Origin of the sequence: Azoarcus taiwanensis (assembly GCF_012910885.1) — a bacterium.
GTDB classification, from domain to species: domain Bacteria; phylum Pseudomonadota; class Gammaproteobacteria; order Burkholderiales; family Rhodocyclaceae; genus Azoarcus_F; species Azoarcus_F taiwanensis.
This window is the reverse complement of record NZ_WTVM01000003.1, coordinates 1-57,671: the sequence shown is the minus strand read 5'-3', so window position 1 is coordinate 57,671 and position 57,671 is coordinate 1. Positions and strand designations below refer to the sequence as shown.

The following is a 57,671-nucleotide window of genomic DNA, read 5'->3' as shown; positions in this document are numbered from 1 at the left end:
GGTGGCCTCGAACAGGAAGGGCAGCGGCGCATTGTCGCTGCGCCACTTGAGCGCCGCGCCGGCGTAGCGCTCGGTCTGGGATTCGACCATCGTGATGTGTTCGCCAGCCTCGTCGCGCTTGGCTTCGATGACGCCGACCGGACGGCGGTCGACGAACAGCACGTAATCGGCCGGGCCGCTGTCGGTGGGGTATTCACGCACCGCGACCCCGGGCCCGGCGCCGAGGTTGAGCTGCTTCATGTCCTGCACGACCCAGCCGGCCTGTTCAAGGCGGGTGTCGATCCGGCTTCGGGCGAGGGCTTCTGGGGTCATGCTCGGCGGATGGTCAGGACAAACAGGTGGGACTTTAGCGCGAATTGGTCGCTTACCCCAGTTCTCAAGCGACAACGCCCGGATTGCTCCGGGCGTTGTCGCTTGTGGTTTGGTTCCGGTGGCCGGGATTCAGCCGTCGGTTCGAGGGTCGTCAAACATCGCACGTCGGGTAGCTCGGTCACCAGTCGAATGCGAACACCTCATCGCTCAGATCGCGGTGGAACACAATGCGACCGGGCGGCTCCAGGTGCAGGGTCCATGTCTGATCGACGCGAGGGTATGGCTGGGGTGCATGCCGAAACGCGGCGGGAGTCAGTATTGCCAGACACGCGGCAGGCGGGTGTCGCACGGACTGATAGCGGATGATCTCTACGCCTTGCTCACGTGCTTTGCGGGCGAAGGCCTGGGTGGCGCTGTAGTCGGCCGGGTGGGTCCAGTCCGGGCGGTGTGCTTCGAACGGTGCTCGGGTCAGGTCGACGAGTGCTTCGGTTGCTGCGCCAAACAGGAAGAGGGTGACCGGGATCGACTTCGATCGCTCACGCAAGGCGTCGCTGTCGAGCCAGAAGCGCAGGCGCCAGTAGCCCGCCTCGGCCAGGGCTGTTTCGCGAGCCTCCGCACCGTAGAAGACGCCCGGGTCATGCCGGCTGCGAAAGCGCGACCCTTGATCCAGCGGGCGATAGCGAAAGGGTGTCGACAGCAACCAGTGCAGTCCTTTGGCTTCAGCAGGAACAGGGGGTTTGGAGTCCTCGAGAATCTGCTCGAGTGTGGCTTGTGCCCCAAGGTTGCCACCCACGATCTCCATGGTGGCAACCTTATGCTGGGCCTCGACCATGCGCCAGCCTTGCCCCTGCCAGGGCAAGCGCTCAGACGCGAGCTCGATGTGCGTCCAGGTATTCGCCGACACGAACCAGCCCGTCGATGCGCACAATGAGGTTCGCCGGCGCCTGGCCCGAGAAGGCTCGGTTCGGCGCTCTCAGCCATTCCTTGGCGAGCACCTCATCGCCACCGACGAGCGCAAACAGGGACCGGTAGATGCGAACGAGTGCTGCGGAAAGCTCCCACTCCTTTGCCGCTTCACGGAGTTCGTAGGTGCCCGAAAGGAGTCGCGATGCGCTCGACTGGCTGATGCCGATGATCCTGCTGAGCATCGACGGACCCAAATCGAGCCGGCGGCTCACCTCGGCCACTGCGCCTGTGAGCACGCGCGCGCGATCGTTCGGGAGCACGTTCTGGCGGATGCGCATACGATTCTCCAAGTGTAGAGAGCGCTGGAGATATTCTAAGGAATGACTGGGAGGATGGCAAACTGCCAGTGAGAAGAATCGCAACTGTTCCCTGCCAGTAAAGTCGCAAACGTGGCAATACAGTTGAAAACACCGCAGCGGTAGGCTATTGAGCGCTGCCCTGGTACCGTCATCGAGCCAGTGAGAGGAACCGGCAAAGAGCCGCCGGCTCCGGTCTGGCCGGCGTCGCTACCGGCAGGAAGACCGCACTCGACCCCTATGCGCAGACTTACACGCCAGCCAGGCTTGAACTGGGCGAATAAGCGCTTAGCCGCAGCTCAGGCTTTCGATGCAGGCAAGCGTCGAAGACAGAAGGCCCGAAGCTAATCGCCCAACCCCAGCATTCGTGCGAATCGGGTCCGCAGACGCACCTGTGGCCGCCTTGCCTTGCGTACATACGCAGAAGGCCGATCTTCTCCGGTTAGCGCAAGGCCGACTTCGGTGATGGTTTTCCCCTGATGAACCCGTCGCACGACGAAATCGAATTTGCCTAACGGGACCCTGTCGCCAACAACCGGCTGCGCCCCAAGCTCTGACATCAGGAAGTCACCTACTTTCAGATCGGGGGCGATGTCCGTCGAGGGCTGTAAGTCGTAGGCACTGATCAGGTCGACCAAGGGCGCATCGATGTTGACCATGAACTGGCCGAAGTACTCTTTGTCGTCCTGATCTGGCCCTTTGATCTGGGAAAACAGGCGGTCGAGTAGCGTCGTGTACTCGGGCTGCGTAAAGAGATACACCAAATCCCCCGACTGCAGCTGACCTGCATGTTCCGGCTGCATCGATCGTCCGTTGCGCACGACGAGTGAAGGGCGTGCCCAACGGGGAAGTGTGGCGCCCCCGATAACCAGCGGGCTCTCCTCAAGCACTCGGTAGATCAGTAGCTCGTGCTTTGGATTGCCCGGCAACTCGAGCTCGATGCGCTCAAGCGGGCCCATCCTGGATGGCACGATCAGCTTGAGCCAACGCGCAGCAGGCTTGATCGTCCAGCCCTGCACGAGCAGGGAGGTGACGACCATGATGAATGCAACGTTGAGGAAAACCTCCGCACCTTCGACCCCCATGACCGCCGGGAGTATTCCCAGCAGGATGGAGACTGCGCCGCGAAGCCCCACCCAGGCCGTGAAGGTCATCGTTTGCCTGTCATAGCGGAACGGCAGCAGGCAGAGTGCGACCGCAAGCGGACGGCCGATCAACATCAGGAAAAGCCCGAGCAAGAGCGCAGGCAAGAGCACCGAGCCAAATTCCGAAGGCGTGACGAACAGGCCCAATACGAGGAACATCACAATCTGTGCCAACCAGGTCATGCCTTGCTGATAGCGGCGCAAGGCCGAGGCACCCTTCATCGGCCGGTTGCCTGCGACGATTCCAGCGACATAGATGGCGAGAAAGCCGCTGCCGCCGAAATAGGCGGTGATGCCAAAGACGCTCAGTGCGCAAGACATCACCAGAATGGGGTAAAGCGCCTCTTCCAGACGTACACGGTTGACGATTTCAACGATCAGATACCCGCCCAGTGCGCCGGCCAGCAGCCCCAGTCCCATCTGGAGGCCAAAGCCGTGAAGAAAGCTGGTCATCACATTGCCGCGTGTCTCCGCAAGGATCATCTCGATGAACAGAATCGTCAGGAAGATGGCCATTGGGTCGTTCGAGCCGGATTCCACTTCCAGCATCGAGCGCACGCGCTTGTAGATCTTGACGCCGCCCGCGCGCAGCAGGAAGAAGACAGCCGCCGCATCGGTTGAGCTGATGATGGCGCCCATCAAGAGGGCGTAGAGCCAAGGGAGGTCGAACAGAAAGCGTGCAGCTACGCCGACGAAAATTGTGGTTAGGAATACTCCGATCGTGGCCAGCACGAAGGCGGGGGCAGCGGCACGGCGCAGAGTCTGGACGCGCGTTCCGAAACCTGAGTCGAAGAGAATCACCGCAAGCGCGAGGCTGCCGAGAAAGTAAGCGAGCTCTGCATCGTCGAACCGCAACCCGAGCCCGTCTTCGCCCGCAATCAAACCGATGCAAAGAAACACTAGCAGCAGCGGAGTGCCAAAGCGAAAGGCCAGCGCACTCGTCAGGATAGACAATGCAATGAGTCCTGCTCCGACAAGAATCGTGGTGAACATCCAGTCCATTCAGGGCCGTGCCAACAATTGGGAATAGAAAGCGTGCGCAGGGATTCTCGGGCGCCCGCGCGAGGCGCTTCCGAGCGTCAAGGTCGCACCTGTCAGCGCTTGTTGTCGCCCAGCCCCAGCCCGAACAACTGATCGATGGTCAAAGTCAGAGCCAGACCCTGCTGCGGCGAGTCAAGGTCAAGCTCATCTCTGAGCTTTCGGGCCGTCCGGTTGGCCGTCTCAGTCTCCGCAATCCAGAAGAGAATGGTCATCGGGGTCTGGAAGGTCAGCCCGAAGAAAGTCTTGAGCGGCGATTGGCTGATACCGCTTGCCGGCAGGATGGTGACGCCACGGATGCCTTCACGTTCAGCGATGCTGAGAGCCAAATCCGAAACTTCGTCTGTCACGATGGTGATAAGCAATGAAGCAGTCATGTTCTACTCAATGGCCAGGGTTTGGAGCTGTGATTCACACCGACCCTGGCTGAGCCCGGGCGGTTCCGGCACACTTTAGGGCCCACGATCAAGCTCACACGTCGATGTTCCGCGCGTACAAGGCGTTGCCTTCGATGAAGGCGCGGCGGGGCTCTACGTTGTCGCCCATCAGCGTGGTGAAGATCTCGTCGGCGGCGATGGCGTCTTCGATCTGCACACGCAGCAGGCGGCGCACGGCGGGGTCCATGGTGGTTTCCCAGAGCTGCTCGGGGTTCATTTCGCCGAGGCCCTTGTAGCGCTGCTTGTTGAGGTTGCGCTCGACCTCGTTGAGCAGCCAGCGGATGGCTTGGGAGAAGCGCTTGACCGGCTGGCGCTTTTCGCCACGGCAGATCTCGGCGCCTTCGCCGATGAGACCGGAGATGGATTCGGCGGCGGTGCGGATGCTGCGGTAGTCGCCGGAGACCAGGAATTCCTCTTCGATCCAGGCCATGCGGCGGTTGCCATGGTGCATGCGCTCGATGGTCAGGCGCCAGGCCTCGGATTCGTCGTGGAACTCGGCGTAGATGCTGACTTCTTCCGGCAGGTGCGGCTGGATGCGGGCGGCGGCGTCGCGCGCGGCTTCCTCGGACTCGAGGCTGATCGCGATGTCGTGGGCGAGCATGGCGTGCAACACGGCGGGGTCGATGTAGCCGGCGAGGCGGTTGATGACCGCTTCGGCAAGCAGGTAGCTGCGTGCGAGGCCGGACAGGGCCTCTTCCACGATGGGTTCCGCACCTTCGGAGGGAACCAGCGCGGCGCCGTCGAGTGCGAGCTTGAGCAGGTGGGCGTTGAGCTCGGTGTCGTCCTTGAGGTATTGCTCGCTCTTGCCGTGCTTGATCTTGTACAGCGGCGGCTGGGCGATGTAGATGTGGCCGCGCTCTACCAGCTCGGGCATCTGGCGGTAGAAGAAGGTGAGCAGCAGGGTGCGGATGTGGGCGCCGTCGACGTCGGCGTCGGTCATGATGATGATGCGGTGGTAGCGCAGCTTCTCGGGCTTGTAGTCGTCCTTGCCGATGCCGGTGCCGAGCGCGGTGATCATGGTGGCGATCTCCTGGCTTTGCAGCAGCTTGTCGAAGCGGGCCTTCTCGACGTTGAGGATCTTGCCCTTGAGCGGCAGGATGGCCTGGAACTTGCGGTCGCGGCCCTGCTTGGCGGAACCGCCGGCGGAGTCACCCTCGACGAGGTAGATCTCGCACAGGGCCGGGTCTTTCTCCTGGCAGTCGGCGAGCTTGCCGGGCAGGCCGACGCCGTCGAGCAGGCCCTTGCGGCGCGTCATTTCGCGCGCCTTGCGGGCAGCGTCGCGGGCGCGGGCGGCCTCGACGATCTTGCCGCAGATGGTCTTGGCGTCGATCGGGTTTTCTTGCAGGAAGTCGGTGAGTTTGCTGGCGACCACTTCCTCTACCGCGGGGCGGGCTTCGGAGGAGACCAGCTTCATCTTGGTCTGGCTGGCGAACTTGGGGTCGGGCATCTTGACCGAGAGCACGCAGGCGAGGCCTTCGCGCATGTCGTCGCCGCTGATGTCGACCTTCGCTTTCTTGGCGATCTCGTGTTCGTCGATGTACTTGTTGATGACCCGGGTCATCGCGGCGCGCAGACCGGTAAGGTGCGTACCGCCGTCGGCCTGCGGGATGTTGTTGGTGAAGCACAGCACCTGCTCGGCGTAGGAGTCGTTCCACTGCATCGCGACTTCGACCGAGAGCTCGGCATCCAGACCACCGCCGGTGGGAATGCGGGTGGTGCCTTCGGCGTGGAAGATGGTCGGGTGCAGCACGTTTTTGGCGCGGTTCACATACTCGACGAAGCCCTTCACACCGCCGGCGAAGGCGAAGTTGTCTTCCTTGCCGGTGCGCTGGTCGATGAGGCGGATTTTGACGCCGTTATTAAGAAACGACAGCTCGCGCAGCCGCTTGGCGAGGATCTCGTAGTGGAACTCGATGTCGCCGAAGATCTCTTCGTCGGCGAGGAAGTGCAGCTCGGTGCCGCGCTTGGCGGTTTCACCGACGACGCGCATGGGACTGGTCTCGACGCCGTCGACGAGCTCGATCACGCGATCCTGCGGCACGCCACGGTGGAACTCGATGAAGTGCTTCTTGCCGTCTCGCTTGATGCTCAGGCGCAGCCATTTGGACAGCGCATTGACGCAGGACACGCCGACGCCGTGCAGGCCACCGGAGACCTTGTAGCTGTTCTGGTTGAACTTGCCGCCGGCGTGCAACACGCACATGACGATTTCGGCTGCCGAGCGTTTGGGCTCGTGCTTGTCGTCCATCTTGACGCCGACCGGGATGCCGCGGCCGTTGTCGGTTACCGAGATCGAGTTGTCCGGGTGGATGGTGACGACGATGTCGTCGCAGTGGCCGGCCAGGGCTTCGTCAATGGCGTTGTCCACCACCTCGAACACCATATGGTGCAGGCCGGTGCCGTCGGAGGTGTCGCCGATGTACATGCCGGGACGTTTCCGCACCGCTTCCAGCCCTTCTAGCTGCTGGATGCTGGATTCGTCGTAGTCCTCGTTGAGCGGGCGGTTCTGCATTTCTGACATGGTCGATTCCGGGTGATTCGTAAGTGCGGGGTGACTTCCCTATCGGAGGGAGGGTCAGGTCGGCGGTGGGTTGTTGCACATAGCTGTTGCTTGCGTCAGGGGAACCCATCCCCCTCCCTGTTTCCCCCTTGAAGGGAGAGGGGTAAGGTGCCGCCGGTTCTCCGGCGGGAACGATCAAATGCGCATCGGCATCACGACATACTTGAAGTGGGCGTTGCCCGGCACGGTGATCAGGGCGCTGGAGTTGCCGTCGGCCAGATGCCACTCGATCTGTTCATGGCTGACGTTGTTGAGCACGTCGAGCAGATAGGTGACGTTGAAGCCGATGTCGAGCGCATCGCCGTGGTAATCGATCTCGAGCTCTTCCTGGGCTTCTTCCTGCTCGTTGTTGGAGCTGACGATGCGCAGCAGGCCGTCTTCGAGCACCAGGCGCACGCCGCGGAACTTGTCGCTGGTGAGGATTGCGACACGCGACAGCGCGGAGAGCAGCGGGGCGCGGTCGAAGGTGATCGTGGTCGGGTGGTTCTGCGGGATCACGCGCTCGTAATCCGGGAACTTGCCGTCGATGAGCTTGGAGACCAGCTCGATCGGGCCGAAACGGAACACCGACTGGTTGCCGGCGAGCACCACTTCGAGCGCGTCGTCAGCGTCGCCGAGCTGGCGCGCGAGTTCCATCACCGTCTTGCGCGGCAGGATGACCTCGGTACGCGGCAGATCGGCTTCGATGGGCGCTGCGGCATAGGCCAGACGGTGACCGTCAGTGGCGACCATGCGCAGCTCGCCGCCGTCGACGATGACGAGCAGGCCGTTGAGATAGTAGCGGATGTCCTGCTGGGCCATCGCGTAGGAGACCTGGGCGAGCAGGCGCTTGAAGGTCTTCTGGGTGACCTGGAAGCGGGTGCCCTCGCCCTCCGGCAGGTTCATGCGCGGGTAGTCGGCCGCGGGCAGGGTCTGCAGCGCAAAGCGACTCTTGCCGGCCTTGACGGTGAGGCGCTTGTCGTCGAGTGTGAGGTTGACTTCGGCGCTGTCGGGCAGGGCGCGCAGGATGTCCTGCAGCTTGCGCGCGCCGACGGTAAGGCTGGCATCGCTGCCGCCGAGATCACCGGCCGTGGTGGTGCGGATCTGGATTTCGATGTCGGTGGCCAGCATGGTCAGTTGCTCGCCGTGCTTTTCGATCAGCACGTTCGACAGGATGGGGAGCGTATGGCGCTTCTCGACGATTCCGGCAACCGATTGCAGTGGGGCCAGGATTGCATCGCGGGTGGTGGTGAGCAGGTGCATGGCGTCAGTCTGTGTGCAAAGGGATTGAATGGCCGGGCGGGCGACGGTCGAGAGGCCGGTAGGGCATCATCCGCGCAACACCTGGGTCAGGACGTGAACATCGTGGTTGAGCTGGTTGTCGGCAAGACGCAGCTCGGTGATCGTACGGCAGGCATGCAGTACGGTGGTGTGGTCACGCCCGCCGAAGGCGTCACCGATGGCCGGCAACGACATGGGCGTGAGCTCCTTGGCGAGCCACATCGCAACCTGGCGAGGCCGGGCGATGACGCGGGTGCGCTTCTTGGAGTGCATGTCTGCAATCTTGATCTTGTAGTAGTCGGCGACCGTCTTCTGGATGTGCTCGATGCTCAACTGGCGATTGTGTGCGTTGAGCAGATCCTTGAGCGCCTCCTTGGCAACCTCGAGCGAGATCTCGCGACCGTGGAAGCGGGCATAGGCGACCACCTTGTTGAGCGCGCCTTCGAGCTCGCGGACGTTGGAGCGTAGATTCTTGGCGATCAGGAAGGCGACATCGTCACCAAGGGTCACGTCGAGCACCTCGGCCTTCTTCTGCAGGATCGCGACCCGCATCTCGAGTTCGGGGGGCTCGATCTGCACGGTGAGGCCCCAGTCGAAGCGCGAGATGAGACGGTCTTCCAGGCCCTGGATGTCCTTGGGGTAGGTGTCGCAGGTGATGACGATCTGCTTGCGCGCTTCGGTGAGCGCATTGAATGCGTGGAAGAACTCTTCCTGGGTGCGGTTCTTGTTGTTGAAGAACTGGATGTCGTCGATGATGAGCAGGTCGAGCGAGCGGTAATAGCGCTTGAACTGGTCGAAGCTCTTTTGCTGGTAGGCGCGGACGACGTCGGCGTAGTAGTCCTCGACGTGGACGTAACGGATCACCGCGCGCGGGTTGTGCTGGAAAACCGAGTTGCCGATGGCGTGTACGAGGTGGGTTTTGCCGAGGCCGACCCCGCCGTAGATAAAAAGCGGGTTGTAAGAGGTGCCGGGATTCTGGGCAACTTGCATTGCCGCGGCGCGAGCGAGGTCGTTGGCGCGGCCGGTGACCAGGGTCTCGAAGGTGAAATCCGGGTTGAGGCGGGTCTTTTCGTAGAGCGCTTCGGCCTGGTTGGGGATGTCCTCGTTGCGTGCGGCCGGTCGCGCTGTGGCGCGTCTGGCCTCAGGCGCGGGTGTCGTGGCGGTGGGCGCGGCGGTGTCCGCAACGGCGTCTCGTTTGGCAGCCGGTTTTGTCGCTGTGTCGGCGAGTGACAACTCCAGTGCGATCGGAGCGCCGTGAAACTCTTCGCCGAGCTCGCCGATGCGGCGCAGATAGCGCTCGCGGACCCATTGCAGCACGAAGCGGTTGGGTGCGAACAGGCGTAACGCCGGCTGGTCGCTGGCTTCAGCGCACTCGACCTGCAAACCCTTGATCCAGGTGGCAAACTGCTGGTGTGGCAGTTCGCTTTCGAGACGCGACAGGCAAAAGGACCAGAGTTGTTGGGTCACGATGGAGTTGATGGCGTGCTGGGTCTGAAGAAAAAAGCAAGGCCGAACCCCTGCGTCCGACGGTTGGCCGGACGTGCGCGAACACATGGTTCGGGAGAGGCCTCGCACCGTCGTGTTGTCGCAACCCGCTAAATCTCGTGGGTCGGCAGGGCGCGAAGCATTTGAATTCTACCCTGCTGGAGCGGACTTATCCACAGATCAAGCCAAAAAATGTGCTTGACAAACAGGATTTTATAGATTTAAATGCCGCGTTTGACTTCAACACTGGCCAACCAAAATGAAACGCACCTATCAGCCTTCCGTCGTTCGTCGCAAGCGTACCCATGGTTTTCTGGTTCGCATGAAGACTCGTGGTGGTCGTGCCGTGATTCGCGCACGTCGCGCCAAGGGCCGTCACCGTCTCGCCGTCTAAGTGATCCGCCCGCCGGGTGCCGACCAACGGTTCATCGGCGCTTACAGATTACAAAAAACGGATGAGTTTTCATCCGTTTTTGCTTTTCGGCGCGCACTCAAGGGACGGTGGCTAATCGTGCATTACCGACCCAACGAGCTCGATACCGCGCGTCTGGGTGTGGTGGTGGCTAAGCGATTCGCAAGGCAGGCGAGCCAGCGCAGCCTGGTCAAGCGTATCGTGCGGGAACAGTTCCGTCGCCGCCGTGCCACGCTGCCGGCGTTTGATCTGGTTGTGCGCCTGAATGCACCGATCGTGGGTGCGACGCGGGCGATGATCAACGACGACATGGCGCAATTGCTCGATCGACTCCAAGGCCGATCCGAAAAATGATCAAGTCCCTGCTTCTCGGTCTGATAGGCTTGTACCGCTACGGCATCAGTCCGATGCTCGGGCGGAACTGCCGCTTCCACCCGAGTTGCTCGGAGTATGCGATGGACGCGATCCGCGCTCATGGTGCCTTGCGTGGCACCTGGCTCGCGCTGAAGCGGGTCGGTCGTTGTCACCCTTTTAATCCCGGCGGGTACGACCCCGTTCCCGAGCCGCATCAGCACAAGAAATAGACCGATGGATCAGCGCCGAATCATTCTCTTCCTGATTTTCTCGTTTGCCCTGGTGATGCTGTGGGACGCCTGGCTCAAGGACCAGCGGCCGCCCCCGAGCGAACCCGTCGCGACTGCAGCCGACGGTAGGGCGATTGATCCCAGTCTGCCTACGCCAAGTGCCGGACTCGTTGGAGATCCGACGATACCGGGCGCGAGCGCTGTGGCGCCGGCGACGGCCGAGCGGGTCATTGTTCGCACCGATATGGTGGTCGCAGAGATTTCGTCGCAAGGCGGAGAGATCGTGCGTCTCGAGCTCACGGAACATGCCGCGAGCGAGGACCGCAGCGCCAACTTCCTGCTCTTCGACGACGGTCAGCGTCACCTGTACTCGGCGCAATCGGGCCTGATTGGTGACGGCTTGCCAAACCACCGGACCATTTATTACGTCGACGCCGGCGAACATGTTCTGCAGCCGGGCCAGGACAAGCTGACCGTGCGGCTGGTAGCGCCGGAAGAGAACGGGGTGGAGGTCACCAAGCTGATGACTTTCCACCGCGGCAGCTACGTCATCGACATCGATTACGAGATCGTGAACCGCAGTGAATTGCCGGTGGCCGGACATGCTTATTTCCAGTTTGCGCGTGACGGCCAGCCTGCCGAGGCGGTGCAACTGTTCGGGGTGCGTACCTTTACAGGTCCGGCCTTCTTTACCGACGCGGACAAGTTTCAGAAGGTGCAGTTCGACGACATCGAGCGAGGTCGGGCGAAGTTCACCAACCGGGCGAACGATGGCTGGGCGGCGATGGTTCAGCACTACTTCGTTGGTGCCTGGCTCCCCGAGGGCAATATCCAACGTGAGTTCTTTGCACGCCACGTCGGCCCGGACCTGTTCACGGCTGGTTTGATCCTGCCGGTCGCGGCGATCGCTCCGGAACAGGTTGGCACTATCGGGACGCGTTTGTACGCAGGCCCGCAGGAGCAGGATCACCTCTCCGGCATCGCGGAAGGCCTGGGGCTGGTCGTCGATTACGGCTGGCTCACCGTCATCGCGCAGCCGCTGTTCTGGGTCCTGTCGTGGTTCCATAGCCTTACCGGAAACTGGGGCTGGTCGATCATCCTGGTCACCGTGGTGATCAAGCTGGTCTTCTTCCCATTGTCGGCAGCGAGCTACAAGTCGATGGCCAAGATGAGGGTGCTCGGTCCGCGCATGCAGCGGCTCAAAGAGCTCTATGGCAACGACAAGCAGCGCATGCAGCAGGAGGTCATGGACATGTACCGGAAGGAGAAGATCAACCCGCTGGGTGGGTGTCTTCCGATCCTGGTACAAATCCCTGTCTTCATTGCGCTCTACTGGGTGCTGCTGGGCAGTGTCGAGGTTCGTCATGCACCGTGGCTGGGCTGGATCCAGGATCTGTCTGCAAAAGATCCTTACTTCATCCTGCCGATCATCATGGGTGCTTCCATGTTGGTGCAGATGAAGCTCAACCCGACGCCGCCGGATCCGATCCAGGCCAAGATCATGATGGCCTTGCCGGTGGTATTCACGTTCATGTTCATGTGGTTCCCGTCCGGCCTGGTGCTTTACTGGGTGGTTAACAACATCCTGTCGATCGCCCAGCAGTGGCAGATCACCCGGATGATCGAGAGCGCGAAGAAAACCGGTGCGAAGACAGACTGATGTGATTGCGGCGGTTGCCACGGCCCCTGGCCGTGGCGGCGTCGGGATCGTCCGGGTTTCCGGACCATCGCTGGCGGATTTTGCTGAAGCGCTATCCGGGCGCACACCCAAACCCCGCCATGCGGGGTTTGTTCGTTTTCGGGCGGAAAACGGGGAGACCATAGACGAGGGCATCCTGCTCTACTTCCCCGCGCCGGCTTCGTTCACCGGTGAGGATGTGCTGGAGCTGCAGGGCCATGGCGGGCCGGTGGTGATGCAGTTGTTGCTTGCTCGCTGTCTCGAGCTGGGCGCGCGGCATGCGGAGCCCGGGGAGTTCTCGCGTCGTGGGTTCCTCAATGGGCGGATGGATCTGGCGCAGGCCGAAGCGGTCGCGGACCTCATCGAGGCATCGACTGCGGCGGCTGCGCGATCGGCGGTACGTTCGCTGACGGGCAAGTTCTCGGATCAGATCAATCGACTGAAGGACGAGCTGATCGACTTGCGCATGTTGGTGGAGGCGACGCTGGACTTCCCCGAAGAGGAGATCGATTTTCTGGAGCGCTCGCGTGCGTTCGAGCGCCTGGCGAAGGTGAGTGAAGGACTCCGTGAGGTGCTTGCGGGCGCGCAACAAGGAAGGTTGCTGCGTGACGGAATGCGGGTCGTGCTGGTTGGCCGACCGAATGTCGGCAAATCGAGTTTGCTCAATGCGCTGACCGGAGACGAAAGCGCCATCGTGACCGAGATCGCCGGCACCACACGTGACACAGTGAGGGAGACCATCCAGGTTCACGGTATTCCGGTGCACATTGTGGATACGGCGGGTTTGCGCGAATCGGTAGCGGACGAAGTGGAGCGGATCGGAATCGAGCGAACCTGGTCCGAGATCGGCAGGGCCGATGTGATTCTCCGGCTGGTGGAGGCGGGGCGCGACGGTTCCGAGGCGGAGGCTGAAGCCGGTATCGATGCCCGCATCGACGTGGCCATTCCGCGCGTGATCGTGGTGAACAAGATCGATCTCGCGGGCTTGGGTCCTGCCAGGGAGGCCTTCGACGGAGGTGTGAGAATACTTCTGTCAGCGCGCAAGGGCGAGGGGGTGGACCTGCTGCGCGATGAACTCGCAAGGATTGCGGGGTGGCGGAGCGGAGCGGAGGATGTGCCACTTGCCCGTGAGCGGCACGTGCATGCTTTGCAGATGACTCTGGAGCATGTCGAACGAGCGGAGCTGAGGCTCGACGCGCTCGAGCTTTTTGCAGAAGAGCTGAGGCTTGCGCACGAATCGCTGGGCGAGATTACGGGGGAGTTCACTCCTGATGATCTGCTTGGAGTGATCTTCTCGCGTTTCTGTATTGGCAAGTAGCGCGTGAGAACAGGTGTGTTTCACGTGGAACAAATGGAGTCGGGAGGGCGCCACGCTCCTCGCGCGCTCGCGTTACAAGAAAACCCCCCGTGGCCGGTGTTGGTTTGGGCAGATGCGCTCTGCAAAGAGCGTCCACGTAAAGGCGCTCAGGGTTTCAAAGGTCAAGCCGGACATGCACAAGCATGCGCAAGACGGCTGGCAGCGCAAGGCAACGCCAGCCCACGATAGCGGGTTGCGACATCATGCTTCTTGATAACCTAGACACGCTGTTCCTCCTGCTTGGTCTGGCCGCGTTCATGGCAGGCTTTGTGGACGCAGTCGTCGGTGGCGGCGGGCTGGTGCAGATACCGGCCTTGTTTGCGGCCTATCCGACCACGCTGCCGGCGACCTTGTTCGGCACCAACAAGCTTTCAAGTATCGTTGGCACCTTCAGTGCGGCCATCCAGTACGCGCGCCGAATCCCGATTGTGTGGACCATCGCGCTTCCTTCAGCGCTGGCGGCGCTGGTGGGGTCGTGGTTCGGTGCCAAGGCCGTCGTGTATCTCCCCGCTGAGTTCATTCGTCCGGTCGTGTTGCTCCTTCTGGTCGCGGTTGCGATATATACGTTCGCGCGCAAGGATTTCGGCAAGCATGCGGGGGTGCGACCTGCTCGCAACCGCGAGATGTTCCTGGGAGCAACCATCGGCGTCGTGGTGGGCTTCTACGACGGATTCTTCGGGCCGGGAACCGGTAGTTTCCTGATCTTTCTGTTTGTGCGATTCATCGGTCTCGACTTTCTCTCGGCGTCTGCTGTGGCGAAGATCGTGAACGTCGCGACGAATCTGGCTGCCTTGCTTGTATTCAGCGTGAGCGTGGAAATTCTGTGGAAGCTGGGTGTCGTGATGGCCTGCTGCAATCTTGCAGGAGCCCTGCTTGGATCGCGACTCGCGCTTAAACACGGCGCGGTCTTCGTCAGACACATGTTTCTATTCGTGGTCATTCTGTTGATTGGCAAGCTCGGGTATGACCTCGTTGTGGGGGTTTGACGAGGCTGTGGTGTGTAGTCGGTCAATGGCGCCTGCGCGTGAGTTCGTCCCGGGATGATGCGCACAGAGGGTTGATCGCGCCCCCCTGTAAGCTCCCGGCGCTATCGGGCAGTGGCTTCCGCGCGGATTCTGTGTAGGGGCGTGCGTTCGGGGCGAGTGCGCAGAGTTGTGCGGGACATGTGCGCGCTCAATCGCTTTTGCGCAGGCCCACCGCTCAACAGCGCGCGCCAGGCATGGGGCGGTGGGGTGGTGATGTTGGGATCCGGTGGGGGTGCGTGAAGCTGTGGATTTGCGCCGACTACGGGATGCGAAACCTCCGGCAACGTTGGGTCAATGCGCATGGCGCTTGTGCTGCGCGACGTGATGGAAGTCGCCGGGCACACTCTTACGTGTCTGCGCTCGAGCCCGAAGTGTTTCACGTGAAACCGCGAGTCGCAAAAGTGGGTGCCGATTCATGCTGCCACAGCATCTTTGAGCAAATGTTGCAGCCTGCGGTTGCGTGCCGCGCCATGTTAAACTGCTCGTTTTTCCTGTAGTTGGATGGAAGGGATAACATGAATGGACTTCATCTGATTGCAGATATCTACCGCTGCAAGTGCCCGCCCGACATGCTCCTCGATCGCGCGGTACTTGAGGATATCTGTGTGAGGGGTTGCGCGGATGCCGGACTCACTCCGCTCGGCGCCTACTTTTATCAGTTTACCCATGACGACGGCCAACAGGCCGGCGTGACCGGTACCGTGGTTCTTGCGGAGTCCCATCTCGCTATCCATACTTGGCCGGAAACCGGCGATGTCACCCTTGACGTTTACGTGTGCAACTTTTCGCGCGACAACAGTGACCGCGCACGTGCGGTGTTCAACCGGATCATTGGTTTGCTCGAGCCCGAAGAGTCGGTCTGTCATGACGTGATTCGCGGGCGCATTCCTGCGGAGGTCTGAAGGTGGCGGAGCAGATGCAGCTTCCACCGCAGAATGCCTTGTTCGAGGCGCTGTCCGAAGATGCCGGCTTCTTCGTAAAGGCAGGTCGTCTGATCGAGTCCGGGCAGTCGGAGTATCAGGCTTACGAGGTGTGGGATACCCCACAGTACGGCAAGCTCTTCCGCCTTGACGGCTTCTTCATGACTTCGGAACGGGACGAGTTCTTCTATCACGAAAACTTGATCCACGTACCCTGTATAGCCCACCCCGCACCTCGCCGGGCCTTGATCATCGGTGGCGGCGATGGCGGCTCGGCGGAGGAGCTGTTCAAGTATTCGACCATGGAACGAGTGGTCCTCGTCGAGCTCGACGGCAAGGTTATCGACCTTGCGCGAGAGCATTTCGAGTCGGTTCATCGCGGTTCCCTGGACGATCCGCGTCTCGAACTTCGTGTCGAAGACGGATTGCGCTACGTTCGTGAAGTCGCTCCCGCAAACGGTGAGCGATTCGACCTGATCGTGCTCGACCTGACCGACCCGATCGGTCCGGCCGAGGCCTTGTACACCAGCCGCTTTTTCGACGAATGCAAGGCCTTGCTCAGCGAGCAGGGCGCGATGACGCTGCACATCGGGGCACCGATCTTCCAGCCGGAGCGCCTGAGGCAACTGGTGGACAACCTGCGGGCGGTCTTCAACAAGGTTTCGCCGTATTTCATGTACATCCCCCTCTACGGCAGTCAGTGGGGCATGGCGGTCGCCTCCGACAAGCTCGACCCGAGGGCATTGGCCGCCGGCGAGGTCGACCAGCGCATTGCAGCCCGCGCGATTGACCATTTGCAGTACTACAATGGCGATGTTCATGTCGCACAGTTCGCCTTGCCGAATTATCTGCGCAGATTGCTGGCCTGAGGCGATCGCCCCAACTTCGGGGTCCTGACCACGCCGAGCGGCTGCTACCACCGCTTACGCCCGCTGTCATTTCGCGGGCGTAAGCTTTTCAGGATCCAGAATGTCCGATCGACGGCGTAGCCACCCCACCAACCGCTTGCCACAGGACAGCCTCGCCTACGCAATCCTCGAGGCGTCGAGACTTGTCGAGAAGGTGCTCGGCGGTCAGAATCTGACCGACGCTTTCGAGCACGCGCGGCATCACGCCCGACCGCTCTGGCCGGATGCCGTCCGGGGTGCGATCCGCGATCTCGCGTGGCGAGCCTTGCGTGACTATGGACGCGGTGATCTCGTGCTTGCCCAGTTGCTCAGCAAACCGCTGCCCGACAGTGTCCGGGCCGTTCTTCTTGTCGCCCTGCAGCGCCTCGAAACACGCCCAGACCAATCCCACACCGTTGTCGATCAGGCGGTTGAGGCCGTCGCAGTCGTTGCCCCCGGTCTAAAGGGGGTGGTCAATGGTGTGCTGCGCAATGCCTTGCGGCAGGCTGCCCGCCTGGCGGAGCTCATCGAGCGCGATCCGGTCAGCCACTACCGCCATCCGTCATGGTGGATCGATCGTGTTCGCCGCAGCTTTCCGGATGATTGGGAGGGTGTGCTCGAGGCCGCCAATCAGCCCCCGCCGATGAGTCTGAGGGTCAACCTGCGCCGTACGACGGTCGACTACGCGTTGGCGGCCTTGCGTGAGGATGGTTTCGCTGTGCGCCGCCTCGCAAACGACGCCTTGTTGCTTGAGCAGCCTGTGCCGGTTACGGCTTTGCCCGGCTTTGCCGAGGGCAGGCTCTCGGTGCAGGACGCAGGGGCGCAATGGGCGGCTCGTTGGCTGGACCCACACGCCGGCCAGCGCGTACTCGATGCCTGTGCCGCCCCGGGCGGCAAGAGCGCTCATCTCCTGGAGTACGCCGACGTCGACTTGCTGTCGCTCGAAATCGACCCCGTCCGCGCTGAGCGGATCGACCGCAACTTCGCCCGCCTCGGTCTCCGCGGCGAAACGCGGATAGGCGATGCCAGAGAACCGAATGACTGGTGGGATGGTCGACCTTTCGACTGTATTCTTGCCGATGTGCCCTGCAGTGCGTCCGGCGTGGTGCGACGCCATCCGGACATCAAATGGCTGCGCCGCGAGAAGGATATCCGTGGCTTTGTAGCGCAACAAGCCGCTATTCTGGATTCATTGTGGAGAACGCTCGCCCCGGGTGGCAGAATGTTGTACGTGACCTGCTCGCTGTTCGATGACGAAAACCGCGTGCAGGTGTCGCAGTTTCTGGCCCGCCATCCGGATGCCAAGCGTATCCAGATAGATGGTGCCGATGATCGCCAACTCCTTCCGACCGCCGAGAATGACGGCTTCTACTACGCCCTGCTGCGCAAGTCCGATTGAGTCGCTCCGCGGCTGGCTGCTCGCGTTGTGCCTTCTCCTGACGCCGCTGATCGCCCACGCCGAGGCTGACGAAAATGTCGTCCGCTATGCCGAGATCGTTCAGGGCGACGACGGTTATGTTGTCAACGCCGATATCGATCTCGACCTCGGTCCTCGCCTGACCGAAGCCTTGCTGCGCGGGGTTTCATTGCATTTCGTACTCGAGTTCGAGCTCGAGCGCGGACGCTGGTACTGGTTCGACCGACAGATCGCCGCCCGCAGCATCCATTATCGTCTGTCCTATCACGCGATCACGCGCAGCTATCGTCTCTCCGTCGGTGGCCTTCATCAGACCTTCGATTCCCTCGACGGCGCGTTGCGTGCCATGCAGCGTATCCGGAACTGGCATATCGTCGAGCTTGACGAGCTGGAAGCCGGGGTTTCGTACAACGCGGCGTTACGCATGCGTCATGACACCAGCAGGTTGCCGCGGCCTTTCCAGGTCACCGCGATCGGAAACCGAGACTGGAGCGTGGGAACAGACTGGCTGCGCTGGACCTTTCTGGCCGGAACCACACGATGAGGCGTGTCGTCGTCATCGTTGCGGCAGCGCTCGCAGCGATCTCCTTGTTCCTGCTCGCCTCGGCGAGCGCCAACACCGACCTGTTCGCCGGCGCCTATCCTTTTCTGCTCGCACTGAACGGTGCTGTTGGCGTGGCCTTGGCCGCCCTCGTCGCAGTGCAGTTACGCAAGCTTTGGCGCGAGTACCGCACCCGCCAGTTCGGCTCACGCCTCAAGTACCGTCTGTTGTTGATGTTTGCACTGATGGCCATCGGGCCGGGTCTGCTGCTGTATACGGTGTCCATGCAGTTCGTCGTGCGCAGCATCGACTCGTGGTTCGATGTCCGCGTCGAGCGTGCGCTCGAAGGCGGGGTTGCGCTCGGTCAGAACGCGCTCGACTACCTGGTCACCCAGATCAGCGACAAGGCCAGGGATATCGCGCTCGAACTCGATGCCGAGGCGCAGCTGAATTCAATGCAGCTCAACCGCCTGCGCGAGCAGGCCGCGGTAGCCACCCTCACCCTGGTGGGCGCAAACGCTCAGCTGATCGCGACCGTTTCGGATGGTGTCGGTACCCTGCTCCCCGACCTGCCCACGCCAGCCCAGATGCGGCAGGCGCGCCAAAGCCAGCGCTATCATCTGGTTGAAACCCGCCCCGGTGACGGTTTGCTGATCCGCGTCGTGGTGCCGGTGCCGTCCGCTTCGTTGTTTGCCGAACCTTCGTATCTGCAGCTCACGCAGCCGGTTCCGGAGGCCTTCGCGCGCAATGTCGAGGTGGTTCAGGAGGCGCACCGCGAGTATCAGCAACTGGTGCTCGGCCGTACCGGTCTGTCGCGGATCTACTCGGTTACCTTGACACTTGCTCTGTTGTTGTCCCTCCTCGCGGCAGTGGCCATTGCATTCGTGCTGACCCGGCGGCTTGCGGCACCCCTGCTGATTCTCGCCGAGGGCACGCAGGCGGTCGCGCAAGGTGACTTCAGCCCTCGCAAGGCGCTGCCGGCGCGCGACGAACTCGGTGTGCTTACGCAATCTTTCAACCAGATGACCCGTCAGCTCCAGGAGGCCCGCGCTCAGGCCGAGAAGAACCGTGCCGCGGTCGAAGGTGCTCGCGCCTACCTCGAGAGTGTGCTTGCCAACCTCTCGGCGGGTGTGCTGGCCTTTGGCGAGGACGGCAGATTGCGCGCCGCCAATCGCGGAGCGATGGACATCCTCAGGGACGATCTCGCGAACTTCGAGGACTACACGCTCGCTGAATGGCCGCGACACGAGGACTTCCGGGATTTTCTGCTTGCCCGTATCGACGCGGCTGAATCCGACTGGCATGAGCAGTTCGAGATCGCGCGCAAGGACAGTGCGCCTCAAGCCCTCCTCGTGCATGGTACGCGCCTGCCGGAGAGTACCGGGGGCGGCATCGTGGTGGTCTTCGACGACATCTCCAGCCTGGTCATGGCGCAGCGCACGGCCGCGTGGGCAGAGGTGGCCCGACGTCTGGCGCACGAAATCAAGAATCCGCTTACGCCCATTCAGCTTTCGGCTGAGCGTCTAGCCTACAAACTCGCCGGGCGCCTGGACGAGGAAGGACTGGCGGTGCTGGAGCGGGCAACGACGACGATCGTCAATCAGGTCGAGGCGATGAAGAATCTGGTGAATGCCTTCCGCGACTACGCGCGCCTGCCGAATCCGACCTTCGGCCGGGTGGATGTGAATGCGCTGATCACCGAAGTGCTCGGTCTGTACGAGAGCTCGCCGATCCGAATCGTCACCGATCTGGATGGCGGCTTGCCCGAGGTTGTCGGGGATCCGGCACAGATCCGCCAGATCATTCATAATCTCGTCCAGAATGCGGAAGACGCGCTCGCCGATACACCTGCAGGTGTCTTGTCGGTAGGGACGCGCAGTGACGGAGACAGGATCGCGATTGAAATGCGCGACAATGGGCCAGGATTTCCGGCCGAGCTGCTCGCTCGCGCCTTCGAGCCCTACTTCACCACCAAGGCTCGCGGCACCGGGCTCGGACTGGCGATCGTCAAGAAGATCGTTGACGAGCATGGCGGCGAGGTTCGTCTGCGCAACTTGGACGAAGGGGGGGCGGAGATCCGCATCCGTCTCAGAGCGGCCGATGAGACCAACGGCCATAAGCGGGACTGAAGTAATCAGGTTGGATTGATGGCGAAGATTCTTATCGTTGATGACGAAGCCGGCATCCGGGAATTGCTCTCGGAGATTCTGGGCGACGAAGGGCATGATGTCGCTCTGGCCGAAAATGCAGCCGAGGCCCGGGCCTGGCGCAACGCACGGCGCCCCGATCTCGTTTTGCTGGATATCTGGATGCCCGATACCGACGGCATTACCCTCCTCAAGGAGTGGTCCGCAAACGGCCAACTCACGATGCCGGTCGTGATGATGTCGGGTCACGGCACCATCGACACCGCCGTCGAGGCGACCCGTATCGGCGCGATCGACTACCTCGAGAAACCAATCGCGCTGCAAAAGCTGCTTGCGGCAGTCAAGCGCAGCCTGCAAAAACCCAGCACCGTCGGACGCAGCGCACAGCTCACGCTTGCGGCATTTCCCCGTTCCGCGCCGCTGTCGGATCTGCGTCGTCGACTGCAACAGATCGCGCAAAAGTCACGCATCGTCTTGCTCCGTGCCGGCCCGGGGAGTCTGGCCGAGCTCGCCGCGCGCAGCATCAAGCCCGATGCGCCGGGCTGGCTCGATCTGGGTTCGGTAAGCCAGCCCCTGGACATCAAGCAGCTGCAAACGGTGCAGGGCGGTGTGGTTTTCGTCGCCGAGCTTCAGCGGCTCGGTCGCACGCAGCAGAAGAACCTGGCGTTCACGATCGAACGCCTCGAACGCTTCCACCTTCACCTTGTCGCGGTCACGGAGCATGCCGCCGATGCCTTGTTGGACGAGGGTTGGGACGAGTCGTTGGTTCACCGGCTGTACGAGGTGAATCTGGCTCCTCCGACGCTCGAGGAGGTCAAGGACGATCTTCCGGAGATGGCCGCCCAGGTTCTGCTGCATCTAGTCGAGGCTGGCGAGGTGCCGCGCCGTCGGCTGTCGACCGCAGCTCTGAACCTGTTGCGCACGCATCCATGGCCAGGCGGTTTTGGTGAACTGCGCTCGGCGGTGAGGTCTCTCGCGCTGGGAACGCTCGATGAAGAGATCGGCGTTGATGATGTGCGGCGCGTGTTGCCGCAGCCGGTGCAGGAGAGTCACTGTGCGGTGTCCTTCGATCAGCCCCTGCGCGACGCACGCGAGGCTTTCGAGCGACTGTACTTCGAGCATCACATCGGGATTGAAGGCAACAACATGACCCGTATCGCCGAGAAGTGCGGGCTCGAGCGCACCCATCTGTACCGAAAGCTCAAGCAGCTTGGGGTGCAGGTCGGACGTCGAAACGAGGAAAGCTGAGCGCATGACTCCGGCCGAACTCGTCGCAGCGCTCGACGATCACGGTCTCCTGCCCCTGGGGCACTTTTCGCCGGACGAAGACGAGGCGCTTCCGGCGATCGCCGAGGACATGCCGGCAGCTTCGCTGGTCCTGATCGGCCATGTCGGCTCCTCGCACTGGAGCAGGTTCACCGCGTCCCCCGAGTATCTCGACGGTCAGCCCGATCCGCTGGACCGCTGGAGTGGTCGTATCGGCGACAGCCTCGCGGCCCGTGCGGGCGGTCGCGCACTCTACCCGTTCGAGGGTCCACCGTTTCACCCCTTCCAGCGCTGGGCGATGCGTGCCCGCGCGCTGCATTCTTCGCCGCTCGGCATCCTCATCGATGCCGAGTTTGGTCTGTGGCAGGCCTTTCGCTTCGCGTTGCTGCTTCCCGAGCCTGTCGGCGAGGCGACAGTTTCAGTCGTCACCTCCGCGCCGTGTGACGAGTGCGTGGGTCAACCGTGTCTTGCCGCCTGTCCTGTTGGCGCCACCACACCGGCGGGTTTTGACCATCACGCCTGTGCGGACCATCTGCTGTCACACGAGCACAGCGCCTGCCGGACCAGGGTTTGCGTCGCGCGGGCGGCCTGCCCTGTGGCGCCGCAGTGGCGATATCAGTCGTCGCATGCCCGCTTCCACATTGACGCCTTCGTCGGCGGACTGTTGCGGCGCGGAGACCGATGAGCCGGCCAGCCTGGCCGCAATGGTGTGCTGCGTCGCAGCAAACAATTGCGCCGGGCTGGTTTGTCGCGCGTACAATGACGACTTTTCGGCTTCCGTGAAGGCGAGACCGTGAAGATCATCATTCTGGGCGCCGGCCAGGTCGGCGCCTCGGTCGCTGAAAGCCTCGCCTCCGAGGCGAACGACATCACCCTGGTCGATACCAGCGCCGAGTATCTCGAACTGCTGCGTGACAGGCTCGAGGTCCGCACCGTGTGCGGCAACGCTGCGTCGCCCTATGTGCTGCAGGACGCCGGCGCCGAGGATGCCGATCTCCTGATCGCGGTAACCCAGTCGGATCAGACCAATCTGTGCGCCTGCAAGGTCGCCAAAACCCTCTTCAACCTCCCGACCCGTATCGCGCGCCTGCGCTCCGGCGATTTCGTCGATTACCCCGAGCTGCTCAACGCGGACAACTTCGCGGTGGATTTCTCGATCTGCCCGGAGCAGATCGTCACCGATCACATTCAGCGCCTGATCTCCTTCCCGGAGGCACTGCAGGTGCTGGATTTTGCCGACGGTGTGCTCAGTCTCATCGGCGTACGCGCCTTCGAGGGCGGGCCGCTGGTCGGTCATCCGCTCAAGGCCATCCGCTATCACCTGCCCAACGTGGAAGTGCGTATCGCAGCGATCTACCGCAACGGCGAAGCCATCATCCCCGAGGGCGACACCACGATCCTTGCCGGCGACGAGGTTTTCTGTCTTGCCGCGACGGTGCATATCCGGCAAGTCATGCGTGAGATGCGGCGCATCGATCGTCCGATGCGGCGCATCATCATCGCGGGCGGCGGCAACATCGGCTTTCGTCTTGCACGCTCCATCGAGCACGACCACAACGTCAAGCTCGTCGAACTGCAGCCGCAACGCACCGAGTTTCTCGCCACCCACCTGAACCGGGCACTGGTGCTGAAGGGCGATTCGACTGACGAAAAACTTCTCGAGAACGAGGGCATCGACGAGACCGATCTTTTCGTGGCGCTGACCAACAACGAGGAAGACAACATCATGTCGGCCTCGCTTGCCAAGCGCATGGGCGCGCGGCGCACACTGGCGTTGATCAACCGCAAGTCCTATGTCGACCTCGTGCAGGGCGGACCGATCGACATCGCGGTGTCGCCGGCACAGATCTCGATCGGTACGCTGCTCGCACACGTGCGCAGGGGCGACGTGGTGGCGGTACACAGCCTGCGGCGCGGTGCTGCGGAGGCGCTCGAGATCGTCGCGCACGGCAGCGAGAAGGAATCCAAGGTGGTCGGAAAGGCGATCGAACACATCGCCCTGCCCAAGGGCGCGACGATCGGCGCCATCGTGCGTCAGATACGACGCGAGGACGGCAGCATCGCCCGGCATCAGGTCATCATGGCCCACCATGACACGGTGATCCAATCCGAGGACCACGTGATCGTCTTCTGCACCCACAAGCGTCTTGTCCGTCAGGTCGAGAAGCTGTTCCAGGTCGGGTTCACCTTCCTGTGAGCGGGAGCCACTGCGACGCCCTGAACGGATAGCGACCGCATGCGCAGCTACTACCCGGTTCTCAATGCCATGGGCCTGATCATCATGATCTTCGGCCTGCTCATGGGTTTTCCGATCGCGATCTCCTACTATCTCGGGGATGGCGCGCACATCGCGTTCGATACTGCCTTGCTGGTGACTTTCGGCAGTGGCTTGTCGCTGTGGTTGCTCACCCGGGGAAAACGGCGCGATCTGCGTGTGCCGGACGGTTTTCTGCTGGTCGCCGCGAGCTGGATAATGCTGCCGCTATTCGGCGCGATTCCGCTGTTGAGCTTCATCCCCGATCTCACCTTCACCTACGCGTATTTCGAGGCCGTGTCAGGTCTGACCGCCACTGGCGCGACCGTGCTGAGCGGCCTTGACGACCTGCCGGTGTCGATCAACGTATGGCGCACCTTCATGCACTGGATCGGCGGCATGGGGGTCATCGTGCTGGTGGTGGCGATCCTGCCGCTGCTCGGCATCGGTGGGCGCCAGCTGTTCAAGGCCGAGGTGCCGACGCCGATGAAGGAGTCGAGTCTCACGCCGCGGATCACTGAGACGGCGAAGGGCCTGTGGATTACCTACATCCTGCTCACCGTGGCCTGCGGTGTCTGCCTGTGGCTGGCCGGGCTGTCTGGCTGGGACGCTTTGATCCATGCGTTTACCGTGGCGGGTCTCGGTGGCTTCTCGAGCAAGGAAGCTTCGCTTGGCCACTTCAACAACATCCAGGTCGAGATGGTCGTGATTTTCTTCGCACTGCTTGCGGCGATGAACTATGCGACCCACTATCTCGCGTTGGTACGGCGAAGTCCGCGACCCTACATGCGCGACCCGGAGATTCCGATCTTCCTGGGGGTGCTTGGCGTCAGCGTGCTTCTGCTTACTGCCTACCTGACCCAGTATCAGGCGCACAGTGACCTGGCCATGACCTTGCGCTATGTTTCGTTTCATGTCGTTTCCATCTCGACCTCGCTCGGGCTGTCAACTTACGATTACACGCTGTGGCCGATGTTTGCCCAGTTGTGGATACTGTTTCTCGGCAGCTTCATTGCCTGTTCCGGATCCACCGGCGGTGGCATCAAGATGATGCGTGCGATGATTCTGTACAAGCAGGTTTTCCGGGAAATCGTGCGCTCGCTCCACCCCAACGCGGTTCATCCGGTGAGACTCGGTAACCAGCGAGTCTCGGACGATATTCTGCACGCCGTGCTCGGCTTCGGTTTCATGTACATGGTGTCCATCGTCAGCCTGACTTTGGTGTTGTCGCTGTCCGGGCTCGACATCGTGACCGCGTTCTCGGCGGTCGTAGCGTGCATCAACAACACAGGTCCCGGCCTCGGTGCGGTGGGGCCGGCGTCCAACTACGCCGGGCTAAACGAGTTCCAGATCTGGACGCTGTCGTTCACGATGATTCTCGGCCGCCTCGAAATCTTCACCCTGCTCGTCGTGCTTACGCCGGTCTTCTGGCGTCGCTGATTGCAGGGAATCTGCGCCGCCTTGATCCAGAGGGTCGGCAGCAGCACGGAAAACCGGGATAATCGGCAAGTTAGCCAAAAGAAACCGAGGAAGTCTTCCGTGAGCCGTCTCGTCAACGACACCTTTCTGCGCGCATTGCTGCGTGAACCTACAGAACATACACCGATCTGGCTGATGCGCCAGGCAGGCCGATATCTGCCCGAGTACTGCGAGACGCGCCGCCGCGCCGGCAGCTTTCTCGACCTGTGCAAGAACAAGGACCTGGCCTGCGAGGTCACGCTGCAGCCGCTCGCGCGCTACGATCTCGATGCCGCAATCCTGTTCTCGGACATCCTCACGGTGCCGGATGCAATGGGTCTCGGTCTGTACTTCGCCGAAGGTGAGGGACCGCGCTTCGAGCGTCCGCTCAAGGACGAGTGGGAAATCCGCAATCTCACCGCACCGGACCCGCACGCCGAACTTCAATACGTCATGGATGCGGTGTCCGAAATTCGCCGCGCGCTCGACGGCAGCGTACCCCTGATCGGCTTTTCGGGCAGCCCGTGGACGCTCGCCTGCTACATGGTCGAGGGCGGTTCGTCGTCCGACTACCGCAAGGTCAAGAGTCTCGCCTACAGCCGGCCGGACCTCATGCACCACATCCTGACGGTGACCGCCGATGCGGTGACCGCTTACCTCAACGCCCAGATCCAATCAGGCGCCCAGGCCGCGATGGTGTTCGACTCCTGGGGTGGCGTCCTCTCGGAAGAGGCATATCACACCTTCTCTCTGCCTTATCTGAAACGCGTGGTTGACGGTCTCATTCGCGAAAACGACGGACGGCGAGTACCGAGTATCGTGTTCACCAAGGGTGGCGGTCTGTGGCTCGAGCGCATCGCCGACATCGGTGCCGACGCGGTCGGACTGGACTGGACCATGGACATCGGCCGCGCGCGTGCGCTGGTAGGTGAGCGGGTTGCGCTGCAGGGCAACCTCGACCCCAATGTGCTGTTTGCTCCGCCCGAGGTGGTCGCTGCCGAGGCACGCAAGGTGCTCGATTCCTTCGGTAACCATCCGGGCCATGTCTTCAATCTGGGGCACGGCATTTCCCAGTTCACGCCGCCGGAGTCGGTCTCGGTGCTGGTCGACACGGTCCATGAACACAGTCGGGCCCTGCGCGCCGGAGCCTGACCGCACGAGCCGGAAGACTGTTGCGATGGGTGGGAAGAATCCCGTTTTCGCACCCATCGTGGCGTCATATGTCAAGGCAAAAAAATGTGCGAAGGGGCTTGACTTATACACATCCCGACGTTCCATCGTGGTTTCTGGCCAAGAATCGCTGCGCCGCAGCACGGATTTTCCAAGGCATTGATTAATAACGTTGTTTACGTTGCTCATTGTTAAGGCAAAGTGACAAAAATGCTTGTCTGACGGCGCTTTGGGTCGGTTTTCAGCATGGTTTCCACACACTTATCCACAGGTTCTGTGGAAAAGGCCACAAGCTCTTCAGGGGCAGTCATTTAGCAGCGCAATTGCGGTTTGCGCTGAGAAAGTGCCCGCAACTCCATGATTTGACGTCATTTGTCGTAGCCATGGTTTTTCCGGTCCGAGCGGCGCTATCGTCAAGTGCATGAAATCTGGCGTTTATTTGTGACAACGACATTGCCTGCGGCCTCGATCGATTCACAACATCGGCTACTTCGTGTCGCTTTGCCGGTACCCTTGCCGCGTCTGTTCGACTATCTTTGCGATGATGCTGGTCCTGGCGATATCGGTCGTTGCGTCCGGGTGCCTTTCGGTCGGGGCGAGAAGACCGGCGTCGTCGTCGCCCTGCCCGAGACGAGTGACGTAGCTGCCGGCCGTCTGAAGCCGGTGATCCAGGTCCAGCGTGAAGTTGCGGCCTTGCCGGATGACTGGCTCGAGCTCGTGGCCTTCGTCTCCCGTTACTACCATGCGCCGATTGGCGAGGTGATCGCGCTCGCGCTGCCGCCGGGGCTCCGCCGGGCTGACGCGGTGGCCGCTGAGGATGAGGACCCGTTCATCGACCTCACCGAGCAGGGTGAAGCGGCGCTCGCCGATCGCCGTCGGGACAGTCGCAGCCTTCGCCTGCTGATCCAACTCCGTGAAGCGGGCGTGCAGCGGCGCAGTCAGGTGCGTGAGCTACCCGATGGCCAGGCTTTTGCCGAGACCCTGCGCAGGGGCTGGCTCGGCGTCGTCCCGGCGCCGGAGCGTGCCGACGCCGGTGCTTCGCGCTCTGCGCCGCCCCTCACCGTGGAACAGCGCGCCGCGGTCGAGGCGATCGCTGAAAGCGACGAGGGCTTCGCCTGTTGGCTGTTGCAGGGAGTCACCGGGAGTGGCAAGACCGAGGTCTATCTGCAGCTTGCCACCGCGGCGCTTGCCCGCGGCGAGCAAGTGCTCATGCTGGTGCCCGAGATAGCGCTCACGCCCCAACTGGAGTCCCGCGTCGCCGGGCGCTTCCCGGCGGCGTCGGTGGTCAGTCTGCATTCGGCGCAGGCAGAGGGCGCACGCTCGCGCGGCTTCATGCACGCGCTCGAAGGACGTGCAGACATCGTGCTTGGCACTCGCCTATCGGTATTCACACCGCTTCCCCGTCTGGGCCTGATTCTCGTGGACGAGGAGCATGACGCCTCCTACAAGCAGCAGGAGGGCGTGCGCTATTCGGCACGAGACGTCGCTGTGTGGCGCGCGAGGCAGCGCCAGGTGCCGGTCGTGCTGGGCTCGGCCACGCCCTCTCTCGAGAGTTGGCAGCATGCGCGACAGGGGCGCTATCGTGCCTTGCAGCTTCGCTTGCGGGCGCGCGCCGAAGCCCTGCCCCGGGTGCGCTGCATCGATACCCGCCGGCTGCGACTGGACGAGGGACTGAGTCCTGCGCTCCTTGCTGCGCTGGGCGATCGACTGACTCGCGGCGAGCAAAGCCTGGTCTTTCTCAACAGACGGGGTTACGCGCCTGTACTCTCCTGTCCTTCCTGCGGCTGGATCAGCCATTGCCCGCATTGCTCGGCCAACCTCGTGGTTCATCTCGCCGACCGTCGCCTGCGTTGTCATCATTGCGGCTGTGATGCCGCGATCCCACATGCCTGCCCGAGTTGTGGAAACCAGGACATCCAGCCTTTCGGCCGCGGCACCCAGCGCATCGAGGCGCGCCTGGCCGAGCTCTTCCCGGAAGCCCGAGTGTTGCGCATCGACCGAGACTCCGCCCGCACACGACGCCAGTGGGAGTCCTTGCTGGCAAGGATTGCTGCGGGCGAGGCAGACATCCTGGTTGGCACGCAGATGATGGCCAAGGGGCACGATTTTCCGCAACTCACGCTGGTGGGTGTGATCGGGGCCGACGCCTCCTTGCACGCCGCGGATTTCCGCGCCCCGGAGCGCTTGTTCCAGCAGCTGATGCAGGTCGGCGGTCGCGCTGGACGCGCGCACCTGCCCGGTGAGGTCCTGATTCAGACGGAGTATCCGGAGCATCCGCTGTATCGCTGCCTGGTCGGACACGACTTCGACCGTTTCGCGTCGAGCGAGCTCGATGCACGCGAGGAAGCCGGCTTTCCACCCTTCTCGTTTCAGGTCATGCTGCGTGCCGATGCGCCTCGGTTGGACGACGCGCTGGACTTTCTGCGTCATGCACAACGCCTCGCCCAAGCACATCCGCCCGACACGCTCAGGGTCTTTGACCCGGTGCCGATGCGAATGACCCGTCTGGCGCGGCGCGAGCGCGCACAGCTGCTCGTGGAAGCGGATGCGCGCGCGCCACTCCAGCGTTTCGTCACCGAATGGGTCGAGTTGCTGCGTGCTCAGCGGATACCGCGAGAGCTGCGCTGGCAGGTGGACGTCGACCCGCTGGAGGTTTGACCTATCCGTTCTCTCGCAGCCAGCGGGCACGCTCGGCGTGACGGGCGGCCTTGTCAGCGGCCAGCCCCGGAGCGGCGGCGATCGCGACGAGCACTGCGGGATCGGGTCGGTGCGTGGTCACGCTACGCCAGTAGTGGGCGAGCGTCAGCCACGGTGACGGTCGCTCGAGCAGTTCCAGCGTGTCTCCGGGTCCGATCGCGCCGGGCTCGAGCACACGGTAATACCACCCTGTGATGCCCTGCTCGAAGACAAAGGCAGCGGCACGGGCGATGTCCAGGCGGTGGTTGATCTTCCAGCAGGGTTGGCGTGGCTGGCTGACCTGTAGCACGGCAGTGCCTGCCCGCAGGGTGTCACCAATGCAAATGTCGATCTCGGTCAGACCTCGGGTGCTGATGTTCTCGCCGAGCACACCGGGGATAGCGAGTCCCTCGATTGCCGGCCACTTCGCACGAAGCGTGCCGTAGTGCTCCGCCGGATAGTGATGCACTGCCTTGTCGGGACCGCCATGGTGACGCAGATCGCCCTGCTGGTCGCCGGCGAGGCCTGACGCCGATACGGTCACCGGCACTTGCACCGCCTCCTTGAAAATGCCGCTCATCTGCCCCTCGGGCGGCAAAGGCGTCAGCTTTCCGATGAATACCTGGTCGAGAGGAGTTGGAGCGAACGCGGTGAGGGAGGTCATTGCCTGATCCAGAGTAAGTGCAAACTTGGCCGACGTGGTGTTGCGAACCTACAGCGCCTTGACGGCCTGCAGCCAACGATGCTCGACGCGGTGCATGGCGATGTCGGCAGCGGTCTTGAGGGCAGCGAAAAAGACCAGTGCCAGCCCGCCCCCCAGTACGGCGCCGAAGATGATCGTCAGATGCATCGGGATGATGCGCAGATACGGCAGGAACATCAACGAGCCGATGTTGGGCTTGCGCGCGAGATCCGCCTGCACGTGCTCGCGGTGAGAGGCGCGATGGCTGAGCCAGAAGCCGATGCCTAGCGCGAGGTAGATGAGCAGATCCAGGCCGTCTGTCTGTCCGATGTGCAGCATGCTGACCTCGCCGGTGCTCGTATTGGTGACCGCCAGATTACCGCTGGCGTCCGAGCCCGCAGCGAAGGCCGACAGGAAGAACAGATAGAAGAGGTGGAAGATGCCGTAGTGCAGCGCGAAAAAGTTCGCGGTCTGTTTGCGGGTTTCGGGTGTCGGGGCGACTGGCCGGTTATTCACCTTGAAGCCCTCGGTGCAGAAGTCCTGCAGCATGAGCATTCGGCGGCGGGCGTAGAAGCCGATGATCACGCTCTGGATCCAGTAGGGCCACAACAGCTGGCCCAGCCCCCAGCCGAAGAGCAGAGCGGCGGCAATGGTGGCGATGTTCGCCGCGAGAATCGCGTGCAGGCTGCGATCATGGGCCAGCGTCGTCATCCGCATGCTCCGGCGGGCTGCAGCCATGGGGTGCCAACGACACCCGAGCAGACCGCTTCGCGCCACAAGTGCGGAACATGGCCATGAGGACGCATGATTCGGGACGGACCACGGTCGTCGGCAAGTGCGATGATCCCGACCCAGGTGTTTCCGAAGTCTATGCCGATACGCATGGTTTCCTGTCTCTGGCGAAACTGCGCGGGAGCGGCTGCGTCAGGCCCTTTCGCGCAGGCAGCGGCTGCCGGCGTCGAGATAGAGTTCGATTGCTTCGTCGCGACAACCGGCGCTCACCTCAAGATCACGAATGATGCCATCGGCGAGATCGTAGCACCAACCGTGAACGGTGACCTTCTGCCCCCTCTCCCACGCTTCACGCAGCACCGAGGTCTGGCACACGTTCACTACCTGTTGCATCACGTTGAGCTCGCACATGCGATCAAGCCTGTGTTTGGGGTCGTCGATGGTACCGAGCATGTCCCGATGGCGGTCACGAACGTCCTGCACATGGCGCAACCAGTTGTCTATCAGTCCAATCCGGTTGTCATTGAGTGCGGCTTGTACGCCGCCGCAACCGTAATGGCCGACGATCAGGATATGCTTTACGCGCAGGGCGTCGACCGCGTACTGGATGACTGACAAGGCATTGAGATCGGTATGCACGATCTGGTTGGCGACGTTGCGATGAACGAACACTTCGCCAGGTGCGAGCCCCACGATCTGGTTTGCCGGAACTCGGCTGTCCGAGCAGCCGATCCAGAGGTATTCCGGGCTCTGCTGGTTGAGCAAACGGGTGAAGAAGTCGGGGTCTTCCTCGCATTTCTGCTGAGCCCACCTGCGATTGTTCTCGAATAGCTGGTCCACGACATCCATCAGGTCTCTCCTTGCGGAACGTCAGCGAGACGCCCTTGCATGCATAATTATGAATTATAACGGCTCCGGAGCGAGGGCGGAAAGTTCGCGTCTCCTCCCACGACATACTCGGAGGTCGGGCTGGAATCCTGAACCGCAGCGATCGCGGGCCGCATCCTGCGGTCTGATGAATGCTGGCTAGCGGAGCAGGCACATCGTCGGACCCCACGACACAACCGATGGCGCGCCTGACGCTGACGATTGCCGGGGATGCGCGCATGCTGCCCCTGCAAAAGCTCTGGGTGCGAACGGTCGATTCAGTCGGTCCACACTCCCATTTCAAGCAGTTGCCGGGTTGCTGCAGCCGCCCAGCCACGGTTCGCCGCCGGGCTCGCCGGACTGGGGTGCAGTATCCGGCCGAGCCGGATGTCTCGACCGGCAAGAGCGAGTGCAGCACGCTGTTCGGCCCAGGCGCCCACTCCGATGACCCAGTCTGGCTCGAGGACGTCGCAGAGTCGTTGCAGATGGATGTCGCAGGCCTCGAGCAGTGGCCGGGTTTCGTGGGCGGGGAGCTTGTCCGGCGTCAGATTGCGCCCGCCGTCGAGAAACACCAGCGGGCAGTAATTGGCGACAAAGTGCTCGGCGAAGAATGCCTCCGGAGTGCCGAAACGCTCGCTAAACAGCCCCCACAGCCGCCGTCCAGATACTTCCGAACGGCTGCAGTCGAAACCTTCGACCGGGCGTTTCGGGCTCTCGCGGTCGGGCTTGCCCACCGGCCCGGCGAGACCGAGCCAGTCGCGTACCATCGCAATTTCGCCGAACGGCACGCCGGTCTGAGTCATTCCGAAGGGGCCGGGGTTCATGCCGATGAAGACCACCCGGCGACGTCCGTCCGCATACCGGGCGAGGTAGGCTTCATGAATGGTCCGTGCGTAGTCGAGCGGGTTGTAGACATGGCTGACCGGTGGCGCGAAGTCCAGGCGGTCGACGGTGTCGGCGAGCGTGCGCGCCGCCGCAATAAGTTCTCGGGCGTACTCTTTCATGGCGCAGGATTATCGCGCAGGAAGCGTTCGACTGCTGCGGCCGGCAAGGGTCGGCACAGATGATAGCCCTGGAGTTCATCACAGCCGAGGTGCGTCAGGCGTTCAAGCTGGGTGGCGCTTTCGACGCCCTCAGCGACGACGCGCAGGCCGAGGTTGTGGGCGAGTGATACCGCCGCGCCGACGATGGCGGCGTCGTTGGCATCGTGCTCGATGTCGGAGACGAAGGAGCGGTCGATCTTGAGCCGGTCGAGTGGGAACAGCTTCAAATACGAGAGTGAGGAGTAGCCGGTGCCGAAGTCGTCGATCGACAGCGATGCTCCGGACGCTTTCAGGGCATCCAGTACCGCGATGGCCTGGGTCGGCTCCTCCATGACACTGCTTTCGGTGATCTCGAACTCTATCGCACCCGCTCCGAGCCCGTGCTGCTTCATCAGCTGCTCGACACGCAGCGGCAAACCCTTGTCGCGCAATTGCCTGGCCGAAAGATTGATCGCGATGCGGAGTGACTCGAGGCCGCCGGCATGCCACTTCTCAAGTTGCCGACAAGCCTCGGCGATGACCCAGTCGCCGATCTGGACGATCATGCCGGTTTCCTCGGCGAGTGGTATGAACTCTCCGGGCGACACCAGCTCGCCGTCAATCGTTCGCCAGCGCAACAAGGCCTCCACGGCGCAAACCGCCATGACGTCGCCCTGCGGCTCGAAGAGCGGCTGATACCAGAGTTCGAATTCTTCGCTGGCTACCGCTTTGCGCAGTTTCGCCTCGAGTTGGAACCGTTCGGTCACCGCGCGGTTGAGCTGTTCGGTGAAGAACTGGAAATTGGCCCGACCAAGCGCCTTCGCGTGGTACATCGCGGCGTCGGCGTTGCGAAGCAGCGTGTCGGGTGTCTCGCCATCGCACGGGAACATGCTGATGCCGATCGACGGTATCGCGTGCAGTTCGAGTTCCCCGACCGAGTAGGGTGCCGACAGACGTCCCATCAACTGGCCGGCCACATGTGCGGCATCACTGACGCTACCGACGTCCTGCACGACAACGACGAACTCGTCGCCGCCGAGGCGCGCAACGGTATCCGAGGCCCGCACAGCCTCTGTCAGCCGCTTGCCGACCTCGACGAGAAGCGCGTCTCCATGGTGATGACCAAGCGAGTCGTTGATGTTCTTGAAACGGTCGAGATCGAGAAAGAGCACCGCCAGCGCATTCCCCTTGCGTCGCGCATCGGCCAGCGATTGCTCGAGTCGGGCTTGCAGCGAAAAGCGGTTGGCGAGCCCGGTGAGCACGTCGTGGTGGGCAAGGTGTGCGATATCCGCTTCCTGCCGCTTGCGTTCGGTGATGTCGATGAAGATCGCGACGAAATGGGTGATCGACCCATCGTCCCGGTCCCGCACCGCGACCATGGTCAGCGCTCGGGGATAGCGGCTGCCGTCGGCACGCACGCCGACGGTTTCGCCGGAAAAGCTGCCGCCGCCTTCGACAATGGCCCACGCATCGTCGGCCAGTGCACTTTCCGACGGGTCGTCCGACGGGTCGAAATGCTTGTCGAGCACCGATTCCAGCTCCTGCCCGGTAATCGTCGTGAAAGCCGGGTTGGCCGAAACGATGCGCTTGTCCGGTGACAGGATCACGATCGCTTCGGGTGTGTTCTCGAACACCTTGTCGGCAAGAATCTGGCGTGCTTCTGCTCTCCGCAGCTCGGTGATGTCGTTGTAGATGGTCACGAAGCTGCCGTCGGGCAGGGGCTGCCCACGGATGTGGATGACGCGTCCGTCGGGTCTTACCCGCTCGAAACTGTGGGGCTGCGGGTCGCGCGCGCGCTCGGTGAGCTGGCGCACGATCTCGTCCGGATCGCCTTCACCGTATTCGCCTCGTCTGGCGTTGTATTCGAAAAAGTCGATCAGTGTCGTGCTCTGGTCTGCAAAGAGCTCGTCCGGCAGGCCGAGTACTGCCTTGAGCTCCTCGTTGTAGGCGAGCAGACGGAAGTCCTTGTCGAAGAGGGATACGCCGCAAGGGATGTTCTCGATGATCGACGCCAGGATCTGGTTCTGGCGCTCGATTTCGCGCTCAATCTTCTTGCGCTCGGTAATGTCGGTGTAGGTGGTGATGAAGCCGGCTATCCGGCCGTCTATGAACATTGGCTCGCCGATCACCAGATGGGTCCGCCCGTTCGGGCGGGTACGCTCGAAGCTGTGAGCCTCGAAGCGCAACGCGAGCTCGCGGCGCTGACGAACCAGCTCGCCCGGATCGCCGGGGCCGTACTCGCCACGCGTGGCGGGCACCATGATGAGGTCCTCGAAGCGAACGTCCGGTACCACGATTTCGTGGGGCAGGGCAAGAACTTCGATGGCGCTGTCGTTCCAGTATTTCAGACGCAAGGTTTCGTCGAATACCGTGATCCCCTGCGGGAGGTGCGCCAGAATGCCCTTGAGGTAGCCGCCCTGTTTCTGATACTCGTCTTCGAGCGCGCTCAGTTCCGTAACGTTCTTGCACACGCCGATGAAACGTGTCGGTGGTTTGCAGCCATTTTGCTCGGGTGCGACCACGATCTCGAGGCAGCGTGCGCTGCCGGAAACAGGTGTCAGGCGAAGCTCGCCACCCTCGCCCCGACCCCTGGCGAACTCGGCCAGCTTCCCGGGTTCTGCGAAACACGCGAGCAGAGCTTCGGCGCTGGCGGGCACATCCGGCCCGATGCCAAGCAGTATCCGCAAACCGGGCGACCAGGTCATTTCGCCCGTCAGGCAATCCACCGTCCAGCTGCCGATACCCGCGAGCTCTTCGATCAGCGTTTCATGCGCCATATGATCAGAGGATGACTACGATTGACCCAGATTCACGTGTCGGCTCCGACACGTGCCGTGGCGGCGATACAACCCGGAACCCGCGCGTTCGGGAGAACGTGTGCCTGTGAGTGGCCGCAGTCTGCCAAGTCCCTGTATCCTTGCCCCATGTGTGCCTACTAATGCGCAGGGCTGTTATCCGCTAGATCATGCGCCCTGACCGAGCGCCACCGGCCACGACTTGCCAGTTCGAGCTACGGCGCCGAAAATGGCACGATACTACAAAAGTTGAATCACAATCGAGGAGCTGACCATGAGTTATACCATCACCGTTTCGTTCGGTGCTGAGCGTGAGTATGAGATTCCCCTGCACGACGCCGAAGTCACGGCAATGAGCAAGGATCAGGCGCGTGCCTGGCTGGCCAAGGAGTTCGAGGACCTGGAATGCACGCCCACCAACCCGATGGGCAAGGTGCTGGTCCTCGACATGGTGCTGAACGTCGCCAAGTACGGTGGCGAGGAACGCTTCGAAGCTGGTGGAGAATGGTCCAAGGCGTTCGCATTGGCAGTTGCGTCTGCCCTGCAGCGTCCGGCGATACGCGTCGACGTAGCCAACTTCGTGGTCGGCTGACAAGGGATCAGGCACCCTGCTCGAGCACGGGCGGGTGCAACGCGGGCCGGCAATTGCCGGCCTAGTCTTGTGTCAGGCGCCGATGTTGTGGCGTTTGCCCAGACGATATACCGCCACGCTGGCGAGGAAGTTCGGCTCGTCGGTGACCTGCTGGCCTTCGTCGAACGCGAGACGCTCGCGTACCTCGATGCCGTTCAGCTCGCACAACGCCTCGAAATCAGCGATCGTGAAGAAGCGGACGTTGGGCGTGTTGAACCACTGGTGCGGCAGGCTTTCCGACACCGGCATCCGTCCGTTAAGAATGCTCTGGCGGTGTCGCCAGTAACCGAAGTTCGGAAAACTCACCACCGCTTCGCGTCCGACCCGCAGCATCTCGGCGAGAATGCCCTGAGTGTTGTGGATGGCTTGCAGCGACAGGCTCATGATGACGTGGTCGAAGAAGCCGTCTTCGAAGCCGGCCAGGCCCTTCTCTAGGTCGACCTGGATCACGTTGATGCCGTTGCCGATGCAGGCGGTCAGGTTGTCGATGTCGTTCTCCACCCCGTATCCCTGCACGTTGCGCACGCTCATCAGATGGCGTAGCAGCGAGCCGTCGCCGCAGGCGAGGTCGAGCACTTTCTCCCCGGGTTCGATCCACCGGGCGATCACGTCGAAGTCATAGCGATACATCATGGCGTTTACGTCCTGATCCGGTCGAAGTAGCTGCGCAGCACCGAGTGGTAATGCACGTCGTCGAGCAGGAACGAGTCATGACCTGCGGCACAGTCGATCTCGGCGTAGCTGACGTTGCGGCGGTTGTGCAGCAGGGCATAGACCAGCTCCTGGCTGCGCGACGGCGAGAAGCGCCAGTCGGTCGTAAACGAGACCACCAGAAAATCGGCTCTCGAGCGTGCGAGTGCAGCGGGCAGATTGCCGCCATGCTCGAAGGCGGGGTCGAAGTAATCCAGGGCCTTGGTGGTCAGCAGGTAGGTGTTGGCGTCGAAGAAACCGGCAAACTTGTCGCCCTGATAACGCAGGTAGGATTCGATCTCGAACTCGACGTCGAAGCTGTACAAGGCTTTGCCATGACGCAGGCTGCGACCGAATTTCTCGGCCAGCGAATCATCCGACAGATAGGTGATGTGGCCGATCATGCGCGCAAGCTTCAGGCCGTTACGCGGCACCACGCCGTGTTCGTAGTAGTGCCCGCCGTGAAAGTCGGGGTCGCTGAGAATGGCTTGTCGCGCGACCTCGTTGAACGCGATGTTCTGTGTGCTGAGTTTGGGTGCCGAGGCAATCGCTACGACGTTGGCCACCCGGTCCGGGTACTGCAGTGACCACGACACCGCCTGCATGCCGCCGAGGCTGCCGCCGACGACCGCGGCGAAGCGCTCGATGCCCAGCATGTCCGCAAGCCGGGCCTGGGCGGTCACCCAATCCTCGACGGTGACGAAGGGGAAATCCGCGCCCCAGTGACGGCCGGTCGCCGGGTTGATCGAGCGGGGCCCGGTCGTGCCGTGGCAGCCGCCGAGATTGTTCACGCCGATGACGAAGAAACGGCGCGTATCGAGCGGCTTGCCGGGGCCGATCAGGTTGTCCCACCAGCCGACGTTCGATGGTTCGTCTGCATAGTGGCCGGCGACATGATGCGAGCCGGACAGCGCGTGACATACCAGCACCGCATTGCTGCGATCGGCGTTGAGTTCGCCGTAGGTCTCGTAGACCAGTTCATACTCGTCGAGCGTGCCCCCGCTCTTCAACGCCAGCGGGGCGCTGAACCGGGCGGTTCGGGCTTCGACGACACCGACGGATTGAGGTTGGATCATTTTGTGCGCACGTAAACTGAAAAACCCAGCCGGCTGAAAAACGCGGACTGGGTCGCCCTCGCTTTAGCCGGATTTATTGAGCGCCCGCAAGCTGTGGTTCAAATCGGCGCTATGTCGTCAAGTTAGCGTTTGGAAGCGCACTTGTCAAATCACCCCCCCACCCAGTCGCAATACTGCATCTCTTACCTTGGCTGGCTCATCCATGCGCAGGATGCGCTGGACCTTGGGCGCGAGCTCGCCGACGTCGGCGCGCAGCACTTGCTGCTTGATGCCGAGGATGTTCGACGGATGCATCGAGAAATGGCGCAACCCCATGCCGAGCAGCAACAGGGTGTAGGCCGGGTCGCCGGCCATCTCGCCGCACACTGCAACCGGCAGGCCGTAGCGTACGCCTGCCTGGATGGTGCCGGCGATGAGTTTCAACACTGCCGGGTGCAAGGGGTCGTACAGGTGCACCACGGCATCGTCCGAGCGGTCGATCGCGAGCGTGTACTGGATCAGGTCGTTGGTGCCGATCGACATGAACGATACCCGACGCACGAACATGCCGAGCGACAGCGCTGCCGCTGGCACCTCGATCATTGCGCCTATCTCGACGCGTTCGTCGAACTTCGCGCCCTCCGCGCGCAGCTCCGCACGGGCGCGATCGACGAGGCCGAGGGTTTGGTCGATCTCCTTCGCGTGCGCGAGCATCGGCACCATGATGCGGAGCTTGCCATGCACCGAAGCGCGCAACAGGGCCCGCAGTTGGGTCAGGAACATCTTCGGCTCTGACAGCGAGAAACGGATCGCGCGCAACCCGAGCGCCGGGTTGGGTTCGATGCGGCTGGGCTGGTGCTTCAGTGCCTTGTCGGCGCCGACGTCGAAGGTGCGGATCGTGACCGGCTTGCTGCCCATCGCCTTGAGCACCGCCTTGTAGGCCTCGTACTGCTCTTCTTCGTCTGGCAGGGTGTCACGCCCGATGAAGAGGAACTCGGTGCGGTACAGCCCGACACCGTCGGCGTTGGCGGCACGAACCTGGCCGATGTCCTTCGGACCTTCGATATTGGCGTGAAGAAAGACTTCCTCGCCGTCGAGCGTGGCGGAATGCGTGTCCTTGATGCGATGGAGCTTGGAGCGCTCGAGTTCCAGCTCTGCTCGGCGCAACCGGTATTCCTCGACGATGGTCGGGTCCGGATCAATGATGACCACGCCCCGGGTACCGTCGATGATGACGAGTTCGTCGTCCTCCAGCAGGTGGCGGATGTGCTGCAGGCCGACCACCGCCGGGATCGCCAGGTTGCGGGCGACGATGGCGGTGTGGCTGGTCGGGCCACCCACATCGGTGACGAATCCGGCGATGTTGTGATCGCGGAACCCGATGGTGTCGGCCGGTGACAGGTCATGGGCGACGATGATGGTGCCGAGGCCATCACGCCGCTTTGCCGGCAGATGGCCCGGGTGGCCGAGCAAGACCTTGACCAGGCGCTCGATCACCTGCACCACGTCGGCTTTTCGCTCGCGCAGGTAGGGGTCCTCGATCTGGTCGAACTGTTCGACCAGGTGCTCCATCTGCTGCACCAGTGCCCATTCGGCGTTGCAGCGTCGCTCCTCGACCAGTTTGCGTGCGGCGTCCACCAGCATCGGATCGGCCAGCATCATCATCTGCAGGTCGATAAAGGCGCCGACCTCGGTGTGACCCAGCCCGGAGGTGGCTGCTGCCTTCAGCCCGACAAGCTCGCCTTGCACCGTTGCCAGTGCGTCATCCAGGCGGTCGAGTTCTTCGGGGATGTATTTTTCGGCGACGTGGTAATGATTGACCTCGAGCAGTGCGTGCGAGATCAGATGTGCATGGCCAATGGCAATGCCGGGCGAGACTGCGAGACCATGCAGCGTGAATGCCATCGCGTCACTCCTCCTCGCCGAAGCGGTCCGCGATCAGTGTCACGAGTGCTTCCATGGCTTCTTCGGCGCCCTCGCCCTCGGTATCGATGACGATGGTCGCGCCCCTGGCGGCAGCAAGCATCATGACGCCCATGATGCTCTTGGCGTTGACGCGGCGATTGTTGCGCTCGAGCGCGATGTCGCATGAAAAACCGCTGGCGGTCTGGGTGAGCTTCGCGGACGCGCGCGCATGAAGCCCCAGCTTGTTGATGATCTCCACTTCCCTGCGCGGCATTGCTCCCTCACCTCATTCTCATCACACCATCGCAACCGCCCGACACCGCGCGCTGCAAAAGCGCTTCCAAATTCTTGTCCCGATGTGTCAGCACCCGCAGCAGCATCGGCAGATTGACCCCGGCCACCCCTTCGATACGACCGGGTTCGAGCAGGCGGCTCGCGAGGTTGCTCGGTGTTGCGCCAAAGATGTCGGTCAGCACGACGACCCCCTGACCCTGGTCCACCCACCCCAGCATTTCGTGTGCGAGCGGCAACAGGTCGAGCGGGTCGTCCTGCGAAGATACACCGAGCTGGGCGATGGCGGGCGGTCGCCTGTTCAGCACATGACAGGCGCACTGGATCAGCGCTTCGCCGAGTGTGCCGTGGGTGACGAGGAAGATGCCGATCATGATCCGCTGGTCAGTCGTTTCGACGATTCTAGCAGGCTGTCGGATGCCCGGCGGACACGTGGTCATCCTGCCCTCGCGTGCTACCCTGAATAAGCGGATGCGCCCACCGGTGATCCGCAAATGCCGGTCGTAAGCGCGTCGTACCGGACGTGTCTGCGGCCACCATTCCAGAACTCAGGGAGCTGGCATGACAGAGAAGAAGGACTTGATGACCCCCGACGGGGAGGTCAGCCCGATCGACACCGATTATCAGATTGGGCAGGATAACGTGGTGATCGATGTCGGGCCGTTCGGTCTCGATATCCACAACCGGGTGTTCGCGATTTCGGCCCTGACGGTGATCGCGTTCGTGATTCTCACGGTCGCCTTCCACGGCCAGGTCGAACCCTTGTTCGGTGCCTTGCGCAGCTGGCTCACCACCAATCTCGATTGGTTCTTCATCGCCGCCGGCAACGTGTTCGTCGTCGCGTGTATCGCGCTCGCGGTGTCTCCACTCGGCAAGGTGCGGCTCGGCGGCACAGAAGCGACGCCCGATTTTTCGTATCTGGGCTGGTTCTCGATGCTCTTCGCCGCAGGCATGGGTATCGGCCTGATGTTCTTCGGGGTGTCCGAGCCCTTGTCGCACTTTGGCAGTGCGCTCGGTGGCACCGCGACCGAAGGTGGGGTGCGCACCGACTGGGCGCCGCTCGGCGCTGCAGCCGGCGACAGCGAGGCGGCGTTGCGCCTCGGCATGGCGGCGACGATCTTCCACTGGGCGCTGCACCCTTGGGCGATCTACGCGATCCTCGCGCTGGGCCTGGCGCTGTTTTCGTTCAACAAGGGCCTGCCGTTGACGATTCGATCGGTGTTCTACCCGCTGCTCGGCGAGCGTGTTTGGGGCTGGCCCGGCCACGTCATCGATATCCTCGCGGTGTTCGCGACCCTGTTCGGCCTCGCGACGTCGCTTGGCCTCGGTGCCTCACAAGCAGCCGCCGGCCTGCACTACCTCTTCGGTGTGCCAGAGGGCACCGCCACCCAGGTGGTGCTCGTCGTGGCGATCACCATGATCGCGCTGGTTTCGGTGCTCGCCGGGCTGGAGAAAGGGGTCAAGCGTCTGTCCGAGGTCAACATGACGCTCGCGGTGCTGCTGATGCTCTTCGTCATCGTCGTCGGTCCGACGGTCGCGATCCTGACCGGCTTCTTCAACAATCTCGCGGCCTACGTGCAGAACCTGCCGGCGCTGTCCAATCCGGTCGGGCGCGAGGATGCCAACTTCGCCGCCGGCTGGACCGCCTTCTACTGGGCTTGGTGGATCTCGTGGTCACCCTTCGTCGGCATGTTCATTGCGCGGGTGTCGCGCGGCCGTACCGTGCGCGAGTTCATTTTCTCGGTGCTCATCGTGCCGTCGCTTGCCTGCGTATTGTGGATGACGGTGTTCGGCGAAACCGCGATCGCCCAGCTGGTGCGCGACAACTACACCGCCGCTGCCGAAGCCGCGCTGCCGCTGCAGCTGTTCTCGATGCTCGACGTGCTGCCGCTGGCGCAGATCACCTCGTTCATCGCCATCGTGCTGGTGGTGGTGTTCTTCGTGACCTCTTCGGATTCGGGTTCGCTGGTGATCGACGTCATCGCCTCGGGTGGCAAAGTGCATACTCCGACGCCCCAGCGGGTGTTCTGGGTGACCTTCGAGGGCCTTGTCGCGATTGCGCTGATTCTCGGCGGCGGCCTGGTGGCGTTGCAGGCCATGGCGGTATCCACCGGGTTGCCCTTTACCATCGTACTGCTGATGTCGACCGTAGCGGTGGTGATGGGCCTGCGCAGCGAACCGCGCGGTAGCTGAGCGCCGGGGCGGGGCAGGAGCATGAAGGACGAGCAACTCGAGATACTCGAATTCTTTCGAGGCAGACCGCCGTTCGATTCGCTCGACGAGACATGGCTGCACAAGCTCGCCACTTCCGTCGATGTCCGCTATTGCAGGGCGGACACCCAGATCAGCGAGTTCGGCGACGAGGCGCAGTGGTGGTACATCGTGCGCAGCGGAGCGGTCGAGGTCTATCGCCGCAATGGCACCTTGTACAACCGCCTCACCGAGGGCGGCTATTTCGGTGAGTTCGGGCTGTTGCGCAACAAGCGGGTACGCTTTCCCGCCCGCGCAATCGAGGACACCCTTCTCTACATGGTGCCCGAGCCGGTCTTCAGCGAGGTGTTCGATAATGACGAGACCTTCGCCGATGCGGTGGAGATCGAGGACCGGACCCGCCTGCGCCATGTGGTCTCGCGCAAGGAAGACGCCAACCAGTTGATGTCGGCCACCGTGGACACCCTCGTCGGCCGTGAGGCGGTGCTGCTCGATGTGTCCGCCACGGTGCGCGAGGCGGCGCAACGCATGACCGAGGAGGGGGTGTCGTCGGTGCTGGTCATGGACGAGGAGGCAGCGCCCGGCGATCTCGCGCTTGTCGCGGGCATCGTTACCGACCGCGATCTGCGCACCCGGCTGGTAGCGCCGGGTCTGTCGTACGACACACCGGTGACCGAGATCATGAGTGGCGACCTGGTTACCGTCGATCACAACCAGCTGGTGTTCGAGGCGATGATGCTGATGCTGCGCCACAACGTTCACCATTTGCCGGTGATGCGCCACCGCCGGCCACTCGGCGTGATCGCGCTGTCCGACATCATCCACTACGAATCCCGCAACAGCCTGTTCGTGGTCGGCAGCATCTTCCGCCAGACCGATGTCGACGGCCTGGTCGGCTTGCTGCCGGACGTTCACGCCTGCTTCACGCGCATGGTCACCGAGGATGCCAACTCGCGCATGATCGGCTCGGCCATGGCCGCGATCGGGCGAAGCTTCAAGCAACGACTATTGGAACTGGCCGAGGAAAAGCTCGGCCCGCCTCCTGTACCGTACTGCTTTCTGGCGATGGGATCGATGGCGCGACAGGAGCAACTCATCGTCACCGATCAGGACAACGCCCTGATCCTGGACGACCGTTTCGACCCGGCGGTACACGATGCCTACTTTGCCGAGCTGGCCGCCTTCGTCAGCGATGGTCTCGCGCGCTGTGGCTACACTTACTGCAGTGGCGGCATCATGGCGACCAACCCGCGCTGGCGGCAACCGCTGGCCGTCTGGAAGCGGACCTTCGCGGACTGGATCGACAAACCGACGCCGGAGTCCCTGCTCAACGCCAACATCTTCTTCGACCTTGAAGGCGTTTGGGGCAAGACCGAGTGGGTCGACGCCCTGCGCCGCGTGATCGCGCAGAAAGCACAGGCCAGCCCGCGATTTCTTGCCTGCATGGCGCGCAACGCCTTGCTGCGCACGCCGCCGTTGGGGTTCTTCAAGGACTTCGTCGTCGAGGCCGATGGTAGACACAGCCGCGCGATCAACCTCAAGCGGCGCGGCACCGCGCCGCTGGCCGACCTGGTGCGGGTGCATGCGCTTGCGGTCGGTTCGATCTCGGTGAACAGCTTCGAACGCCTGCGTGACGTCATCGATGCGAGCATTCTGCCGCTCGGCCGCGGCCAGGATCTGGTGGACGCACTGGAGTTCATCTCCATCGTTCGCATCCGCAACCAGGCGGTTTCGCTAGCCGCAGGCGAGGAGCCGGACAACAGCGTGGAGCCGGACACCCTTTCCGAATTCGAGCGCAAGAGCCTGCGCGACGCCTTCCTGATTCTGTCCAACGCGCAGAAATTCATGAAGTACCGTTACCAGCCCGGGCGGGTGAACTGAGCTGGATGTTCTACCTCGGCAAACTTGACGACAAGGAGAGCAGGCGCACCCCGCGCGCCCGCCGTGCGCCGGACTGGCCCGCGCGTTTCGCCGAGCTCGCCGACGCCGCGCATGACCCCCGCCTGCGAGCCTACTACGCCGCTGGATTGCCTGCCGGAGACACTCCGCTGGCTGAGGTGCCGATGGTTGCGCTGGACGTCGAAACCACCGGTCTCGATCCGGTGCGTGACGGCATCGTCAGCATCGGGCTGGTGCCGATGACACTCGAGCGTATCCACGCGAGCGCCTCGAGGCACTGGATTGTGCGTCCGAGGGTGCGCTTGGACGAAACCTCGGTCACGCTTCACGGCATCACTGACTCGCAGGTTGAGGAGGCGCCGGACCTGCAATCCATTCTCGGTGAAGTGCTCGAGGCAATGGTCGGGCGAATCGTCGTGGTGCATTGCCGTGACATCGAGCGCCAGTTCCTGGACCAGGCCCTCAAGCCGCGCATCGGCGAGGGCATCGAGTTTCCGACCATCGACACGATGGCGCTCGAGGCCGAGCTGCATCCGCGCCGCAGGCCTGGATTCTTCGCCCGCCTGTTCGCTCGAACCGAGCAGGTATCCATACGTCTGGCCGCGAGCCGCGCGCGCTACGGATTGCCACGCTATGGCCTGCACCACGCGCTCACCGATGCACTCGCCACCGGCGAGCTGTTGCAGGCACAGATCGCCCATCGCTACGCGCCGGACACCCGGCTCGATGCGTTGTGGACCTGAGCCGGGAGCCGCTGCGAGCGACATGCCCGTCTGCAGTTTTGCACGCGCCGGTACGCCCGACTTAAACTGGCGGCAGTCCATCTCCAGAACCGCGCAGGGCGGGTACAAGCATGATCCTAGAAACCTCAGTTGATCGCTCTCCATGATCTTGAATGCCTTACAGAGCTTGGGATACGCAGCTTCGACAACGGTCACCCAATGGGTGAGTCCGCTACGCGCCCGATTGCACGCCCGGTGCGCCGCCTGGCTGCGTTGCTTCTCGTTGCAGGGAACAACCATGCTGCCTCGTTGCGCCTTGCCAGACGACGCACCAGACGCACATTCGAACGCGTCCAACTGAGGTTTCTACGATGATCCAAGAGACGCTCACCAGCCTGTTCTCCGGCAATCAGCTGCTTTCGACGCTGATTCTGGTCAGTGTTTTCGTGCTGGTGCGCAAGCTGGTCGAAAAGCTGTTGCGAGGTCGCGAGGACTTCATTCCCGACGAGCGGCGCCGATTGATCTCCTGGTCGCGCAATGCGCTGGTGCTGGTGCTGGTGGTCGGCCTGATCCTGATCTGGGCGCCGGCCCTGCGCACCTTCGCGCTGTCGGTGACCGCCTTCCTGGTGGCGCTGGTCATCGCCACGAAGGAGCTCATCCTGTGCATCACCGGTGGCCTGCTTCGCACCTCCACCGGCGCCTTTTCGGTCGGAGACTGGGTTCGCATCGGGGAGCTGCGTGGCGAGGTCGTCGACCAGTCGATCATGTCGGTGACGCTGCAGGAACTCGAGCCGCCCGCTCGCGGCCACCGCTTCACCGGTCGCACCGTGACCCTGCCCAACAGCGTATTCCTTACCACCAACGTCGTGAACGAGAATTTCTACAAGAAGTTCGTCTATCACAGCGTCGAGATCACCATCGAAAGGGAGGATGATCCGACCGAGACCGCTCGCGTGATGGAAGCGGCCATGACCGCCGCGATCGTCGACAGCAGGGAAGTCGCGCAGCGCTACAACCAGCTGATTCGCCGTCGCTCCGGCGTTGAGATGCCCGCCATCGAGCCTCGCATCCGCATGGTCACCACCAACGAAGCGCGAATTCGCATCGGTGTGACCGCCTTTGTTCCAACCGGCGACACCGAGCGGATCGACCACGAGGTAATGGCAGCGGTGCTGGCGGCGGCGCATGAGTCAAGAGCCGAAAAAACATGTCCCTCGGGTACTTGATTTAGCGCATCCGAAAGCCGATGATTCGCGCTATCGAAACCTGATTCAATCGAATCTTCAAGACGCACTTCCTCTCCGCAGTTGCCGCCCGTGACTTTGCCTTTGGCAAGGGTGGCGAAGGTTTCTCTGATCGAACTGAATCTGCGCATGCGTCGGGGTTGAAGCAACTGATCGACCGACTGCCCAAAGGTTCGCCCTTACCCCGCCTCTTCCCTTGCACTGTTGAGCATGCATACCGTACGCGATACGTTTTTCGTGGGCGCATTTGCGTTCGCCTGTTTTTCCCCTGTCCATGCGCTCGCGTTCGACCTCGATACGCTTGCAGAGCGGGCCCGTGCGCTGGCCGAGCAGACTTACCGGGCGCCCGAACCGATCCCCCGCGTGATGCGGGAGCTGAGCTACGACCAGTATCAAGGCATCCGTTTCGAACCGGCCAGCAGTCTGTGGGCCGGTTCCGACAGTCGGTTTCAGGTCATGTTCTTCCCCGCGGGGCTGTTCTATACCCATCCTGTGCGGATCAACGTCATCGAAGGCGAAGAGGTCCAGCCCCTGGACTTCCGCAAGTCGGATTTCAGCTACAGCGATCCGGAGATCGAAAGGCGCGTGCCGGCCGATCTCGGCTACGCCGGTTTCCGGTTGACTTTCCCTCTGGCCGCCGAGAAAGAGCAGAACCAGTTTCTCGTGTTTGCCGGTGCAAGCTACTTTCGCGGGGTCGGCCGTGACAACGCATGGGGCATCTCAGGGCGTGGCGTCGCCATCGATACCGGCCTGCCCCGGGGTGAGCGGTTCCCGTCCTTCGTCGAATTCTGGCTGGAGCAGCCGTCGCCGGATGACCACACTGTCCGGTTCTATGGTCTTCTCGATGGCGAAGACCTCACTGGGGCCTACGAATTCGTCGCCACACCAGGGGAGACGACCCGGCTGGATGTGAAGGCCGTGCTCTTTCCGCGCGGTGAGATCGAGCAGCTTGGTGTGGCGCCGCTGACGAGCATGTTCTTCTACGGCGAAAACACCGGGCGACCGCGCGGCGAGTGGCGTGGTGAGGTGCATGATTCGGACGGACTCCTGATTGCGGACGGCGCGAGTGGAGAATGGTTATGGCGGCCTTTGCTCAACCCGGTCAACCTCGAGATGGACTGGTTCGCAGTCGAGCGCCTGGCCGGCTTCGGACTGCTGCAGCGTGACGTCGATTTCTCGTCCTACCAAGATCTTGGGGCCCGCTATGAGCGGAGACCAGGTGCCTGGGTAGTACCCCGCTCCGAGTGGGGTGCCGGGCACGTGGTTCTGGTGCAGATTCCGACCGATACCGAAACCAACGATAACATCGTGGCATTCTGGAAGCCCGTCGAACCTGTCAAGGCTCGCGAAGCCTATCGATTCGAGTGGACGGTCGGCTTCGGACCCGGTGACCCAGTCGAGACTGGTCTGGCGCGCACTGTGAATACTTTCGTCGGCGATGGCAGCGTCGTTGGCGGGGGCAATGTCCCGGGCGCCTACCGTTTCGTGGTCGACTTCGAGGGAGGCTCGCTGCCCAGGCAGGCCGAAGGCGGTGAGGTGCTCTCCAGGGTCACCGGACTGGACGGTACCGAAGTGCTGGAACACTTCGTGGAGTTCAATGCGGCGCTGAAAACCTGGCGAATGTCCGCGTTGGTCAAACCCGAGGCGGGCAAGTCGGTTGCCTTGCGTGCGTTCCTGAGCGATGGGGAAAACGCGTTGAGCGAAACCTGGTCATATCGGCTTCCCTCGGACAACGACATCCTGGTCAAGAGGCGTTGACCATGGCCATGACGATGAGCGAGCGGCTACTACACCGGGCGCTTGGTTATCTCCGGTTGTGCGGACTGGACATCGATGCCGTAGTCGAGCGCCGGGTGCTGGGGGTGGTGTCCCGCGTGATCGCGGAGGAGGCGGTTCATGGAAAGCCGATCGACGAGACCGCCGCGTACACGCGACTGATGACGCAATTGGACGACGCCTTCACTCCGCCGGAGCCGCTACTGCCACCGGTCACGCCGACAATGGTCCGCGGCAGCATCGGCTACGCGCCATGACCAAACCTTCCTGGAAGCGCGCCGCGTTCGTACGGCGAAGTGTGCTGACGCTGGTGGTGGTCGGTCAGACCGCACTCGGTGTCACGATCATGCGCCAGGTGTTGCCGTATCAAGGTGGCAACGCGGTGGAGATCGGTCTGCTCGCGTTGTTTGCGGTTTTGTTCGGCTGGATTTCGGTCGGATTCTGGGTGGGTTTCACAGGTTTTGTCGTCCGCCTTGCTGGCGGTGACCCGCAGGGACTCCTGCAACGTCATTCGCGCGGTGTGCTGGAAGCGACGCCACTGGCGCGCACAGCAATCGTCATGCCGATCTACAACGAACCGATCGCACGCACGCTCGGCGGTCTGCGCGCGATTTACCGCTCGCTCGAAGAGACCGGCCAGCTCGAGCACTTCGAGTTTCACATCCTCTCGGACAGTCGCGACCCGGACCACTGGTTGTCGGAGAAGACCGTGTGGTACGAGCTTTGCCGTGAGCTGGGTGCCTTCGGGCGGTTGTTCTATCGGCGTCGTCCGATCAACATGAACTACAAAAGCGGCAACGTCGCAGACTTTCTGCGCCGATGGGGTCGGCGCTACGAATACATGATCGTGCTCGATGCGGACAGCATCATGGATGGCGGGACACTGGTCGACATGGTCCGGCTGATGGAGCGCGAACCGGGTGTGGGGATAATCCAGACCAGCCCCGGTATCGTCAATGCTGAATCGATGTTCGCTCGAGCGCAGCAGTTCTCGAGTCGCCTTTACGGTCCGATGTTCACTGCTGGCCTGAGCGCCTATCAGCTAGGCGAGGCCGCGTACTGGGGACACAATGCGATCATTCGCGTGGCCCCTTTCATGGCGCATTGCGGTCTGCGCAAGCTGCGTGGATTCGGCCCGTTCAGGGGCCCGATCTCGAGCCACGACTTCGTCGAGGCCGCCTACATGGCTCGGGCCGGATACGAGGTCTGGCTGGAGCCGGAGCTGCAGGGCAGTTACGAGGAGTCTCCACCCAGCCTGGTCGACGAACTGGCGCGCGACAAGCGATGGGCCAAGGGTAACCTCCAGCACCTGTGGCTGCTGCTGTTCGGAAGACGCTTGCGCATGGCTCACCGCCTGGCCCTGCTCAACGGTGTCATGTCTTATCTCGCATCGCCGCTATGGCTTGCTTTTCTGGGCTTGACGACTGTTGCCACAGCGCGGCTGGTGCTGTTTCCAATCGACTACTTTCCGGTTCCGCATAGCCCGTTTCCAGTTTGGCCGAAATGGAACCCCGAGTGGGCGCTGGGTTTGGCCGGAGCAACTGTCTTGCTGCTGTTTCTTCCCAAGTGGCTGGCATTGATCGATGTCGCTCTGCGGGGGCGAAGCGCGGACTTTGGAGGAGGCTTTCGCTTGCTGTTGTCGGTCCTGCTCGAGATCCTGGTCTCCACGCTGATGGCGCCGATCCGGATGCTTTCGCACAGTCGTCACGTGGTCGAGGGGCTGTCCGGTGTGAAGCTGCGCTGGGCGGGACAGAACCGCAGTGAGGAAACGACCTGGCGCGAGGCGCTCGTAGATCAGGCGCCCGGCTCCTTGCTGGCCGGATGCTGGGCGATCCTGGCGTGGTGGCTCGACCCGCTCTTCTTCTTCTGGTCTTTGCCGGTGGCGATTCCGCTCATCGTTGCGGCACCGGTATCAGTGGTTTCCGCGCGGATCTCCGTCGGCGCATTCCTGAAACGTTATGGTCTGTTGCAGTCGCCCGAAGAGCGCAACACGGTAGCGGTGATCTCAGCGGTGCGCGAGGCGCAAACGGTCGTCAGCGAGCGAGGCGACCGCTCGGCCTTCATTCATGTCGTGGTCGACCCCGTACTCAACCGGGTGCACGTCGCGACCACCCGCGACAATCGTCCCGGGGTGAAGTCCGAAACCATCGCGCGTCTGGTAGCACGCTGCGAGCGCGAAGGACCCGAAAACCTGACGTCACGCGAGGTGACGCAGCTGGCGCTGAGCCGTGGCGCTCTCGAGTCGCTGCACCGGCGTGCCTGGCGGGCCCCGTCGGACAGCTTCTGGGGGCGGGCGGTGGACGAACGCATCGGGACCTGACCGGCCCACGGCTGCTGCGACCTCTGGTCATGTGCTGGTCTGGTCGCTCTGCTCTCCGACGAGTCTGGCGCACCATTCGCGGAAGGCGCGAACCTTGGGCCAGGCCGATTTGTGCCGAGCATTGACCAGCCAGTAGCCCATGTCGGATCCGACGAAACCCTCAAAAGGCGCGACCAGTCGGCCTGCCTCGATATCGGCTTCCACATAGACACGCTGCCCGATTGCGACACCGAGACCTTCGGCGGCTGCCTGGTAGGCGAGCGCGGCGTTGGCAAACTTCGGGCCGGCAAGGGGGTCGAGTGCCAGGCCGGTGCCGTCGAGCCAGATCTGCCAGGACTCCGGCCGAATCATCGAATGCAGCCGAGGCAGCCTGTCGAGGTCCGACGGGGCACGCAGCTGACGCGCGGTTTCCGGGCTGCAAACCGGAGTGAAGGCGTCGCGGAAGAGAAGCAGCGCCTCCTCGCGCTCCGGCCGCGACGTGTGTATGCGAACTGTCAGGTCGAAGCCATCCAGCGCCCCTTCGTCAGCGACGGCGCTGGTGCTCACTTCGACCTCCAGTCCCGGATGACGTCCGATGAAATCGCCGAGTTTGGGTACCAGCCACCGTATCGCTAGAGTCGGTGCAAGCCGCAGGCGAAGATGATCGGGCGCTGCACTTGAGCGTACGTCGGTGATCGCCCGTTCGAGCTGCTCGAACACAGGGCCGAGGCGCTCGGACAACTGTCGGCCTTCGATCGTGAGCCGCAGGCCACGACCCGCGCGTTCAAACAGGGGTACGCCGACCCAATCCTCCAGCTGGCGTACCTGCTGACTTACTGCTCCGGGGGTGACGCACAACTCCGAAGCCGCCTGTGCAATGCTGGATCGCCGCGCGGCGGACTCGAAGGCTCGAATTGCGGTTAAAGGTATACGTGGACGACTCACGGTCGGGCGCGACCCGCATTGAATTTAGAAAAACTAATGATAGCAGCAGAAATCGTGGCTGGCCGACGCAGCGCAACACGCACTACGATTCATCAGAGCAAAGATTACACAAGTAATCTGGCGGGTACGCATCATCGGGCCACAGCGATCTGGCGTGTTCAAAGCCTTCAAAAAGCTAAATGATCTTGCAAGGAGACAATGTGCAGGGACCCCTCTCCGGTATCCGGGTGCTCGAACTCGGCCAACTCATTGCCGGCCCCTTCGCAGCCCGGATGATGGCCGAGTTCGGTGCCGATGTGATCAAAGTCGAGCCGCCCGGACAGGGGGATCCCTTGCGAAGCTGGCGCAGGCTCTACCAGGGCACCTCACTGTGGTGGTACGTCCAGGCCCGCAACAAGAAGTCGGTCGCCATCGATTTGCGCACTGCGGATGGGCAGATGCTGGTTCGGAGGCTCGCGCGCGAGGCCGACATCGTGGTCGAGAACTTCCGCCCCGGTACTATGGAAAAATGGGGGCTTGGCTATGAGGCACTGTCGGCCGAGAACCCCGGTCTGGTCATGGTTCGTGTCTCCGGCTTTGGTCAGACCGGACCGATGCGCGACCAACCCGGTTTCGGTGCGATCGGCGAGTCGATGGGCGGGCTGCGCTATGTGACCGGCTATCCCGACCGGCCGCCGGTGCGACTGAACCTGTCCATCGGCGATTCGGTCGCCGGGCTGCACGCGGTGATCGGCGCGCTGATGGCGTTGCGCCATCGCGATGCCAATGGCGGCAAGGGCCAGGTGGTGGATGTCGCCCTGTACGAATCGGTGTTCAACCTGATGGAATGCGCGGTGCCCGAGTACGCGATGTACGGAGAGGTGCGCGAACGCACCGGCTCCAACCTGACCGGCATCGTGCCGTCCAACACCTATGTGTCGCGCGATGGCGTGAACATCATCATCGCTGCGAATGGCGACGGCATTTTCCGCCGCCTGATGTCGGCCATCGGGCGCGAGGACATCGGCGAGGATCCGCGTTTCGCGCAGAATTCCGGGCGTGCGGCCCATGCCGAAATCATCGAGGGGGCGATCGTCGACTGGTGCGCGTCGCACGACGCCGCGGCGGTCATGGCGGTGCTCAAGGGCGCGGACGTGCCGCACGGCAAGATCTACAGCATTGCCGACATCTGTGACGACGAACAGTACCGTGCGCGCGACATGATTCTGTCCGCGCCGCTCGACGAGCGCGAACGGTTGTGGATGCCCGGCATCGTGCCCAAGCTGTCGGCGACGCCCGGCAGCGTGCGGGCGCTGGGACCGCGCGTCGGCGAGCATACCCGCGAGGTGTTGCGGGCCGCGGGAGTCGATGAGGCCAGCATCGACGACCTGCTGGCGCGGGGCGTGGTGGCAATGCCCGATCCGAACGGGGTTGAGGCATGAGTCCGGTGTTGCGTCCGCCTGTGATGCTGACCGAAGTCGTGATGCGCGACGGGCTTCAGATCGAGCCCACGATTCTGAGCACCGATGTCAAAGTCGCCCTGCTCGACCGCATCTCGGATCTCGGCTTTTCGCGCATCGAGGCCACCTCCTTCGTATCCGTCCGGGCGGTGCCGGCGCTCGCAGATGCCGAGGAGGTGTTCGCGCGCATCAGGCGCCGACCGGGCACGACCTACGTGGCGCTCGCGATGACGCCGCGCGGCGCGGGGCGCGCAATCAAGGCCGGCGTGGACGAGATCGCGGTGGTCGTCTCCGCGTCCGAGGCCCACAACAACGCCAATGCCGGACGCAGCATCGACGACTCGTTTGCCGGGTTCGCCGCGGTTGCCGACATGAGCCGTGCCGCCAACACCGCGCTCAGCGGCGCGATCTCGATGACCTTCGGCTGTCCGCTCGAGGGCGACATTCCCGCGGCGCGGGTCTTCGGCCTCATCGAGCGCTTTCTCGCCACCGGCATTCAAGACATTTCCCTTGCCGACACCACCGGCATGGCGTATCCGACCCAGGTCGCGGCCTTGTGCGACGAGGTCTTGCGCCGCTACCCCGAGGCGCGTTTCGGTCTGCATCTTCACGACACCCGAGGACTCGGACTGGCCAACGCGCTTGCCGGGCTGCAGTCGGGCATCGTGCGCTTCGACGCCTGCATCGGCGGGCTGGGTGGCTGTCCGTTCGCGCCCGGCGCGTCCGGCAACGTGTGCACCGAGGATCTGGTGCACATGCTAGAACTGATGGGCCATGAAACCGGCATCGACCTCGATGCCTTGCTCGAAACCCGCCGGGCCGTCGAACAGGCGGTCGGGCATCCGCTTGAAGGGCATGTCGGTGTCGCCGGACCCCGCCTGCGACCCTTCGCCTGCACCACGGACGATGCCGCACCACAGATCGTCGGTTCGTAATCGCCCGCTCACACCAAAAAAGGAGACCCTGATGAAACACACCCTGCTCGCCAGCCTGCTCGTTGCGGCCAGCATCGGCATTGCCACTGCCGCCGACTTCACGATGCGCCTCAGTCACCAGTTGCCGCCCACCCACCACATTGCGCAGACCCTCGACCGCTTCGCCGAAGATGTTGCGCGGGAAACCGGCAACCGGGTCGAAGTGCAGATCTTCGGTGCGGAACAGGCTTTCCGCGGGGCGCAGAACCACGCTGCGGTGGCGCGGGGGCAGGTGGAGGCTGCGGTGGTGACCAACTTCCAGTGGGGCGGCACGCTGCCCGAGATGAACGTCATGACCCTCCCGTATTTCATGACCGATCTCGACCGGCTGCAGCGCTTCCCGGGCTCCGAGGCCGCGCGCATGCTCGAGGCCAAGCTGCTGGAAAAGGGCGTGCGCAACATCGCCTGGTTGTACACCACCCGTCAGAGCATCTTCACCTCGAACGCCAAACCGCTGGTCCAGACCTCCGACTTTGCGGGCAAGAAGATCCGCGGGCTTTCGCGTCTGGTCGATGAAGCCTTCGTCGCGGTCAACGCCGCACCGGCGACCATGCCCGGCTCGGAGGTCTATCAGGCCTTGCAGACCGGGGTGATCGACGCCGGTCTGACCGACGTGTCCGCCGGTTACAGCCGTCGCTTCTACGAGGTGCAGAAGTACGGCACCGTGACGCCGTTCTTCGCAGTGTATTTCCACCTTTTCGTGACCCCCACGTGGTGGGATCGCCTGCCGGACGACGTTCGCGCCGGTATCGAGCGCGCGGCGGCCAAGGCCGAGCAGGACGTCATCGCGGTCACCGAGGCCACCGCCGAGCAGGCCATTACCCAGTTGCAGGAAAAGGGCATGGTGCTGCACCTGCAGACTGCGGAAGAAGCCGAAGTGTGGAAGGCAGCGATGCAGCCGCCGGTACTCGAAGCGTTTCGCGCGCTCGGCGACGATGCCGCCAAACTGGTCGAGTTGATCGAGAACCTCTGATCGCGGCACCACGGCTACGAACCGCGGCGACCGGCACGAGGCCGGTCGCCGCATTGCTTCGGTTCATGACATGACAGCTTCGAAACACCCGGTACGCGGTCCGCTCGCGACGGTGGCACGCGCAGTCGTCCTCGGGCTCGACCGCATCGTCGCAGCCCTGTGCTGGCTGGCGATGGCGTTCTCGGCGCTCGCGCTGATCGCCTCGCTCGCCATGGTCGTGTACTCGGTCGGGATGCGCTATGTGCTCAACCAACCCCAGACCTGGGTGGACGATCTCGTCGGCTTTCTGCTGGTCGCCATCGTCCTGCTCGGCGCGGCCGATGCCATGCGTCGTGGCGAGCATATCGGGGTCGATCTGCTGACCAGCCGGCTCGGTGCGCTGGGGCGACGCATCGCCGCGGTCTGGGCCTTGCTCGCGGTGGTCGTCACCGGCGTGTTCTTCGTCGTCGAGGGCTGGGAGACCGTGGCCTTCTCAAAGATGCTCGGCGTGAAGTCCTACGGCCATCTCGAGGTGCCGATCTGGATCGTTCAGCTTGCGGTACCGGTCGGCGGTGCGCTGTTCGGTCTTGCCGCCCTGATGGGCTTGTTGCGCATCGCCATCGGTGAAGAGGTCGTGGTCAGCCGGGGTGAGGCGGCGCATGCTGCGGCCGCGGTTCAGGCGCAGGATGATGACCCCCGCGGTGGAGGTGGGCGATGACCTTCCTTTTGCTGCTGTTCGGCGCGCTGCTGCTCCTGCTCACCGGCTTGCCGATCTTCGCCGGGCTGGCGATCTTCGGTGGGGCGCTGACCTTCGCCACCCAGGGCGATCTCGGCGCCCTTGGCGAGATCGTCTTCGGCAAGCTCAACCACTACCTGCTGGTCGCGATCCCGCTGTTCGCCTTCATGGCGCATGTGATGATCCGCGGCAAGCTGGTCGATGACCTCTACGACGCCGCCTTTACCTTCACCCGCCACCTGCCGGGCGGGATTGGTATCGCGACGGTGATCGCGTGCACCATCTTCGCCGCGATCTCGGGTTCGAGTGTGGCCACCGCGCTCACCATCGGCGCGGTCGCCATTCCGCAGATGATCCACTACGGCTACAAACCGCGCACCGCCTACGGTCTGGTTGCGGCCGGTGGCACGCTGGGCATTCTCATTCCGCCCTCGGGTCCGATGGTGCTTTACGGCGTCATCACCGAATCCTCGATCGGTGCGCTGTTCGTCGCCGGCATGGTGCCCGGCCTGTTGCTCGCCTTGATGTTCTCGATGTGGTGCGTGGTCGATGCGCGCTTCATCTCGAAAGGCGTCCGGCGGGAGAAGCGGGCCACGCTGCCCGAACTCGCCACTGCGGTGCGCAAGTCCTTCTGGTCGTTGATGCTGCCGGTGCTGGTGCTGGGCGGGATGTATTTCGGCATCTTCACCGCGACCGAGGCGGCCGGTGTCGGCGCGATGGCGGCCCTGCTGATCGCGGTCGTGGTCTATCGCAACTTCGGTTTCGGCGATCTGTGGCACGCGGCGGTCGCCGCGTGCCGGACCTCGGCGATGCTGTTCATGATTCTGGCCGGCGCGAGCATCTTCGGCCATGTGCTGACCAAGATGCGCATTCCGCAGGAGATCGTCGGCCTCGTTACCCAGCTCGGTATCGGCACTCTCGAGTTCCTTCTGCTGGCGATGCTGCTCATCTTCATCCTCGGCATGTTCCTCGAGACCATCTCGATCATCCTGATCACCACGCCGGTGATCCTGCCGGTGATGCTCCACCTCGGCATCAACCCGGTGTGGTATGGCGTGCTGCTGATGATCAATCTGGAACTGGCCCTGATCACGCCGCCGGTGGGCATGAACCTGTTTACGATCAAGGCGATCACCCGTGCGCCGATGATCGAGATCGTGCGTGGCGTGATTCCCTACGTGTTCCTGCTGCTCCTGGGCCTGCTGGTGGTGCTGGCGGTGCCGGCGATCGCGATGTGGTTACCGGCGACGATGTTCAACGTCGGCAAATGGTGAGTTCGAGCCCCACGACGGGGCTCACTTGCCGCTCTTGCGCTGCTCGGAGATCCAGTCCGAGATCGCGAATAGCAGCCCCGACAACACGAACGTGAGGTGGATGGCGATCTTCCAGCCCAGCTCCTCGCCGGTCATCTGGTGGCTCACCAGAAAGGCTTTTAGCAGCTCGACGGCCGAGATCGCGACGATGGCGCCGATGAGCTTCATCTTGAGATCCGAGAAGCCGACCTTGCCCATCCACGCGGGGCGGTCTTCGTTGTCGCCGGTGTAGAGCTTGGAGACGAAGTTCTCGTAGCCGCTGAAGATCATGATCAACAGCAGCGCGGCGATCAGCATGGTGTCGACCAGGGTCAGGATGGAGATCACCGAGTCGTGCTCGATTACGCCCAGCACGCCCATCAGCAATGCGATCAGTTCCTTGCCGAACTTCACCAGCAGCACCAGGATTGCGATGATCAGTCCGATGAAGAACGGTGCCAGCAACCAGCGGCTGGCGAAGATGAGGGCCTCGAGCTTGAGTTCGAGCTTTTTGGCGCGGCTTTTGTCGGAAGCGGGCGTGTCTTGCGGGTTCATGGCGTGGGTCGCAGGTGGTCTAATCGAAAAGCCCGCCGGACGGCAGGCGTCGGGCGGGCAGGTCTTGCATTGGCGAGTGTCGGGATGCTCAGTCCAGCCCCTGGCTGGCGAGGTATTCCTCGTAGCTGCCGCGGTAGTCGGTGATGCTGCCGTCGAGCTTGATCTCGACGATGCGGGTCGCCAGCGAGGAGACGAACTCGCGATCGTGCGAGATGAAAACCAGCGTACCGGCGAACTTTTCGAGCCCGGTGTTGAGCGACTCGATGGATTCCATGTCGAGGTGGTTGGTCGGCTCGTCCATCAGCAGCACGTTGGGCCGTGACAGCATCAGCTTGCCGAACAGCATACGGCCCTGTTCGCCGCCGGAGATCACGTTGACCGACTTGCGCACCTCGTCGCCGGAAAACAGCAGGCGGCCGAGGGTGCCGCGGATCAGGGTCTCGAGATCCTCGCCGTTGGCCGCCGCGGTGACCCGGGCATATTCCGAGATCCAGTCGGTAAGCTTCTCGGTGCCAGCGAAGTCGGCAGAGTGGTCCTGTGCATAATAGCCCGGCTTGGCCTTCTCGGCCCACTTGATCGCGCCCTTCTGCGGCGAAAGCTCGCCCATGAGCAGTTTCATCAGCGTGGTCTTGCCGACGCCGTTCTCGCCGATGATGGCGACTTTTT

Annotated in this window: 51 protein-coding genes (1 of these 51 running past the window's edge); 30 read left to right on the top strand and 21 right to left on the bottom strand. The window is 62.9% G+C overall.

Annotated features, from left to right (window positions below):
• From GPA21_RS01020 to dnaA, 8 genes are all read right to left on the bottom strand, one after another.
• Positions 1 to 312: the 5' portion of a type I restriction endonuclease subunit R gene (locus GPA21_RS01020; protein ID WP_168986348.1), read on the bottom strand. Its footprint begins 2,466 nt before the window's first position; 312 of the gene's 2,778 nt are visible here — the first part of the coding sequence; it begins with the start codon at positions 310 to 312; the stop codon falls past the left edge of the window.
• A 178-nt stretch (positions 313 to 490) separates the two neighbouring features.
• On the bottom strand, positions 491 to 1,216 hold the full coding sequence (locus GPA21_RS01015; protein WP_168986347.1) for an RES domain-containing protein: 726 nt from the start codon (positions 1,214 to 1,216) through the stop codon (positions 491 to 493).
• Positions 1,176 to 1,556 (bottom strand): MbcA/ParS/Xre antitoxin family protein, encoded by a 381-nt coding sequence (locus GPA21_RS01010; protein ID WP_168986346.1) that lies wholly within the window; start codon positions 1,554 to 1,556, stop codon positions 1,176 to 1,178. Before GPA21_RS01010 ends, GPA21_RS01015 begins: the two co-directional genes overlap by 41 nt.
• Positions 1,557 to 1,918: 362 nt before the next feature.
• A complete protein-coding gene (locus tag GPA21_RS01005; protein ID WP_168986345.1) occupies positions 1,919 to 3,721 on the bottom strand; it encodes a potassium/proton antiporter in 1,803 nt (600 codons plus the stop codon).
• Positions 3,722 to 3,813: 92 nt separating this feature from the next.
• Positions 3,814 to 4,134 (bottom strand): hypothetical protein, encoded by a 321-nt coding sequence (locus GPA21_RS01000; protein WP_168986344.1) that lies wholly within the window; start codon positions 4,132 to 4,134, stop codon positions 3,814 to 3,816.
• Between the two features lie 94 nt (positions 4,135 to 4,228).
• The gene (gyrB, locus tag GPA21_RS00995) at positions 4,229 to 6,715 is read right to left on the bottom strand and encodes a DNA topoisomerase (ATP-hydrolyzing) subunit B (protein WP_168986343.1); all 2,487 of its coding nucleotides are present in this window, start codon (positions 6,713 to 6,715) and stop codon (positions 4,229 to 4,231) included.
• Between the two features lie 174 nt (positions 6,716 to 6,889).
• Positions 6,890 to 7,996: a DNA polymerase III subunit beta gene (gene dnaN / locus GPA21_RS00990; RefSeq protein ID WP_168986342.1), complete on the bottom strand. Its 1,107-nt coding sequence runs from the start codon at positions 7,994 to 7,996 to the stop codon at positions 6,890 to 6,892.
• Between the two features lie 66 nt (positions 7,997 to 8,062).
• The gene (gene dnaA, locus GPA21_RS00985) at positions 8,063 to 9,481 is read right to left on the bottom strand and encodes a chromosomal replication initiator protein DnaA (protein WP_339379862.1); all 1,419 of its coding nucleotides are present in this window, start codon (positions 9,479 to 9,481) and stop codon (positions 8,063 to 8,065) included.
• A gap of 277 nt (positions 9,482 to 9,758) precedes the next feature.
• Here dnaA and rpmH point away from each other — a divergent pair, with 277 nt between their 5' ends.
• The 17 genes from rpmH to GPA21_RS00900 all read left to right on the top strand — a co-directional run bounded on the left by rpmH (position 9,759) and on the right by GPA21_RS00900 (position 29,273).
• Positions 9,759 to 9,893 carry a 50S ribosomal protein L34 gene (gene rpmH, locus GPA21_RS00980; protein ID WP_002926183.1) on the top strand — a complete coding sequence of 45 codons (135 nt, stop codon included), beginning with the start codon at positions 9,759 to 9,761 and terminating at the stop codon, positions 9,891 to 9,893.
• The gene (rnpA, locus tag GPA21_RS00975) at positions 9,894 to 10,265 is read left to right on the top strand and encodes a ribonuclease P protein component (RefSeq protein ID WP_168986340.1); all 372 of its coding nucleotides are present in this window, start codon (positions 9,894 to 9,896) and stop codon (positions 10,263 to 10,265) included.
• Positions 10,262 to 10,495: a membrane protein insertion efficiency factor YidD gene (gene yidD / locus GPA21_RS00970; RefSeq protein ID WP_211163358.1), complete on the top strand. Its 234-nt coding sequence runs from the start codon at positions 10,262 to 10,264 to the stop codon at positions 10,493 to 10,495. Before rnpA ends, yidD begins: the two co-directional genes overlap by 4 nt.
• Before the next feature lie 4 nt (positions 10,496 to 10,499).
• Positions 10,500 to 12,155, top strand: coding sequence for a membrane protein insertase YidC (gene yidC / locus GPA21_RS00965; protein WP_168986339.1), 1,656 nt, complete (start codon positions 10,500 to 10,502; stop codon positions 12,153 to 12,155).
• Complete coding sequence (gene mnmE, locus GPA21_RS00960) at positions 12,139 to 13,491, top strand: tRNA uridine-5-carboxymethylaminomethyl(34) synthesis GTPase MnmE (RefSeq protein ID WP_168986338.1); 1,353 nt, start codon at positions 12,139 to 12,141, stop codon at positions 13,489 to 13,491. The genes yidC and mnmE overlap by 17 nt, the downstream gene beginning before the upstream one ends.
• 242 nt (positions 13,492 to 13,733) lie before the next feature.
• Positions 13,734 to 14,516 (top strand): TSUP family transporter, encoded by a 783-nt coding sequence (locus GPA21_RS00955; RefSeq protein ID WP_168986366.1) that lies wholly within the window; start codon positions 13,734 to 13,736, stop codon positions 14,514 to 14,516.
• Positions 14,517 to 15,070: 554 nt separating this feature from the next.
• Complete coding sequence (gene speD, locus GPA21_RS00950) at positions 15,071 to 15,457, top strand: adenosylmethionine decarboxylase (RefSeq protein WP_168986337.1); 387 nt, start codon at positions 15,071 to 15,073, stop codon at positions 15,455 to 15,457.
• Positions 15,458 to 15,471: 14 nt separating this feature from the next.
• Complete coding sequence (speE, locus tag GPA21_RS00945) at positions 15,472 to 16,344, top strand: polyamine aminopropyltransferase (RefSeq protein WP_168986336.1); 873 nt, start codon at positions 15,472 to 15,474, stop codon at positions 16,342 to 16,344.
• A gap of 100 nt (positions 16,345 to 16,444) precedes the next feature.
• The gene (gene rsmB / locus GPA21_RS00940) at positions 16,445 to 17,761 is read left to right on the top strand and encodes a 16S rRNA (cytosine(967)-C(5))-methyltransferase RsmB (RefSeq protein ID WP_168986335.1); all 1,317 of its coding nucleotides are present in this window, start codon (positions 16,445 to 16,447) and stop codon (positions 17,759 to 17,761) included.
• Positions 17,721 to 18,323, top strand: coding sequence for a DUF4390 domain-containing protein (locus GPA21_RS00935; RefSeq protein ID WP_168986334.1), 603 nt, complete (start codon positions 17,721 to 17,723; stop codon positions 18,321 to 18,323). Before rsmB ends, GPA21_RS00935 begins: the two co-directional genes overlap by 41 nt.
• The gene (locus GPA21_RS00930; RefSeq protein WP_168986333.1) at positions 18,320 to 20,449 is read left to right on the top strand and encodes a sensor histidine kinase; all 2,130 of its coding nucleotides are present in this window, start codon (positions 18,320 to 18,322) and stop codon (positions 20,447 to 20,449) included. Before GPA21_RS00935 ends, GPA21_RS00930 begins: the two co-directional genes overlap by 4 nt.
• An 18-nt stretch (positions 20,450 to 20,467) precedes the next feature.
• Positions 20,468 to 21,715, top strand: coding sequence for a sigma-54-dependent transcriptional regulator (locus tag GPA21_RS00925; protein ID WP_168986332.1), 1,248 nt, complete (start codon positions 20,468 to 20,470; stop codon positions 21,713 to 21,715).
• Between the two features lie 4 nt (positions 21,716 to 21,719).
• Positions 21,720 to 22,418: a hypothetical protein gene (locus tag GPA21_RS00920; RefSeq protein WP_168986331.1), complete on the top strand. Its 699-nt coding sequence runs from the start codon at positions 21,720 to 21,722 to the stop codon at positions 22,416 to 22,418.
• A gap of 108 nt (positions 22,419 to 22,526) precedes the next feature.
• Entirely contained in the window at positions 22,527 to 23,930 is a 1,404-nt protein-coding gene (gene trkA / locus GPA21_RS00915) for a Trk system potassium transporter TrkA (RefSeq protein ID WP_168986330.1), read from the top strand.
• A gap of 39 nt (positions 23,931 to 23,969) precedes the next feature.
• A complete protein-coding gene (locus GPA21_RS00910) occupies positions 23,970 to 25,427 on the top strand; it encodes a TrkH family potassium uptake protein (protein ID WP_168986329.1) in 1,458 nt (485 codons plus the stop codon).
• Between the two features lie 99 nt (positions 25,428 to 25,526).
• On the top strand, positions 25,527 to 26,597 hold the full coding sequence (gene hemE, locus GPA21_RS00905) for a uroporphyrinogen decarboxylase (RefSeq protein WP_168986328.1): 1,071 nt from the start codon (positions 25,527 to 25,529) through the stop codon (positions 26,595 to 26,597).
• A 459-nt stretch (positions 26,598 to 27,056) separates the two neighbouring features.
• Complete coding sequence (locus tag GPA21_RS00900; RefSeq protein WP_339379861.1) at positions 27,057 to 29,273, top strand: primosomal protein N'; 2,217 nt, start codon at positions 27,057 to 27,059, stop codon at positions 29,271 to 29,273.
• Between the two features lies 1 nt (position 29,274).
• Here GPA21_RS00900 and GPA21_RS00895 read toward each other — a convergent pair whose 3' ends face one another.
• The 5 genes from GPA21_RS00895 to GPA21_RS00875 form a co-directional block, all read right to left on the bottom strand.
• Positions 29,275 to 29,955, bottom strand: a complete 681-nt coding sequence (locus GPA21_RS00895; protein ID WP_168986327.1) for an MOSC domain-containing protein — start codon at positions 29,953 to 29,955, stop codon at positions 29,275 to 29,277.
• 48 nt (positions 29,956 to 30,003) lie between these two features.
• Entirely contained in the window at positions 30,004 to 30,684 is a 681-nt protein-coding gene (locus GPA21_RS00890) for a DUF6498-containing protein (RefSeq protein ID WP_168986326.1), read from the bottom strand.
• A gap of 213 nt (positions 30,685 to 30,897) precedes the next feature.
• Entirely contained in the window at positions 30,898 to 31,554 is a 657-nt protein-coding gene (can, locus tag GPA21_RS00885; protein WP_422614196.1) for a carbonate dehydratase, read from the bottom strand.
• Between the two features lie 296 nt (positions 31,555 to 31,850).
• Positions 31,851 to 32,576, bottom strand: coding sequence for a uracil-DNA glycosylase family protein (locus tag GPA21_RS00880; RefSeq protein WP_168986325.1), 726 nt, complete (start codon positions 32,574 to 32,576; stop codon positions 31,851 to 31,853).
• Positions 32,573 to 35,371, bottom strand: a complete 2,799-nt coding sequence (locus tag GPA21_RS00875) for an EAL domain-containing protein (protein ID WP_246261661.1) — start codon at positions 35,369 to 35,371, stop codon at positions 32,573 to 32,575. Before GPA21_RS00875 ends, GPA21_RS00880 begins: the two co-directional genes overlap by 4 nt.
• Positions 35,372 to 35,663: 292 nt before the next feature.
• Here GPA21_RS00875 and GPA21_RS00870 point away from each other — a divergent pair, with 292 nt between their 5' ends.
• The gene (locus tag GPA21_RS00870; protein WP_168986324.1) at positions 35,664 to 35,981 is read left to right on the top strand and encodes a hypothetical protein; all 318 of its coding nucleotides are present in this window, start codon (positions 35,664 to 35,666) and stop codon (positions 35,979 to 35,981) included.
• A 72-nt stretch (positions 35,982 to 36,053) separates the two neighbouring features.
• On the opposite strand, the gene metW is transcribed toward GPA21_RS00870, so the two are convergent.
• From metW to GPA21_RS00845, 5 genes are all read right to left on the bottom strand, one after another.
• Positions 36,054 to 36,653, bottom strand: a complete 600-nt coding sequence (gene metW, locus GPA21_RS00865) for a methionine biosynthesis protein MetW (RefSeq protein WP_168986323.1) — start codon at positions 36,651 to 36,653, stop codon at positions 36,054 to 36,056.
• A 5-nt stretch (positions 36,654 to 36,658) separates the two neighbouring features.
• The gene (gene metX / locus GPA21_RS00860; RefSeq protein WP_168986322.1) at positions 36,659 to 37,786 is read right to left on the bottom strand and encodes a homoserine O-succinyltransferase MetX; all 1,128 of its coding nucleotides are present in this window, start codon (positions 37,784 to 37,786) and stop codon (positions 36,659 to 36,661) included.
• Between the two features lie 144 nt (positions 37,787 to 37,930).
• Positions 37,931 to 39,670 carry a phosphoenolpyruvate--protein phosphotransferase gene (ptsP, locus tag GPA21_RS00855; RefSeq protein WP_168986321.1) on the bottom strand — a complete coding sequence of 580 codons (1,740 nt, stop codon included), beginning with the start codon at positions 39,668 to 39,670 and terminating at the stop codon, positions 37,931 to 37,933.
• A gap of 4 nt (positions 39,671 to 39,674) precedes the next feature.
• Positions 39,675 to 39,944, bottom strand: a complete 270-nt coding sequence (locus GPA21_RS00850; protein WP_168986320.1) for an HPr family phosphocarrier protein — start codon at positions 39,942 to 39,944, stop codon at positions 39,675 to 39,677.
• Positions 39,945 to 39,951: 7 nt separating this feature from the next.
• The gene (locus GPA21_RS00845) at positions 39,952 to 40,335 is read right to left on the bottom strand and encodes a PTS sugar transporter subunit IIA (RefSeq protein WP_168986319.1); all 384 of its coding nucleotides are present in this window, start codon (positions 40,333 to 40,335) and stop codon (positions 39,952 to 39,954) included.
• Positions 40,336 to 40,522: 187 nt separating this feature from the next.
• Between GPA21_RS00845 and GPA21_RS00840 the strand changes: the two genes are divergently transcribed.
• The 7 genes from GPA21_RS00840 (at position 40,523) to mdoH (ending at position 50,133) form a co-directional block, all read left to right on the top strand.
• Positions 40,523 to 42,154: a BCCT family transporter gene (locus GPA21_RS00840; protein ID WP_168986318.1), complete on the top strand. Its 1,632-nt coding sequence runs from the start codon at positions 40,523 to 40,525 to the stop codon at positions 42,152 to 42,154.
• A 21-nt stretch (positions 42,155 to 42,175) separates the two neighbouring features.
• Positions 42,176 to 44,053 (top strand): DUF294 nucleotidyltransferase-like domain-containing protein, encoded by a 1,878-nt coding sequence (locus tag GPA21_RS00835; RefSeq protein ID WP_168986317.1) that lies wholly within the window; start codon positions 42,176 to 42,178, stop codon positions 44,051 to 44,053.
• Between the two features lie 5 nt (positions 44,054 to 44,058).
• Positions 44,059 to 44,814, top strand: coding sequence for a 3'-5' exonuclease (locus tag GPA21_RS00830; RefSeq protein ID WP_168986316.1), 756 nt, complete (start codon positions 44,059 to 44,061; stop codon positions 44,812 to 44,814).
• 350 nt (positions 44,815 to 45,164) lie between these two features.
• Positions 45,165 to 46,019 (top strand): mechanosensitive ion channel family protein, encoded by an 855-nt coding sequence (locus tag GPA21_RS00825; RefSeq protein WP_168986315.1) that lies wholly within the window; start codon positions 45,165 to 45,167, stop codon positions 46,017 to 46,019.
• Positions 46,020 to 46,247: 228 nt separating this feature from the next.
• The gene (locus tag GPA21_RS00820) at positions 46,248 to 47,795 is read left to right on the top strand and encodes a glucan biosynthesis protein G (protein ID WP_168986314.1); all 1,548 of its coding nucleotides are present in this window, start codon (positions 46,248 to 46,250) and stop codon (positions 47,793 to 47,795) included.
• A gap of 2 nt (positions 47,796 to 47,797) precedes the next feature.
• Positions 47,798 to 48,070 (top strand): hypothetical protein, encoded by a 273-nt coding sequence (locus tag GPA21_RS00815; RefSeq protein ID WP_168986313.1) that lies wholly within the window; start codon positions 47,798 to 47,800, stop codon positions 48,068 to 48,070.
• Positions 48,067 to 50,133: a glucans biosynthesis glucosyltransferase MdoH gene (gene mdoH, locus GPA21_RS00810; protein WP_168986312.1), complete on the top strand. Its 2,067-nt coding sequence runs from the start codon at positions 48,067 to 48,069 to the stop codon at positions 50,131 to 50,133. Before GPA21_RS00815 ends, mdoH begins: the two co-directional genes overlap by 4 nt.
• A gap of 27 nt (positions 50,134 to 50,160) precedes the next feature.
• On the opposite strand, the gene GPA21_RS00805 is transcribed toward mdoH, so the two are convergent.
• Positions 50,161 to 51,057: a LysR substrate-binding domain-containing protein gene (locus GPA21_RS00805; RefSeq protein WP_168986311.1), complete on the bottom strand. Its 897-nt coding sequence runs from the start codon at positions 51,055 to 51,057 to the stop codon at positions 50,161 to 50,163.
• Positions 51,058 to 51,257: 200 nt separating this feature from the next.
• Here GPA21_RS00805 and GPA21_RS00800 point away from each other — a divergent pair, with 200 nt between their 5' ends.
• From GPA21_RS00800 to GPA21_RS00780, 5 genes are all read left to right on the top strand, one after another.
• Positions 51,258 to 52,478 (top strand): CaiB/BaiF CoA transferase family protein, encoded by a 1,221-nt coding sequence (locus GPA21_RS00800; RefSeq protein ID WP_339379860.1) that lies wholly within the window; start codon positions 51,258 to 51,260, stop codon positions 52,476 to 52,478.
• Positions 52,475 to 53,431, top strand: coding sequence for a hydroxymethylglutaryl-CoA lyase (locus tag GPA21_RS00795; protein WP_168986309.1), 957 nt, complete (start codon positions 52,475 to 52,477; stop codon positions 53,429 to 53,431). Before GPA21_RS00800 ends, GPA21_RS00795 begins: the two co-directional genes overlap by 4 nt.
• Positions 53,432 to 53,462: 31 nt before the next feature.
• A complete protein-coding gene (dctP, locus tag GPA21_RS00790; protein WP_168986308.1) occupies positions 53,463 to 54,443 on the top strand; it encodes a TRAP transporter substrate-binding protein DctP in 981 nt (326 codons plus the stop codon).
• 70 nt (positions 54,444 to 54,513) lie between these two features.
• On the top strand, positions 54,514 to 55,140 hold the full coding sequence (locus GPA21_RS00785) for a TRAP transporter small permease (protein ID WP_168986307.1): 627 nt from the start codon (positions 54,514 to 54,516) through the stop codon (positions 55,138 to 55,140).
• Entirely contained in the window at positions 55,137 to 56,432 is a 1,296-nt protein-coding gene (locus tag GPA21_RS00780) for a TRAP transporter large permease (RefSeq protein ID WP_168986306.1), read from the top strand. Before GPA21_RS00785 ends, GPA21_RS00780 begins: the two co-directional genes overlap by 4 nt.
• Positions 56,433 to 56,453: 21 nt before the next feature.
• On the opposite strand, the gene GPA21_RS00775 is transcribed toward GPA21_RS00780, so the two are convergent.
• On the bottom strand, positions 56,454 to 57,005 hold the full coding sequence (locus tag GPA21_RS00775; RefSeq protein WP_168986305.1) for a TIGR00645 family protein: 552 nt from the start codon (positions 57,003 to 57,005) through the stop codon (positions 56,454 to 56,456).
• Positions 57,006 to 57,093: 88 nt separating this feature from the next.
• Positions 57,094 to 57,671 (bottom strand): ATP-binding cassette domain-containing protein (locus GPA21_RS00770; RefSeq protein WP_168986304.1); only part of this gene is annotated, 578 nt, incomplete at its 5' end.

Excerpts from the sequence above, each read along its gene's own strand:
- GPA21_RS01010 (WP_168986346.1), bottom strand. The coding sequence starts at position 1,556 with ATGCGCATCCGCCAGAACGTGCTCCCGAACGATCGCGCGCGCGTGCTC.
- GPA21_RS01005 (WP_168986345.1), bottom strand. The coding sequence starts at position 3,721 with ATGGACTGGATGTTCACCACGATTCTTGTCGGAGCAGGACTCATTGCA.
- GPA21_RS01000 (WP_168986344.1), bottom strand. The coding sequence starts at position 4,134 with ATGACTGCTTCATTGCTTATCACCATCGTGACAGACGAAGTTTCGGAT.
- gyrB (WP_168986343.1), bottom strand. The coding sequence starts at position 6,715 with ATGTCAGAAATGCAGAACCGCCCGCTCAACGAGGACTACGACGAATCC.
- dnaN (WP_168986342.1), bottom strand. The coding sequence starts at position 7,996 with ATGCACCTGCTCACCACCACCCGCGATGCAATCCTGGCCCCACTGCAA.
- rpmH (WP_002926183.1), top strand. The coding sequence starts at position 9,759 with ATGAAACGCACCTATCAGCCTTCCGTCGTTCGTCGCAAGCGTACCCAT.
- yidD (WP_211163358.1), top strand. The coding sequence starts at position 10,262 with ATGATCAAGTCCCTGCTTCTCGGTCTGATAGGCTTGTACCGCTACGGC.
- yidC (WP_168986339.1), top strand. The coding sequence starts at position 10,500 with ATGGATCAGCGCCGAATCATTCTCTTCCTGATTTTCTCGTTTGCCCTG.
- GPA21_RS00955 (WP_168986366.1), top strand. The coding sequence starts at position 13,734 with ATGCTTCTTGATAACCTAGACACGCTGTTCCTCCTGCTTGGTCTGGCC.
- speD (WP_168986337.1), top strand. The coding sequence starts at position 15,071 with ATGAATGGACTTCATCTGATTGCAGATATCTACCGCTGCAAGTGCCCG.
- speE (WP_168986336.1), top strand. The coding sequence starts at position 15,472 with ATGCAGCTTCCACCGCAGAATGCCTTGTTCGAGGCGCTGTCCGAAGAT.
- rsmB (WP_168986335.1), top strand. The coding sequence starts at position 16,445 with ATGTCCGATCGACGGCGTAGCCACCCCACCAACCGCTTGCCACAGGAC.
- GPA21_RS00935 (WP_168986334.1), top strand. The coding sequence starts at position 17,721 with ATGACGGCTTCTACTACGCCCTGCTGCGCAAGTCCGATTGAGTCGCTC.
- GPA21_RS00930 (WP_168986333.1), top strand. The coding sequence starts at position 18,320 with ATGAGGCGTGTCGTCGTCATCGTTGCGGCAGCGCTCGCAGCGATCTCC.
- GPA21_RS00925 (WP_168986332.1), top strand. The coding sequence starts at position 20,468 with ATGGCGAAGATTCTTATCGTTGATGACGAAGCCGGCATCCGGGAATTG.
- GPA21_RS00920 (WP_168986331.1), top strand. The coding sequence starts at position 21,720 with ATGACTCCGGCCGAACTCGTCGCAGCGCTCGACGATCACGGTCTCCTG.
- GPA21_RS00910 (WP_168986329.1), top strand. The coding sequence starts at position 23,970 with ATGCGCAGCTACTACCCGGTTCTCAATGCCATGGGCCTGATCATCATG.
- GPA21_RS00895 (WP_168986327.1), bottom strand. The coding sequence starts at position 29,955 with ATGACCTCCCTCACCGCGTTCGCTCCAACTCCTCTCGACCAGGTATTC.
- GPA21_RS00890 (WP_168986326.1), bottom strand. The coding sequence starts at position 30,684 with ATGACGACGCTGGCCCATGATCGCAGCCTGCACGCGATTCTCGCGGCG.
- can (WP_422614196.1), bottom strand. The coding sequence starts at position 31,554 with ATGGATGTCGTGGACCAGCTATTCGAGAACAATCGCAGGTGGGCTCAG.
- GPA21_RS00880 (WP_168986325.1), bottom strand. The coding sequence starts at position 32,576 with ATGAAAGAGTACGCCCGAGAACTTATTGCGGCGGCGCGCACGCTCGCC.
- GPA21_RS00875 (WP_246261661.1), bottom strand. The coding sequence starts at position 35,371 with ATGGCGCATGAAACGCTGATCGAAGAGCTCGCGGGTATCGGCAGCTGG.
- GPA21_RS00870 (WP_168986324.1), top strand. The coding sequence starts at position 35,664 with ATGAGTTATACCATCACCGTTTCGTTCGGTGCTGAGCGTGAGTATGAG.
- metW (WP_168986323.1), bottom strand. The coding sequence starts at position 36,653 with ATGATGTATCGCTATGACTTCGACGTGATCGCCCGGTGGATCGAACCC.
- metX (WP_168986322.1), bottom strand. The coding sequence starts at position 37,786 with ATGATCCAACCTCAATCCGTCGGTGTCGTCGAAGCCCGAACCGCCCGG.
- ptsP (WP_168986321.1), bottom strand. The coding sequence starts at position 39,670 with ATGGCATTCACGCTGCATGGTCTCGCAGTCTCGCCCGGCATTGCCATT.
- GPA21_RS00850 (WP_168986320.1), bottom strand. The coding sequence starts at position 39,944 with ATGCCGCGCAGGGAAGTGGAGATCATCAACAAGCTGGGGCTTCATGCG.
- GPA21_RS00845 (WP_168986319.1), bottom strand. The coding sequence starts at position 40,335 with ATGATCGGCATCTTCCTCGTCACCCACGGCACACTCGGCGAAGCGCTG.
- GPA21_RS00840 (WP_168986318.1), top strand. The coding sequence starts at position 40,523 with ATGACAGAGAAGAAGGACTTGATGACCCCCGACGGGGAGGTCAGCCCG.
- GPA21_RS00835 (WP_168986317.1), top strand. The coding sequence starts at position 42,176 with ATGAAGGACGAGCAACTCGAGATACTCGAATTCTTTCGAGGCAGACCG.
- GPA21_RS00830 (WP_168986316.1), top strand. The coding sequence starts at position 44,059 with ATGTTCTACCTCGGCAAACTTGACGACAAGGAGAGCAGGCGCACCCCG.
- GPA21_RS00825 (WP_168986315.1), top strand. The coding sequence starts at position 45,165 with ATGATCCAAGAGACGCTCACCAGCCTGTTCTCCGGCAATCAGCTGCTT.
- GPA21_RS00820 (WP_168986314.1), top strand. The coding sequence starts at position 46,248 with ATGCATACCGTACGCGATACGTTTTTCGTGGGCGCATTTGCGTTCGCC.
- GPA21_RS00815 (WP_168986313.1), top strand. The coding sequence starts at position 47,798 with ATGGCCATGACGATGAGCGAGCGGCTACTACACCGGGCGCTTGGTTAT.
- mdoH (WP_168986312.1), top strand. The coding sequence starts at position 48,067 with ATGACCAAACCTTCCTGGAAGCGCGCCGCGTTCGTACGGCGAAGTGTG.
- GPA21_RS00795 (WP_168986309.1), top strand. The coding sequence starts at position 52,475 with ATGAGTCCGGTGTTGCGTCCGCCTGTGATGCTGACCGAAGTCGTGATG.
- dctP (WP_168986308.1), top strand. The coding sequence starts at position 53,463 with ATGAAACACACCCTGCTCGCCAGCCTGCTCGTTGCGGCCAGCATCGGC.
- GPA21_RS00785 (WP_168986307.1), top strand. The coding sequence starts at position 54,514 with ATGACAGCTTCGAAACACCCGGTACGCGGTCCGCTCGCGACGGTGGCA.
- GPA21_RS00780 (WP_168986306.1), top strand. The coding sequence starts at position 55,137 with ATGACCTTCCTTTTGCTGCTGTTCGGCGCGCTGCTGCTCCTGCTCACC.
- GPA21_RS00775 (WP_168986305.1), bottom strand. The coding sequence starts at position 57,005 with ATGAACCCGCAAGACACGCCCGCTTCCGACAAAAGCCGCGCCAAAAAG.